Source organism: Halobacillus sp. B23F22_1 (assembly GCF_043497005.1).
Classification (GTDB): domain Bacteria; phylum Bacillota; class Bacilli; order Bacillales; family Halobacillaceae; genus Halobacillus_A.
In genome coordinates, this window is the sequence record NZ_JBIEKE010000003.1 from 169,389 (window position 1) to 224,904 (window position 55,516).

The 55,516-nt window shown below is 39.9% G+C and carries 64 protein-coding genes, 2 pseudogenes, 1 riboswitch and 1 other annotated feature (2 of these 68 only partly in view); of the genes and pseudogenes, 21 read left to right on the forward strand and 45 right to left on the reverse strand.

Annotated features, from left to right (window positions below; genetic code table 11):
- The 4 genes in view from ACGTNH_RS15940 to ACGTNH_RS15955 are tightly spaced (at most 27 nt apart) and all read right to left on the reverse strand, a layout consistent with a single transcriptional unit that may run on beyond the window.
- Positions 1-43 carry the 5' portion of an SOS response-associated peptidase gene (locus ACGTNH_RS15940; RefSeq protein ID WP_394587924.1) on the reverse strand. 623 nt of this gene lie to the left of the window's left edge, so only the first 43 of its 666 coding nucleotides appear in the window; its start codon is at positions 41-43; its stop codon lies off the left edge, out of view.
- 27 nt (positions 44-70) lie between these two features.
- Positions 71-436: a DnaJ family domain-containing protein gene (locus ACGTNH_RS15945; RefSeq protein WP_394587925.1), complete on the reverse strand. Its 366-nt coding sequence runs from the start codon at positions 434-436 to the stop codon at positions 71-73.
- Between the two features lie 15 nt (positions 437-451).
- Complete coding sequence (locus ACGTNH_RS15950) at positions 452-1,093, reverse strand: MOSC domain-containing protein (protein ID WP_394587926.1); 642 nt, start codon at positions 1,091-1,093, stop codon at positions 452-454.
- Positions 1,083-1,829 (reverse strand): YkgJ family cysteine cluster protein, encoded by a 747-nt coding sequence (locus ACGTNH_RS15955; RefSeq protein ID WP_394587927.1) that lies wholly within the window; start codon positions 1,827-1,829, stop codon positions 1,083-1,085. The genes ACGTNH_RS15950 and ACGTNH_RS15955 overlap by 11 nt, the downstream gene beginning before the upstream one ends.
- A gap of 165 nt (positions 1,830-1,994) precedes the next feature.
- On the opposite strand from ACGTNH_RS15955, the gene mreBH reads away from it, so the two are divergent.
- The 5 genes from mreBH to ACGTNH_RS15980 all read left to right on the forward strand — a co-directional run bounded on the left by mreBH (position 1,995) and on the right by ACGTNH_RS15980 (position 5,173).
- Positions 1,995-3,002: a rod-share determining protein MreBH gene (gene mreBH / locus ACGTNH_RS15960; RefSeq protein ID WP_394587928.1), complete on the forward strand. Its 1,008-nt coding sequence runs from the start codon at positions 1,995-1,997 to the stop codon at positions 3,000-3,002.
- A gap of 173 nt (positions 3,003-3,175) precedes the next feature.
- Entirely contained in the window at positions 3,176-3,469 is a 294-nt protein-coding gene (locus ACGTNH_RS15965; protein ID WP_394587930.1) for a hypothetical protein, read from the forward strand.
- Complete coding sequence (locus ACGTNH_RS15970) at positions 3,453-3,851, forward strand: DUF1428 family protein (protein WP_394587932.1); 399 nt, start codon at positions 3,453-3,455, stop codon at positions 3,849-3,851. The genes ACGTNH_RS15965 and ACGTNH_RS15970 overlap by 17 nt, the downstream gene beginning before the upstream one ends.
- A gap of 93 nt (positions 3,852-3,944) precedes the next feature.
- Complete coding sequence (locus tag ACGTNH_RS15975; protein ID WP_394588505.1) at positions 3,945-4,235, forward strand: DUF1428 domain-containing protein; 291 nt, start codon at positions 3,945-3,947, stop codon at positions 4,233-4,235.
- Positions 4,236-4,252: 17 nt separating this feature from the next.
- The gene (locus ACGTNH_RS15980; RefSeq protein ID WP_394587933.1) at positions 4,253-5,173 is read left to right on the forward strand and encodes a ketopantoate reductase family protein; all 921 of its coding nucleotides are present in this window, start codon (positions 4,253-4,255) and stop codon (positions 5,171-5,173) included.
- A 35-nt stretch (positions 5,174-5,208) separates the two neighbouring features.
- Here ACGTNH_RS15980 and ACGTNH_RS15985 read toward each other — a convergent pair whose 3' ends face one another.
- Complete coding sequence (locus ACGTNH_RS15985; RefSeq protein WP_394588508.1) at positions 5,209-5,772, reverse strand: M15 family metallopeptidase; 564 nt, start codon at positions 5,770-5,772, stop codon at positions 5,209-5,211.
- Positions 5,773-5,951: 179 nt separating this feature from the next.
- On the opposite strand from ACGTNH_RS15985, the gene ACGTNH_RS15990 reads away from it, so the two are divergent.
- From ACGTNH_RS15990 to ACGTNH_RS16000, 3 genes are all read left to right on the forward strand, one after another.
- Positions 5,952-6,587, forward strand: a complete 636-nt coding sequence (locus tag ACGTNH_RS15990; RefSeq protein WP_394587934.1) for a hypothetical protein — start codon at positions 5,952-5,954, stop codon at positions 6,585-6,587.
- A 127-nt stretch (positions 6,588-6,714) separates the two neighbouring features.
- Positions 6,715-6,927, forward strand: a complete 213-nt coding sequence (locus ACGTNH_RS15995) for a hypothetical protein (RefSeq protein ID WP_394587935.1) — start codon at positions 6,715-6,717, stop codon at positions 6,925-6,927.
- A gap of 16 nt (positions 6,928-6,943) precedes the next feature.
- Positions 6,944-7,936: an acrylyl-CoA reductase family protein gene (locus ACGTNH_RS16000; protein WP_394587936.1), complete on the forward strand. Its 993-nt coding sequence runs from the start codon at positions 6,944-6,946 to the stop codon at positions 7,934-7,936.
- 458 nt (positions 7,937-8,394) lie between these two features.
- Here ACGTNH_RS16000 and ACGTNH_RS16005 read toward each other — a convergent pair whose 3' ends face one another.
- Together ACGTNH_RS16005 and ACGTNH_RS16010 are read right to left on the reverse strand one after the other, a co-directional pair.
- A complete protein-coding gene (locus ACGTNH_RS16005; RefSeq protein WP_394587937.1) occupies positions 8,395-8,589 on the reverse strand; it encodes a YwbE family protein in 195 nt (64 codons plus the stop codon).
- A 94-nt stretch (positions 8,590-8,683) separates the two neighbouring features.
- The gene (locus ACGTNH_RS16010) at positions 8,684-9,145 is read right to left on the reverse strand and encodes a DUF2188 domain-containing protein (RefSeq protein ID WP_394587938.1); all 462 of its coding nucleotides are present in this window, start codon (positions 9,143-9,145) and stop codon (positions 8,684-8,686) included.
- 252 nt (positions 9,146-9,397) lie between these two features.
- Between ACGTNH_RS16010 and glnA the strand changes: the two genes are divergently transcribed.
- Complete coding sequence (gene glnA / locus ACGTNH_RS16015) at positions 9,398-10,708, forward strand: type I glutamate--ammonia ligase (RefSeq protein WP_394587939.1); 1,311 nt, start codon at positions 9,398-9,400, stop codon at positions 10,706-10,708.
- A gap of 52 nt (positions 10,709-10,760) precedes the next feature.
- On the opposite strand, the gene ACGTNH_RS16020 is transcribed toward glnA, so the two are convergent.
- The 3 genes from ACGTNH_RS16020 to ACGTNH_RS16030 form a co-directional block, all read right to left on the reverse strand.
- Complete coding sequence (locus ACGTNH_RS16020; protein WP_394587940.1) at positions 10,761-11,633, reverse strand: coiled-coil domain-containing protein; 873 nt, start codon at positions 11,631-11,633, stop codon at positions 10,761-10,763.
- An 82-nt stretch (positions 11,634-11,715) separates the two neighbouring features.
- Positions 11,716-12,027 carry a hypothetical protein gene (locus ACGTNH_RS16025; protein ID WP_394587941.1) on the reverse strand — a complete coding sequence of 104 codons (312 nt, stop codon included), beginning with the start codon at positions 12,025-12,027 and terminating at the stop codon, positions 11,716-11,718.
- A gap of 13 nt (positions 12,028-12,040) precedes the next feature.
- Positions 12,041-12,595, reverse strand: coding sequence for a hypothetical protein (locus tag ACGTNH_RS16030; RefSeq protein WP_394587942.1), 555 nt, complete (start codon positions 12,593-12,595; stop codon positions 12,041-12,043).
- 398 nt (positions 12,596-12,993) lie between these two features.
- Between ACGTNH_RS16030 and ACGTNH_RS16035 the strand changes: the two genes are divergently transcribed.
- Entirely contained in the window at positions 12,994-13,899 is a 906-nt protein-coding gene (locus ACGTNH_RS16035) for a hypothetical protein (protein ID WP_394587943.1), read from the forward strand.
- Positions 13,886-14,305 carry a M67 family metallopeptidase gene (locus ACGTNH_RS16040; RefSeq protein ID WP_394587944.1) on the forward strand — a complete coding sequence of 140 codons (420 nt, stop codon included), beginning with the start codon at positions 13,886-13,888 and terminating at the stop codon, positions 14,303-14,305. The genes ACGTNH_RS16035 and ACGTNH_RS16040 overlap by 14 nt, the downstream gene beginning before the upstream one ends.
- A gap of 284 nt (positions 14,306-14,589) precedes the next feature.
- On the opposite strand, the gene ACGTNH_RS16045 is transcribed toward ACGTNH_RS16040, so the two are convergent.
- The 16 genes and pseudogenes from ACGTNH_RS16045 to ACGTNH_RS16120 all read right to left on the reverse strand — a co-directional run bounded on the left by ACGTNH_RS16045 (position 14,590) and on the right by ACGTNH_RS16120 (position 27,995).
- The gene (locus ACGTNH_RS16045) at positions 14,590-15,042 is read right to left on the reverse strand and encodes a hypothetical protein (protein ID WP_394587945.1); all 453 of its coding nucleotides are present in this window, start codon (positions 15,040-15,042) and stop codon (positions 14,590-14,592) included.
- On the reverse strand, positions 15,039-15,584 hold the full coding sequence (locus ACGTNH_RS16050; RefSeq protein ID WP_394587946.1) for a GNAT family N-acetyltransferase: 546 nt from the start codon (positions 15,582-15,584) through the stop codon (positions 15,039-15,041). The genes ACGTNH_RS16045 and ACGTNH_RS16050 overlap by 4 nt, the downstream gene beginning before the upstream one ends.
- A 120-nt stretch (positions 15,585-15,704) precedes the next feature.
- Positions 15,705-16,679, reverse strand: a complete 975-nt coding sequence (locus tag ACGTNH_RS16055) for a quinone oxidoreductase family protein (protein ID WP_394587947.1) — start codon at positions 16,677-16,679, stop codon at positions 15,705-15,707.
- A 12-nt stretch (positions 16,680-16,691) separates the two neighbouring features.
- Positions 16,692-17,480 carry an enoyl-CoA hydratase/isomerase family protein gene (locus ACGTNH_RS16060; protein ID WP_394587948.1) on the reverse strand — a complete coding sequence of 263 codons (789 nt, stop codon included), beginning with the start codon at positions 17,478-17,480 and terminating at the stop codon, positions 16,692-16,694.
- A gap of 17 nt (positions 17,481-17,497) precedes the next feature.
- Positions 17,498-19,270: an acyl-CoA dehydrogenase FadE gene (locus tag ACGTNH_RS16065; protein ID WP_394587949.1), complete on the reverse strand. Its 1,773-nt coding sequence runs from the start codon at positions 19,268-19,270 to the stop codon at positions 17,498-17,500.
- Complete coding sequence (locus ACGTNH_RS16070; RefSeq protein WP_394587950.1) at positions 19,267-19,998, reverse strand: 2-phosphosulfolactate phosphatase; 732 nt, start codon at positions 19,996-19,998, stop codon at positions 19,267-19,269. Before ACGTNH_RS16070 ends, ACGTNH_RS16065 begins: the two co-directional genes overlap by 4 nt.
- Entirely contained in the window at positions 19,991-21,058 is a 1,068-nt protein-coding gene (locus ACGTNH_RS16075) for a phosphotransferase family protein (protein ID WP_394587951.1), read from the reverse strand. Before ACGTNH_RS16075 ends, ACGTNH_RS16070 begins: the two co-directional genes overlap by 8 nt.
- Before the next feature lie 11 nt (positions 21,059-21,069).
- Positions 21,070-21,468: an acyl-CoA thioesterase gene (locus ACGTNH_RS16080; RefSeq protein ID WP_394587952.1), complete on the reverse strand. Its 399-nt coding sequence runs from the start codon at positions 21,466-21,468 to the stop codon at positions 21,070-21,072.
- Between the two features lie 13 nt (positions 21,469-21,481).
- Positions 21,482-22,354, reverse strand: coding sequence for a 3-hydroxyacyl-CoA dehydrogenase family protein (locus ACGTNH_RS16085; protein WP_394587953.1), 873 nt, complete (start codon positions 22,352-22,354; stop codon positions 21,482-21,484).
- Positions 22,351-22,962 carry a TetR/AcrR family transcriptional regulator gene (locus tag ACGTNH_RS16090; RefSeq protein ID WP_394587954.1) on the reverse strand — a complete coding sequence of 204 codons (612 nt, stop codon included), beginning with the start codon at positions 22,960-22,962 and terminating at the stop codon, positions 22,351-22,353. Before ACGTNH_RS16090 ends, ACGTNH_RS16085 begins: the two co-directional genes overlap by 4 nt.
- Positions 22,956-23,735 carry an SDR family oxidoreductase gene (locus ACGTNH_RS16095; RefSeq protein ID WP_394587955.1) on the reverse strand — a complete coding sequence of 260 codons (780 nt, stop codon included), beginning with the start codon at positions 23,733-23,735 and terminating at the stop codon, positions 22,956-22,958. The genes ACGTNH_RS16090 and ACGTNH_RS16095 overlap by 7 nt, the downstream gene beginning before the upstream one ends.
- Before the next feature lie 6 nt (positions 23,736-23,741).
- Positions 23,742-24,953 (reverse strand): acyl-CoA dehydrogenase, encoded by a 1,212-nt coding sequence (locus tag ACGTNH_RS16100; protein ID WP_394587956.1) that lies wholly within the window; start codon positions 24,951-24,953, stop codon positions 23,742-23,744.
- 346 nt (positions 24,954-25,299) lie between these two features.
- Positions 25,300-25,554 carry a DUF4190 domain-containing protein gene (locus ACGTNH_RS16105; RefSeq protein WP_394587957.1) on the reverse strand — a complete coding sequence of 85 codons (255 nt, stop codon included), beginning with the start codon at positions 25,552-25,554 and terminating at the stop codon, positions 25,300-25,302.
- Positions 25,551-25,802: a DUF2651 family protein gene (locus tag ACGTNH_RS16110; RefSeq protein ID WP_394587958.1), complete on the reverse strand. Its 252-nt coding sequence runs from the start codon at positions 25,800-25,802 to the stop codon at positions 25,551-25,553. The genes ACGTNH_RS16105 and ACGTNH_RS16110 overlap by 4 nt, the downstream gene beginning before the upstream one ends.
- A 411-nt stretch (positions 25,803-26,213) precedes the next feature.
- A pseudogene (locus ACGTNH_RS16115) lies at positions 26,214-26,383 on the reverse strand (IS5/IS1182 family transposase); the annotation flags it as partial.
- A gap of 133 nt (positions 26,384-26,516) precedes the next feature.
- On the reverse strand, positions 26,517-27,995 hold the full coding sequence (locus ACGTNH_RS16120) for a catalase (protein ID WP_394587959.1): 1,479 nt from the start codon (positions 27,993-27,995) through the stop codon (positions 26,517-26,519).
- A gap of 276 nt (positions 27,996-28,271) precedes the next feature.
- On the opposite strand from ACGTNH_RS16120, the gene ACGTNH_RS16125 reads away from it, so the two are divergent.
- Entirely contained in the window at positions 28,272-29,372 is a 1,101-nt protein-coding gene (locus tag ACGTNH_RS16125) for an NADH-dependent flavin oxidoreductase (RefSeq protein WP_394587960.1), read from the forward strand.
- Between the two features lie 113 nt (positions 29,373-29,485).
- Here ACGTNH_RS16125 and ACGTNH_RS16130 read toward each other — a convergent pair whose 3' ends face one another.
- From ACGTNH_RS16130 to ACGTNH_RS16150, 5 genes are all read right to left on the reverse strand, one after another.
- Positions 29,486-30,262: a nucleotidyltransferase domain-containing protein gene (locus tag ACGTNH_RS16130; RefSeq protein ID WP_394587961.1), complete on the reverse strand. Its 777-nt coding sequence runs from the start codon at positions 30,260-30,262 to the stop codon at positions 29,486-29,488.
- A 556-nt stretch (positions 30,263-30,818) separates the two neighbouring features.
- Entirely contained in the window at positions 30,819-32,081 is a 1,263-nt protein-coding gene (locus ACGTNH_RS16135) for a glutamate-5-semialdehyde dehydrogenase (protein WP_394587962.1), read from the reverse strand.
- A 197-nt stretch (positions 32,082-32,278) separates the two neighbouring features.
- On the reverse strand, positions 32,279-33,412 hold the full coding sequence (proB, locus tag ACGTNH_RS16140) for a glutamate 5-kinase (RefSeq protein WP_394587963.1): 1,134 nt from the start codon (positions 33,410-33,412) through the stop codon (positions 32,279-32,281).
- Positions 33,413-33,469: 57 nt separating this feature from the next.
- Positions 33,470-34,312, reverse strand: coding sequence for a pyrroline-5-carboxylate reductase (proC, locus tag ACGTNH_RS16145; RefSeq protein ID WP_394587964.1), 843 nt, complete (start codon positions 34,310-34,312; stop codon positions 33,470-33,472).
- Between the two features lie 310 nt (positions 34,313-34,622).
- Entirely contained in the window at positions 34,623-34,946 is a 324-nt protein-coding gene (locus ACGTNH_RS16150) for a thioredoxin family protein (protein WP_394587965.1), read from the reverse strand.
- Between the two features lie 83 nt (positions 34,947-35,029).
- Here ACGTNH_RS16150 and ACGTNH_RS16155 point away from each other — a divergent pair, with 83 nt between their 5' ends.
- Complete coding sequence (locus tag ACGTNH_RS16155) at positions 35,030-35,557, forward strand: hypothetical protein (RefSeq protein WP_394587966.1); 528 nt, start codon at positions 35,030-35,032, stop codon at positions 35,555-35,557.
- Between the two features lie 46 nt (positions 35,558-35,603).
- Here ACGTNH_RS16155 and ACGTNH_RS16160 read toward each other — a convergent pair whose 3' ends face one another.
- Positions 35,604-36,221 (reverse strand): DUF421 domain-containing protein, encoded by a 618-nt coding sequence (locus tag ACGTNH_RS16160; RefSeq protein ID WP_394587967.1) that lies wholly within the window; start codon positions 36,219-36,221, stop codon positions 35,604-35,606.
- 99 nt (positions 36,222-36,320) lie between these two features.
- Positions 36,321-36,538: a binding site (T-box leader), on the forward strand.
- Positions 36,539-36,580: 42 nt separating this feature from the next.
- Here ACGTNH_RS16160 and argS point away from each other — a divergent pair.
- The 5 genes and pseudogenes from argS (at position 36,581) to ACGTNH_RS16185 (ending at position 41,391) form a co-directional block, all read left to right on the forward strand.
- On the forward strand, positions 36,581-38,263 hold the full coding sequence (gene argS, locus ACGTNH_RS16165; protein WP_394587968.1) for an arginine--tRNA ligase: 1,683 nt from the start codon (positions 36,581-36,583) through the stop codon (positions 38,261-38,263).
- A gap of 10 nt (positions 38,264-38,273) precedes the next feature.
- Positions 38,274-38,809 (forward strand): annotated as a pseudogene (locus ACGTNH_RS16170) (uridine kinase family protein).
- A 106-nt stretch (positions 38,810-38,915) separates the two neighbouring features.
- Positions 38,916-40,409 carry an MDR family MFS transporter gene (locus tag ACGTNH_RS16175; RefSeq protein ID WP_394587969.1) on the forward strand — a complete coding sequence of 498 codons (1,494 nt, stop codon included), beginning with the start codon at positions 38,916-38,918 and terminating at the stop codon, positions 40,407-40,409.
- 118 nt (positions 40,410-40,527) lie between these two features.
- On the forward strand, positions 40,528-40,764 hold the full coding sequence (locus ACGTNH_RS16180; RefSeq protein ID WP_394587971.1) for a hypothetical protein: 237 nt from the start codon (positions 40,528-40,530) through the stop codon (positions 40,762-40,764).
- A gap of 105 nt (positions 40,765-40,869) precedes the next feature.
- Positions 40,870-41,391 (forward strand): ribonuclease H-like YkuK family protein, encoded by a 522-nt coding sequence (locus ACGTNH_RS16185; protein WP_394587972.1) that lies wholly within the window; start codon positions 40,870-40,872, stop codon positions 41,389-41,391.
- 1 nt (position 41,392) lies between these two features.
- Here ACGTNH_RS16185 and ACGTNH_RS16190 read toward each other — a convergent pair whose 3' ends face one another.
- The 4 genes from ACGTNH_RS16190 to ACGTNH_RS16205 form a co-directional block, all read right to left on the reverse strand.
- On the reverse strand, positions 41,393-42,289 hold the full coding sequence (locus ACGTNH_RS16190; RefSeq protein ID WP_394587973.1) for a DMT family transporter: 897 nt from the start codon (positions 42,287-42,289) through the stop codon (positions 41,393-41,395).
- A 57-nt stretch (positions 42,290-42,346) separates the two neighbouring features.
- The gene (locus tag ACGTNH_RS16195) at positions 42,347-43,000 is read right to left on the reverse strand and encodes a peroxiredoxin-like family protein (protein ID WP_394587974.1); all 654 of its coding nucleotides are present in this window, start codon (positions 42,998-43,000) and stop codon (positions 42,347-42,349) included.
- A gap of 70 nt (positions 43,001-43,070) precedes the next feature.
- Complete coding sequence (gene eutH, locus ACGTNH_RS16200; RefSeq protein WP_394587975.1) at positions 43,071-44,162, reverse strand: ethanolamine utilization protein EutH; 1,092 nt, start codon at positions 44,160-44,162, stop codon at positions 43,071-43,073.
- 39 nt (positions 44,163-44,201) lie between these two features.
- A complete protein-coding gene (locus ACGTNH_RS16205; protein WP_394587976.1) occupies positions 44,202-44,558 on the reverse strand; it encodes a hypothetical protein in 357 nt (118 codons plus the stop codon).
- 191 nt (positions 44,559-44,749) lie between these two features.
- Between ACGTNH_RS16205 and ACGTNH_RS16210 the strand changes: the two genes are divergently transcribed.
- From ACGTNH_RS16210 to ACGTNH_RS16220, 3 genes are all read left to right on the forward strand, one after another.
- Entirely contained in the window at positions 44,750-45,286 is a 537-nt protein-coding gene (locus ACGTNH_RS16210; RefSeq protein WP_394587977.1) for a GNAT family N-acetyltransferase, read from the forward strand.
- 93 nt (positions 45,287-45,379) lie between these two features.
- On the forward strand, positions 45,380-46,381 hold the full coding sequence (gene sppA, locus ACGTNH_RS16215; protein WP_394587978.1) for a signal peptide peptidase SppA: 1,002 nt from the start codon (positions 45,380-45,382) through the stop codon (positions 46,379-46,381).
- Between the two features lie 12 nt (positions 46,382-46,393).
- Entirely contained in the window at positions 46,394-46,930 is a 537-nt protein-coding gene (locus ACGTNH_RS16220; protein ID WP_394587979.1) for an RDD family protein, read from the forward strand.
- Positions 46,931-46,980: 50 nt separating this feature from the next.
- Here ACGTNH_RS16220 and msrA read toward each other — a convergent pair whose 3' ends face one another.
- The 9 genes from msrA to ACGTNH_RS16265 all read right to left on the reverse strand — a co-directional run.
- Entirely contained in the window at positions 46,981-47,454 is a 474-nt protein-coding gene (gene msrA, locus ACGTNH_RS16225; protein ID WP_394587980.1) for a peptide-methionine (S)-S-oxide reductase MsrA, read from the reverse strand.
- A 120-nt stretch (positions 47,455-47,574) separates the two neighbouring features.
- Positions 47,575-47,696, reverse strand: a riboswitch (SAM riboswitch).
- Between the two features lie 86 nt (positions 47,697-47,782).
- Positions 47,783-48,481 carry an AIM24 family protein gene (locus tag ACGTNH_RS16230; protein WP_394587981.1) on the reverse strand — a complete coding sequence of 233 codons (699 nt, stop codon included), beginning with the start codon at positions 48,479-48,481 and terminating at the stop codon, positions 47,783-47,785.
- A 74-nt stretch (positions 48,482-48,555) separates the two neighbouring features.
- The gene (locus tag ACGTNH_RS16235) at positions 48,556-49,089 is read right to left on the reverse strand and encodes a chromate transporter (protein WP_394587982.1); all 534 of its coding nucleotides are present in this window, start codon (positions 49,087-49,089) and stop codon (positions 48,556-48,558) included.
- On the reverse strand, positions 49,086-49,664 hold the full coding sequence (locus tag ACGTNH_RS16240) for a chromate transporter (RefSeq protein ID WP_394587983.1): 579 nt from the start codon (positions 49,662-49,664) through the stop codon (positions 49,086-49,088). Before ACGTNH_RS16240 ends, ACGTNH_RS16235 begins: the two co-directional genes overlap by 4 nt.
- Before the next feature lie 22 nt (positions 49,665-49,686).
- Positions 49,687-51,291 (reverse strand): gamma-glutamyltransferase family protein, encoded by a 1,605-nt coding sequence (locus tag ACGTNH_RS16245; protein WP_394588510.1) that lies wholly within the window; start codon positions 51,289-51,291, stop codon positions 49,687-49,689.
- 91 nt (positions 51,292-51,382) lie between these two features.
- The gene (locus ACGTNH_RS16250; RefSeq protein ID WP_394587984.1) at positions 51,383-52,357 is read right to left on the reverse strand and encodes an ABC transporter ATP-binding protein; all 975 of its coding nucleotides are present in this window, start codon (positions 52,355-52,357) and stop codon (positions 51,383-51,385) included.
- A complete protein-coding gene (locus tag ACGTNH_RS16255) occupies positions 52,329-53,336 on the reverse strand; it encodes an ABC transporter ATP-binding protein (RefSeq protein ID WP_394587985.1) in 1,008 nt (335 codons plus the stop codon). The genes ACGTNH_RS16250 and ACGTNH_RS16255 overlap by 29 nt, the downstream gene beginning before the upstream one ends.
- Positions 53,337-53,343: 7 nt before the next feature.
- On the reverse strand, positions 53,344-54,873 hold the full coding sequence (locus ACGTNH_RS16260) for a glutathione ABC transporter substrate-binding protein (RefSeq protein WP_394587986.1): 1,530 nt from the start codon (positions 54,871-54,873) through the stop codon (positions 53,344-53,346).
- Between the two features lie 14 nt (positions 54,874-54,887).
- On the reverse strand, positions 54,888-55,516 hold the 3' portion of the coding sequence (locus tag ACGTNH_RS16265) for an ABC transporter permease (protein ID WP_394588511.1). Its footprint extends 277 nt past the window's final position; only the last 629 of its 906 coding nucleotides appear in the window; its start codon lies off the right edge, out of view — the gene reads right to left on this strand; it ends in the stop codon at positions 54,888-54,890.

The following is a 55,516-nucleotide window of genomic DNA, read 5'->3' on the forward strand; positions in this document are numbered from 1 at the left end:
GAATGTCATCTTCCTGAGCAGTTAGTGTATATCTTCCGCACATAACCTCACCCCTTCTCCGAAAATTATATTACCATCCTAATTTACGATTAACTTTTCCACTATACTGTTGAAACACTTGATTACTTTGCATTTTCCGACGTTCCATTAACATATTAAATCTAAGTTTCTTTTCCGTAAGCTGTCTTTTTCCCGCTTCAAGGCTGTCCTCGCTTTCAGCTAACAATTCTTCCAACTTTACAATTTCTTTTTTCAGCTGCATTTCCTCTGGGAGCATGTTGGCATTTTTCAAAATCCGATAACTATTTCGCATATCGTCCGGCACATAAGCTAACTCATCTTTTGGAAGTGGTTTTCCTTTACCAGGAAGATTATCAAAATCACCTTGCTGAATCGACTGCTTAATCTTCTCTTCAATTAAATGACCGAAATCCATTTTTCATCCTCTCCTTTATTTAGATAAGCGTCGTTCTATCGACGCCCGATCTTCTTGAGGAAAAGCATCTACTTGAAGAATCCTCTTTATCTTGTCATGATCAAAAGGATTGTCATACTTCACATTATTGACATCCGCTACTGTTACTCCATTGGAGTCCTTCGATTTTAGAATAACGTCATCCCCAGCTTTGACATATCCCTCTTTTAAAACGCGAAGATAGAAACCGGTAAAACCTGTACGCTGCACTTGCTTAGGAAAATCATCAATCCCATGAGTCCGAGCAATGATATAGCAGGGTTTACGCGGCTTTGTTACTTGTAATTCTGCCTCTCCAATTGAAAAAACATCCCCAATGTTCGTAGTACGCTCATCAATTCCTTCTACCGTTAGGTTTTCTCCAAACGAAGGGAAAGGGAAGGAACGACCATATTCTTTTTCAAAAAAACGATAATGCTGAGCAGGATAAAGACACACGGCCTGGTCTACTCCCCCGTGATGTTTCTTATCCGCTTGCTCATCCCCTTGAAAGTTTAATTTACTTAAAAAAGTCGGTTCACTTACTGGTCTTTTTCGATAAGCACTCTCTAATTCTCCTTTATCTGTTTGATAACGTTCAGGTCGTCCTACATTTAAAGAGCAAAGCTTATACTTCATCGATTATCCCCTCTCTCCACTTTTGAATCCATGCAGGCAGAAAATCATAGCTCCAGGCATCCGCAGGGTAATCAACAAATAAGTCTTCTCCATTCTCATACAGCACCTGGATCAATTCGTTGACAGCTCCAAAATAGGAATCATATAAAAACTCATAACTAAATGGTTCTTCCGGCAAATGCTTTTCTGCACAAACTTTAGGATCAGAGTAATTTAAATACGTGCGGCACGGAACAGGTCTTACTTCATAAGCCATACAGGCATGAGTAGTCGGGTCAAGCATTGGGCACGGCAAGTTTAATTTCTTATAATCAAGTTTCACATCTTCATCCGTATGATCCAGCGCAAGAGCTTGGTTCAATTTATGAGATTGACTTGCGTAATAGTTTCCCCAATGGTCGTAAATACGTTCCTTTCGCTCTTGAGAAAAATTCTCTATTGATCGAAATAGCATTTTAGCTTCCATTTTGCTTACAATAATCGGAAAGTAACAGCAGAAAGCACATCCTTTAAAACAGCTTGGTGTCATGTCTACATGTTGTTCCATTCGACCTATTTCATGGTTTACTTCTGTTAACAGCCGTTGAAATCCTTCTAAAATCACTTCTTCTGTGTCGTTCTCACTATTTAATAATTCATCAACTATATTATCAAAAACTTGAGGGTCTAGTTCATATGTTTCATTTATCTTATTTGATTTCTCTACAATTTCTTCTTGTCTTAAATACCTGTTCATGCGGAAAACTCCTTGTTAACTGGTTACATTTATTATACACCTGGGTAAGGCTTACAGACTAGAGGGAAGATAGCCCATAAAATTCCTCTTGTAATAACCCCCATAAAATAAGTAGCATGGGAGAAGAAATATATAAGAATCTGTCATCTTTGGAGGTACGTCTACATGTTATCAACTGCAGAAATAGGAATTGATTTAGGTACAGCTAATATACTTATTTACTCAAAGTCAAAAGGAATCTTATTAAATGAACCGTCCGTTGTTGCTTATAATACCGAAACAAAAAGCGTTGTTGCCGTTGGAAAAGAAGCAAAAGAAATGGTAGGAAAGACTCCGAGAAATATTATACCTGTCCGCCCGCTTCGTGATGGAGTCATCGCAGATTATGATATGACAGCACAGATGCTTAAGGAGCTTATGAAGAAAGTGAGCCGCAAATCCGGTGTTTCAATGCGTAAACCAACCGTTGTTATTTGTACACCTTCTGGCTCCACTTCTGTTGAGCGCCGTGCTATCCATAACGCTGTTAAAAGCTATGGAGCTAAACAGGTACATTTAATCGAGGAGCCCATCGCAGCTGCTATAGGTGCAGACCTTCCTGTGGATGAACCTGTGGCAAATGTTATTGTAGATGTTGGCGGGGGTACGAGTGAAGTTGCCATTATTTCGTTTGGCGGCGTTGTATCCTGTCGTTCTATTCGTATGGGCGGCGATGTAATGGATGAAGAAATTATTCAATACGTGCGTAAAGCCTACAATATTTTAATCGGCGAACGTACAGCTGAACAAATTAAAATGGAAATCGGCTATGCGCTGGTGGAGCACCCCGAAGAAAAAATGGACGTCCGTGGGAGAGATATGGTTACCGGACTTCCAAAAACAATTGAACTCTCTTCTCACGAAATTCAATCAGCTCTTAAGGAATCACTTGAACAACTGCTTGAGACGATTCGAGCTACGTTAGAAGACTGCCCGCCAGAATTAAGCGGCGACATTGTAGATCACGGAGTTATTTTGACAGGTGGCGGTTCACTTCTTAAAGGAATGCAGGAGTGGCTTTCTGAAGAAATTTATGTCCCGGTTCATATGGCTCCCAGCCCACTAGAATCAGTAGCGATCGGTACAGGACGATCCATAAAAATGATTCAAAAACTCCAAAAAGCAGCTAAATAACGAAGTGCATTAGTAGACAAAGAGAAAGAATTCAAATACGCTTTCAGTTGTAGAGACTAACTTATAATAAGTTAGTCTCTTTATTTATTGTAGAATTAAAGGGTTTCAAGGAGAATTTGGCGAAATTATAGGAAGTAAGGTATTGTTTAATACAAAGGAGTTCGAATAATCTTATGAATCGCACTACTATTTTAAAATGGCTTTCAGGAGTCTGCGAAGGCTTGTTAGCCATTCCAATTGCAGGCGGAACTTTTATCGTCAGTATGTCATGGACGCCCCTATTATTTATGTTTGCCCTTCACACGGTTACACTTATATTATCAATTAGAGACGCTCGCTTTAGTGCCGGGAGTATATTGGGCATGATTACGAGCTTTGTTGGCGCCATCCCTATTATAGGTTGGGTAATGCATTCAATTACAGCTCTTGTGTTACTGATTGATGCAGCTATTGAAACAAAAAAATGAGATTTGCGATGAGGTGATGACAATATTTGTTTCATTGTACATTTTTCGTGTTCACAAGAATCAAGTTCCTCGGTTTGTTAAACTGATAGAGGAAGTGAAACTTCTTTTCGTTTCTTATGATGCAAGACCTTTCTTATTTGAAGAAGATGTGCTGACAGGAAAGCAAGGTTCAATGGGGTTGCTTAATCTATTCGATCTAAAGGATGATGAAGTAGTGTATCTAGGGAAAATAGAATTTGATTCAAAAGCTCACTATGAGGAAACGATGAAGAAATTAGAGCAAAATGAATTCAAGAATCGTTATTATGAACGATTTCGTGAAGTAGTTGACTTCTCCTCATTAATTACGTCCACCTTTCAAGATGCAGAGGCAGAAGTGTAACTTACGGCGTTCACATTAAGGAGAGTGACTTTTATTTATACCATAATCTGTTTTTTCAGGGTAAAAAAGAAACGAGTAGAACCCTTTTTGAAAATGTCAAAGAAAACAGGTGATATCCTTCTTTCTCATGGAACACTCGATCACAGCATTTATTACTCTAGTGAACTTACCGGCAATCAAGGCACCATGGGAATACTAAATTTATTTGAATTAGAAGAAGATGAAGAATTAATGCTTGGCCAAAGCGTTTTTAAAGATGAAACCCATTACTATGAAGTTATGAAGAAAACAGGATCTAATGATATGATTGCTTACTTAAATCAGCACATTAAAGATATTATTGAAATGGACAAAGTGATTAGTTCCAAATTTAGATTAGTATAATTCTAGGGGGAGTCATGATGAAAATCGTTGTCTTAGGAGCAGGAGCATTAGGAGCATATTATGGAGCCCGCTGGGAGGAAGCAGGCCATGAAGTGATCAACCTGGTACGAGAAGGCAGAGCCGACCAACTGCGTACGCATGGTCTTACTTTACATAGTAAAATGGGAAATTATGAAACCCCAAATGTAACGATCGCTGAAAGCCCTGAAGAAATTCAAGAACCAGATCTTGTCTTTTTATCCGTTAAAGGATATCATCTGCGCGGAACGATTCCATGGCTTAAGGAACTCGTTCAAAAAGGAGCCAAAGTGCTTCCTGTATTAAACGGTGTAGAGCATTTGCCTATATTGCAAAAAGAACTTGGCGAGGAAGCTGTCATTGGTGGATTAGCTTACATTATCGCGACGTTGGATGAAAGCGGTCATGTGCAGCATACAAGTACGTTTCACGATTTAGTTTTTGGTCCTCTCCACCCTTCTCAACAACAAATTTGTGAAGAGATTGGAATTGCGTGTAATCAAGCAAATATGGACGGAAAACAGAGCGCAAATATATTAGAAGAAATTTGGAATAAATACATGTTTATCACTGCATTTTCTGGAATTACGACCGCTACGAACTTACCAATAGGAGATGTCAGGCAGTACCCAGAAACGTTTATCATTTCTAAAGAAATACTACAAGAAATGAAGACACTTGCAAACGTTCATAACATCCATTTAACCGATGAGCAGGTAGAAAATGCGTTTGAAAAGCTCAATGGGTTTGATCATGAAATGACCTCTTCCATGCATCAGGACCGTCGCAAAGGACTTCCTTTAGAAGTAGAACATCTTCATGGCGGTGCGTTGAGATTAGCCGAGGAACACGCACTTGCTTTACCGTATATTCAAACCATTCACGCTATGATCAAGCCTTTTGAAAGTTATCAGAAATAAGAAAACGCCGCTAGCCATTTCAGCCAGCGGCGTTTTCATTCAGGTAAAGGTTCGGCTTTAGGACGTTTGCCATTCTGCAACTCTCTTATACTGAGTCCAAAATCCATTTGAAGGTGAGGATAGTCTCGGAACGACTCCCAGTCTCCTCCCCAATCAAACCCTAATTGTTTAGCTATATCAACAACTTCCATCCAGTCAGACTTACCGCTGCCATTTCCATCTCTTTCCGTATCCCATATCGCTTGGCCGTCATCTGTCTGTAAAGCAAAATCAATAGCAAGTCCATAATTATGATAGGATTCTCCACCTTCAGCATACGTTACAACATCCCCATCTTTAGATCGCCCTCGTTCATAGATTTCATCTTGTTCTTCCAACGTCCGAAGTTCATCTGTGATCACGACATCAATTCCTATATCTGCTGCCTCTTCAATGAGTTGATTTTTCTTTTGTTCTACAGTGGGATGGAGTTGATCAGGAAGTTCTCCGTTTTCAACATTATATACACCTGCTCGACGCTCTTGAATTTCAATAAGTGAATAAACCGTTATCCCAATAGATAAAAAAAGGAACAGAAACCAAACGGTCTGATTAAAGATTGCTCTCACATCAAATTTTCCTCTCTTCGAAAAGAATCAGGTCATCATGCTGCTCCACAAAAGAGGAAGTTTCACATCCTACTCCCCTATAATTTTACCATAATCGACTACCTGACTACATCACTCGCATTTGCATAATTGGTAGAATAGTCTTATAGTTTGTTGCAGGAGGGGGAGTTATGTCTAAGAAGGAATCAACCCAGACGATCTATGAACTCCTTATGATCGGCCTGGCAACACTATCAGTATCGACAATATGGCAGGAAACTCAGTACGACAGCTATATCGTTTGGAGCACATGGAGCATATTTTTCATAGACTTTATGTATCGTCTAATAAATGCACGTCAAAAGTGGGAGTTTATTAAAAAACATCCCTTTATTGTTATTGCAGCAATCCCTCTTGATGCTGTCTTTCAATTTGCCAGATTTGCACGTATTCTTCATTTACTGCGATTGAAATCCATAACCAAATATTACACGCTTCCTTTCATTAAATTTTTAAAAAAGCAACATTTATCTTACATAGCAGGGTTAACTACAATCTTTATTTTCATTTTAATTATTCCACTTAAAAATGTGGAACCCGCTTTATCTACTTACATTGAGGCACTTATAAGTTCATTTACCGCACTAGTCTTTTTTGGAAAATCTAATTTTGAACCTTCCACTTTAATAGGACACACCATTATAGTGATCATTACCATATTCGGGGTCATCTTGCATGGATTAGTGATCAGTACAACCATCGATTACATTATAAAATCCTCATGGGTCCAACGTTTGAGAAAGTATTGGAAAAACCGTGTATCTTAAAGCAAACGCTGTAAAGATGCCACGGTTTTTTCTTATTAAAAGGCCTCATTTAAAATTTCATAAGTTGAACCTGTTTAATTTCTTCTAAAAAAAGGAACATGTTTAACTAGATATCGGAGGTGATGGTATGACAAATGAAAATAAAAATAAAGCGAATTACAGCTCGAAAGAAATTGAAGAAAAACTAAAAGAAGAAGAAAAACGCCCTGAAGATCCTGTACCAGATCAAGATATGAAAAAAGAAGAACGGGAAATTAAGAAAGGCCATAAGTCAAAAAACGACTCTTCCACAGAAGAAAAATATGACGAAGATTTAAAAAACAAGAAATCCGATGAATAAAAAGGAGGCGGATCCTTTGTCTAATTTTAAAGCCTATAAAATTGATAAAACAAGCAACGGTGAACTCTCAGCTCAAGTCGAATACTTATCTAATAGCGACTTACCAGAGAGCGATGTACTTATTAAAGTTCATTACTCAAGCGTGAATTATAAAGACGGGATGGTAACAACACCAGATAATGGTTTAGTAAAAAACTATCCTATCGTTCCTGGTATAGATTTATCAGGAGAAGTTGTTGAATCCAATGATTCTAGATTTTCCAAAGGCGACTCAGTTATTGCCACGAGCTATGAAATTGGAGTCAATCACCATGGAGGTTATAGTGAATACGCAAGCATCCCAGGTGACTGGGTAGTTCCTTTACCTGATGGGATTTCATTAGAAGAAGCTATGATTTATGGTACTGCAGGATTCACCGCTGCTCTATCTGTCCATCGCTTAGAAGAAGACGGCCTTACCCCTGAACATGGAAAGGTTTTAGTTACAGGCTCTACGGGCGGTGTTGGAAGTATGGCCATCGCCATGTTAAGCAAACGAGGATACACAGTTGAAGCAAGTACAGGAAGTACAGAGCATACTCAGTTCTTAAAAGAACTTGGCGCTGAAAGCGTCATCACACGTGAAGACGTGTATGATGGAAAACTAAAACCGTTACAAAGTGAGCGCTGGGCCGCTGCTGTTGACCCTGTCGGAGGGGAACAGCTCGCATCGATCCTAAGTCAGTTAAACTATAATGGGGCCGTTGCCTTAAGTGGATTAACGGGAGGTACAAAAATCCCTGCACAGGTTTATCCTTTCATTTTACGGGGTATCAGTTTTATTGGGATTGATTCTGTCTACTGTCCGATGTCCACTCGAAAAAAGATATGGCTTAGATTAGCTAACGATTTAAAAACGACAGAGGCATTTGAACAGTTAAAATCTGAAATTACATTAAAGGATGTGCCTGATACTTTAAATGACATTTTAAAAGGCCAAACTCGCGGTCGCACTATAATAAAAATGTAAGTAATAAGTAATGGTAGAAAATTTTCTCCTGCAGAAAACCAGTAATTAATATTGACAAACCAGAAGTCGTATATTATTATTATCTATTAGTGCCTTCGCTAAAAAGGTAACTCGGAAAATGAAAGAGTGATAAGTATGAGACTGGCATTCTGCTATGTTTTATTACAACTTAATCACACTGGATCAGCTTCGGAGCTGTAAGGATGCGATAGAGGTAGGGATTGCGTCGTTTAAGTTGATAAAAACTACCATGTAGAACGAACCGCGGCAATATGGTTTAATTACGTGCTTACGTGTAAAATGTAAGTAATCAACAAACAATTTATTCATTATTTCCGAACTGCTATTATAAAGCGAGTCAGACATTGTCTGGCTCGCTTTTCCAATTTATAATTCTCTTTTCAATATTATCGCCTTAATGAATAAAAAAGCGTTTGAACCCTTTGGTTCAAACGCTTTTATTGATAAATATGTTTTACCCTTCCCACTTGACCATTTTCCAGTCGAACTTTAATTCCGTGAGGGTGAGAAGATGACTTTGTCAATAAATCTTTAACTACCCCTCTAGTCAACTTTCCGCTCCTCTGATCTTTCTTCAAAACTATATCTACCTCTAAACCTGGTTTCACATCTTTACGTACTTGCCCGTTCATAATTCACCCACTCTCTCCATTCATTTTACCACAAATCCTTGTGCTTTCATCCACAAAAAAACACCCAGTAAGGGCGTTTTTAAGTAAGCTTATATTAACTTTTTTCTTCATAAGAAGTTTGATTTTGAATACTTCCGTCTTTTTTATGAACAATAGCTTTCGTACCTTTATTCCTGGCAATTTCTTTTGCTCGTTCTACAGCATCGTTTTTATTTTTAAATACGTAAGAAGCTTTTTTGGCATCTTCCGATTGAACTGCCCATCCTTTATCATGGGCTACTACATGCTCTCCTTTATCAAGAAGCTCAGGGCGACTGTCTTCAGCATTATCATCCCGCTTTTTTAATTCTTTGTCAGTCATATTACGAATTTGATCGATCTCGCTTTTACTTGCATTTTCATACCACTCTTTTGCTTGCTCTGTAGCAATCGGGATAGCTCTTCCCTCATCATATCCTTCATCAATCATAGCATTAGCAATATCTATAGCTTTTTTCCTGACCGTCGTGTCTAAGTTTTTCAAAGAACTAGGGTAATCATTCGTATCCCATGGCATTCTCAATCACTCCTTTTCTCTTTTTTCATCTTTACCTCACAGAAAGAAATTTCAAACAAATTTCCTTCGTCAAAATACCTTAAAAACCGTCATTTTTCGGTTTTAAAAAATTTTTTTGGGGAAAATATAATTTATTGTTAGAAATACAGAACATCTTATGTTAGAATTCTTTACATAAGATTTATTAGAGATTTCAGACTATTTATAATAGAACAAATCTCAAAAATAAAACAAAGGTGAGGGTAAAAGAGTATGACGTACACGAAAGAAAACATTAAGCAAGTTGTCAACGAAAAAAATGTAGAATTCATTCGTTTAGAATTCACAGATATGCTAGGTGATACGAAAAACGTTGAACTTCCTATCGAAGAACTGGAATCAGTATTAGAAAATGAAGCAATGTTTGACAGCTCTTCCATTTCCGGCTTTTCTGATATCCAAGAAAGTGATATGTATCTATACCCTGACTTAGATACATTTTTAGTACTGCCCCAAGAGATGGACGAAGATCCAATCGCCCGTTTCATTTGTGATATTTACACTCCCGATGGTGAACCTTTTGAAGGCGACCCACGCTATATTTTAAAACGAGCAGTTGAAGAAGCTAAAGACCTTGGCTATACAGTAAACGTAGGTCCTGAACCAGAGTTCTTCCTATTCAAGCTTAATGATGAAGGATATCCAGTACGTAAAATGAACGACAGAGCTGGCTACTTTGATGCCTCTCCTAAAGATAAAGGGGACAACGTCCGCCGTGATATTGTACGCACGTTGAAAAAGATTGGATTTGAAATGGAAGCTTCCCACCACGAAGTTGCTAAAGGACAGCACGAAATCAACTTCCGTTTCGATGAACTGCTGAAAACAGCAGACAACATTCAAACGTTCAAAAGTGTAGTTAAAGATGTGGCTACTAATCATGATTACCACGCTACTTTTATGCCTAAACCAGTTACAGCTGATAACGGTTCTGGTATGCACTGTCACTTATCCTTGTTTAAAGATGGAAACAGCGCTTTCTATGATAATGGGACAGACGATGAAATTTCTAAAACAATGAAATATTTCATGGGCGGTATTCTTCACCACGCAAGCGGTATTGCTGCTATTACCAATCCTAACGTGAATTCTTATAAGCGTTTAGTACCAGGATACGAAGCTCCTGTAAGTGTAGCTTGGTCTCACTCTAACCGAAGCTGTATGATCCGCGTACCAACTACACGCGGCTTAGGTACTCGCTTTGAAGTTCGTAACCCAGATCCAACAGCTAACCCTTATTTAGCTTTAGCGGTTCTTATCCAAGCTGGACTAGAAGGAATTCGTAATAAGATGGATCCTGGTGAAGCTGAATCTCGTAACTTGTACGAAGTAACTGATGACAGTATTCCTACATTGCCGACAAACCTAAAAGAAGCAATCGAAGCACTTCAAAAAGACAAAGTTCTTCTGAAAGCTCTGGGTGATCATACATCTAAAATTTATATTGCTGAAAAAGATGAAGAGTGGACAGAGTATTCACTGCAAGTAAGTAATTGGGAACTAGAACACTATATGAGCAAATAAGTGCACTCCCCCATATTAATATGGGGGATTCTTTTGCTTATCGTTCAGTAGTTTATTTTTCCTCATTATCGTCTGCAGCATCTTCAGTCTTTATCTTAGCTTCTATATCCTCAATTTCATCAGTCAATTCAGCCAATTTATTTTCAAGCACACTCATAAATATAACTTTTGAATCCTCATCCTTTTCAAATTCTGAAGAATGAACTAATAATCCTTTCACTTGATTTTCAAGTTGGGTAAGAAATTGAATACTCTCAGGACTAGTTTCGTTTTCTTCAACCTTCTGTACTGCCTGGATTTGCTCCAACGCCTCATTCAACTGGTCACATTGGCTTCTTAGCCTGTTGTTTTCTTCGTTAATCTTTTCTATTTGGCTCTCATAGTTATTTGTTTCTACCCTCCGCTTTTCTTCAAGCTTATTCAGTTTTTCGACAGTATTTGTTTTTGCTGTGTTTTCTGCATTAAGTTCTTTTTTCTTCTCTTCTAATTCTTTTTGTGCATTTATATAGCTAGCTTGCAGCAAGGCCATATCATGTTGTTTTTGAGACATCCGTTTACGATTATCAGAAAGTTCTTCCTTTAATGTTTTTACTTCCCGTAGAAGTATTTGTGTTTCTTGTACTAATGCTGCGTTTCTATGTTCTAAAGAACCTTTCTCTTCTAATAACCGCTCTACCTTCTCTTTACTTTGGTTCAGCTCTTTATCATGTCCTTTTAAACGCTTCTCTAACTCTGCTTTAGAGGCGTTAACCTGCTTAGTTAGAGATTGATTTCTCTCTACTAGAGCTTCATTTTCTTTTTTTAAGGATTCGAGCTGAGCGTAATGGTAATTGTCCTGGTAATCTTTCACCTTTTCTTTATATTTGTCTAACTCAGCTTTAAAATAAATAAGTTTTTGTTGCATTTGAATGGGATCACTTTTCATACGTTAAACCTCCGGGACCTATTTTTTCTAGGCTTATATATAATTTTATGTGTATGAAAAAAATAATGGAAGTGTGCAGACCTCATATTTTCTCATTAAGCAAAGAGAGCACTTCAGAAAACTTTTCTTCATTTTCTCGAATGATCAGGTCTAATTCTTCCCTCCATTCACCAGCTGCTTTAATTTCACTTTGCGTTCCACTTTCCTCTGCCCGGCGATTCCAATTCATAAGCAAATGAATGATTAACATATTTAACGTACTGTTCTCTAAAAATACGAAACTGTTATTTCGAGCTTTTTTGTTTTCTTTTAAATCTTTTAATTGGTCTCTCATAAATTGACGGATAAGATGTTTAACTAATAACTGTTCATCATATTCATGGTGGTTAGTCATCTTCTTCCCTCCGTTAATAAGCTGTGCCATTCAAACTAATAGGATTAACCGCTGTAATCCCATCTTTCGTTTCATCACTATAAGCAAAACCCATGATACTGCCTGCATAGTTACCTGTAGGCTGCCACTTCACTTGAAAATTAGAAAAGGTTAACGTTTCTTCTGGATGAATCACCTCTACATCAAATGGTTTAAGCCAAAACTCTTCCTTATTTGATTTTTCATTTAGTCTCTGCCATCCTCCCGGGGTTTTACTGGTATGTTTAAGGGGTTCATAAGTATATTTTCCGGAGAAAGAGAACGGAGTATTTTCAGAGAGTTTGATACAAATATATGGATTATGAAGAGGGACTGTTCCTCGATTAACAAGATGATATGAACCAATACATAAACTTTCTTGTTCCGGATTATGTGAAATATTTAATGAGTATGTAAAGTAAGTAAATAAATGAAGTTGATGGTTTGTCTTGATTTGCTTAATAAGCTGTTTAATCTGGTTCAAATAAGAATTGTTCTGCTTACGGAGTGTACTTATCGCATTTTCAATTTCATCTCCACTTTTCTCCACCATGCTCACCCCTTTACAAAATAAAGAGAGGTTTAGACCTCCCTTCATTTTATGTTCGCTCATCAATAAATAGCACCGCTGCCATAAGTAGAATAACTAGAAAAATTCTCAGTTACCGATTAATCCAATTGTTTCTGAAGATATTTGTTTTAAATTTTATTAGAACGTCTTTTGCTCCTTTTGTAATTGCTTTAGACAAAATTAACTATCTCTATGTTTTGTAGATGCAGATACTTACAAATATATTAATCTACCTTCCTTTCGCAGCATATAAATGCAGTACTAAGGACCAGCTAATTAATTAAGCTGAATATTGGATACATCACTAAACTTTTAAATGTCACGAAACTTCAGCTTTTAAATAACATAAATCATGGGCAACCAGAGGGTGATGAGTGATGGAAAAACAAAAAGTGGTTGAGTCTCAGGAAATCGAAAGCATGAAACAAAGAGTCAAAGCCTACAAAAATACGCTTAACTCTATGAAGGATAGCCCTCTCCTGAGGGAAGACAACCTCATAAGTACGAACAAAAAAAATTCACAGATAGTAGGTGCTTTAAAGATAATGGAAGAAGAGAACGAACAAATAAATAGAGAGAACACTCAGTTGAATCGTTTATCAACACGTCTTGATTCCATTTATGAAATGGTGGAACAGCTAAAAGTTGATGTTCATTCACTAGTAGAAAATATGGAGAAGTTTCCATATGAAGAGCTTTTTGAAAACGTTCATCAAATGTTGAGTATCCAACAGTCGTATATCGAAGAGGACAGGGAAGAAAAGCTTGCTCTTAGAGAAGGGTTAAAAGAGTTGAAGGATAATCTAATGCCTCTGCCCTCAGCAACACAGAAAACAAGTCAACAACCTACAAACTTTCGGCAATTACGAAATATGGTTCAATCATCCAGGGAAATATACGATCCTACTCTGCCTTCTAAAAACAACCGGATACCTCCAAGTTATCAGCCGCCAAGTCAATTCGGGAACCAGCCTAAAAACCAAAATTCATACACAAACAAAAACATCATTAACTCTACAGTCCGAAAGTCACGAAAAAAAAAAGATAGACAACAACTCATCGTTAACAAACGAGGATCAAAAACGTTAACAAAATCCTTTCACTCTGGAGAGCTCACAAAAAAGATTATTATTAAATCCATGCAGCCATCATCTAAAAATAAACCCTATCTTGCTGCTAATAACGTGCAACCTTCCCCTCCTACTGAAAATAAAAATACCAAAGACCATATACCATCCTTTTTTTCTTTTTTCAGAAAGAGGAAGCCATATGAAAAAAAATAATCAGTTGATTGTCCCTAAACCTATTCATAACTTCCTAATAGACCATGGAAAAAAGAACCTGCCTTATGAAGTGTGTGGAATGTTAAGTGGAGTTAACCTAACTGTTCAGCATGTGTGGCCATTGAAAAATGAAGTGAAGTCACAAAGCCGGTTCTTTGTCAGTCAAACCGCAGTTGAAGAAACCTTAAAAAAAGTAAAGGAGAAGTCCGAGGAAGTGCTAGCTATCTATCACTCTCACCCTACGACTTCTCCTTCACCTTCAAGCTCTGACATCATTGAGCATGCCGACACTAATATCCTTATGGTTATTATCTCTTTTAAAATGCCTATACCTGTTATCAAGTGCTTCAAAATCCTCGATTCTACGTATGTTTCTTACCCCCTCACTGTTAAAACATCCTACTAGCCCTCTCCAATTAAAAGTCTTTGATTATACTATATTATATTGGAAAGGAGTTGTTAGGATTGAAACCTAAGAAAGCAAAACAACGAACTACACCTCTTATAAAAAGAGATAAACCGGAACCTACAATTATTAATACTTCCCCTACAAAGAAAAGAGCAAGCTATAAATCCGGTGGCTGCTGCGGTAAACGCAGGTAGACGTACCTTTATGTTTTTACGGGGCTTTTTAGTCCCTTCGTTAATTAAGGACAAGCCCCATACTATGCACCGAAGGAAAGAAATGATTCATTTAATAGATATTTCTTTTAAGAACCTCAAACCAAAATACTCATAGGCCACTGTAACCGTATGAATGCGCTCCTCTGCACTCACACTCAGCCCATATATGATATCTTCATCATTTTGGGGCACTGGATCTGTCTTTGGATTCATTACCGTTTTAGGAACCGATTGAAAATGAGTATTTTCTTCTTCTTCAAAATTATTACTAATCGTAAATCCACTTGCAGCATCCACTACTTGAAAAGCAACTTCAGAAGGAGAGCTCTCCGAGTTGAAATTTACTCCTGTAAAGTGAATATCTCCAATTCCTTTATTACCTAGAGATATGACGACAGTCTTTTTATCCTCGGTTGCCCCGAGTCCTCCTTCAATGAGTGGGGGATTAAATTTAATAAAAGCAAAAAAACTTCCAAAACCCACTATTAATAGAACTCCAAAAATCAAGATCCACTTCATTTTCTTTTCCATTCTTCTGCGAGCATACTGTAAATTACATGATCCACATAATGGTCATAAAGCCATTCTGCTTGTCTGATTTTTCCTTCCTTTGTAAAACCCAGTCGTTCCGGAATTGAACGGCTGCTTTTATTTTGATCGGCTGCTCTAATTTCTACCCTGTTTAACTTTAAGTCTGTAAAGAGATAATCTGTCATAGCCTTTGTGGCCCGCGTCATGATTCCTTTTCCAATAAAAACCTCTCCTAGCCAGTATCCGATGCTTGCACTCCTATTCGTCCAATCAGTGGCATGTGTCCCGATAATTCCCGCAATTTCACCTTTATATAAAATGCATGTAGTTAACCCCTCATTTTCAGCGTATTTCTTCATACCCATTTTTATAAAATCCTCCGTACGCTCTATCGAGTCGTTTCCATCTACCCAACCGAGCCACGTTCTTAAATGTTTACGCGACTGATCTGTTAGTTGATAAAGTTCTACTGCATCGTTTGGTTCTATTAACTTTAACGATAGTTCATCATCAATAGTATTAGTAAACATAAAGTCCCTCTCCTCTGTCAATTTTTTGCAAAATTCGCGTTTAAGTAATTAATTCGATAGTGTAACTGGGATTCCTGCAATGCCTTTTAAAAAAAGCCGTCCTGAGCGGACGACTTTTTCTTACGGCTTTAATATGAGTTTACCTTGAGTCTTTCTTCCCTGCATGAGCTCGTGTACTTTAGCCGCTTCTTCTAAATTATAAACACCGCCAACCGTTAGTTTAAGTTTACTTTTATTAACAAGTGCTAATAATTCTTGCAAACTCTTTTCAACCAAGTCCGGCTTCTTCATTATTTGTGGAAGAAAAAAGCCGATTACCGATAAATTACGGTTCATTAATCCAGCTGGATACATTTCGGCAGGTTTTCCGCTGGCTACACCGTATATAACGACGCGTCCAAAAGAACGCATACATTTAATCGTTTCGTGGAAAATGTCCCCACCTGCCATTTCTAAAGCAATATCGACGCCTTTTCCATTAGTTGCCTCCATCACTGATTCACGCCAGTTCAAGTTGGTATAATTTACGAGATGATCTGCACCAAGTTCTAGAGCCAATGCCAATTTCTCTTCTGTACTTGCCGTTGCAATAACTTTCCCAGCTCCAAAATATTTTGCTAGTTGTACAGCCAGCGATCCTACACCCCCTGCTGCCGCATGAACTAAGACAGTTTCTCCCTTTTCTATTCGTCCCATGGTTGTTAACAAGTGATACGCAGTTAAACCTTGAAGCGGCAAAGCAACTGCCGTTTCATCATCTAACCCTTCAGGTAATGGAATTAAACTATTTGCATCCGCTGCTACATACTCTGCATATCCTCCTGATTCTATCAGCGTCACGACTCGGTCACCTGCCGCGAACTCCTGAACCCCCTCTCCCACTTCTTCCACTACGCCAGTAACTTCCGCTCCGGGTGTAAAAGGGAGAGGTGTTGGTACTACATAAGCTCCTTCACGCCTGGCAGTATCAGCATAGTTAACTCCGATGGCGGTAATTTTCAAGACCACTTCACCATGCTGAGCGGCAGGACGCTCTACTTCTGCGGTTTCGAGTACATCTGGACCTCCGTACTGTTTAAAAAGCACTGTTTTCAAAGGATAACCTCCTTATTTCCCAACAAACTCGGGTTTTCTTTTTTCTTTAAATGCTTGAACGCCTTCTTTATGATCATTGGTATCAATCATCATTGTTTGTGCCATTCTCTCTTGTTCCAATATATCAGCTAAATCAGCACGCTCCGCACGATCGACAAGCTTTTTCATCATACCAAGGGCTCGTCCTGGGCCTTTAGCCAGTTCTAATGCATAACTCATTGCTCCTTCTTCAAGTTCAGACAGCGGAAAGACTCTATTAACTAATCCCCATTCTACAGCTGTTTCGACAGGGATTGGATCTGCTCTAAATAAAAGCTCTTTAGCTCGATAGGGGCCAAGTATTCTAGAGAGAAAGTAATGTCCGCCTCCATCTGCTACAAGTCCTACTTGTGCAAAGCTAAGTACAAATTTCGTGTCTTCACCCGCCAATATTTGGTCGCATGCCAGAGCTAAATTAAAGCCAGCACCCGCCGCATAGCCGTGTACAACCGCAACTATAGGCTTCGCTAAATCTTTCATCATTAAAATCAATTTATTTAACTCTCCGACATGGTCATATAGATGACTTGAAGTAGCAGAACCCATATTTTTTACATCTCCGCCCGCAGAAAATGCACGCCCAGATCCTGATAACACGACAACTTTCACATCCTCGTTATGTTCCGCTTCTATAAGAGCATGTTGTAACCCTGCTATCATTTCATCAGAAAATGCATTTAAACTTTCTGGACGATTCAATACACAAGACATTATTGGTCCATTCAAGCTCACGCTTACATGTTTGTTACCTAATTTACTCATCCATCCCCACTCCTTCATTATGAAATATATTGTTTTTCTTCAATTAAAACTTTCGCAATGTTTCGTTGTCGTTCAATCGAATCTTCAAAATGATACTCACTTAGTAATAAAGCCAGGTTTCGTAAAGCCTTTTTGCGCTCGTCTCCATTTAATAAATATGAAAGGAGTTCACCTGAGGTTTGCTGAACTTCAAAAGCCTTTTTCTCCAAGAAAATATAGGCCATGTCTGTTTTCAGTCCAGCTTGCCGATCAGAAGAATCAATGGCTTTAATCGTACGAAGGATCACTGATTCACTTTCATAAATAGCTATGGCCAAGTCGGCCAGCTTCATTAACGTTTCTTGCTCTGTCTGAATAGCGTTTCCAAATACTTTATAAGCGACGCCGGCAGAAACTAAATACAGATCTTTAAATAAACGGACGGCCTGTTGTAATTTTTCTAAAGGTCCTTGAAGATCTTCCTTCGCCCCCTCCCGTAAAGATTGATTTGCTTTTTCCATGAGGGTTTCGGCGTCAAATTCTTGTTTTGCTGCTTTTTTGTAAAAGCTGCCTGGAATAAGCAGCCTATTAATTTCATTGGTGCCTTCGAATATACGGTTAATACGCGAGTCTCGATAAGCTTGTTCAATAGGATATTCCTTTATAAATCCTGCTCCTCCATGAAGTTGAAGAGCTTCGTCAACAATAGAGTCCAAAGTTTCTGAGCCCGTGATTTTGCAGATTGCTGATTCTAGAGCGTGTTCATTCATTGCTTTTGCGATGGAGGAATAATCACTCGAGTCTTGAAATTTCCCTAACGCATTCTCAATATATCCGGCTGTCCGGTATAGCAGGGATTCTGTAGCATAAATCCTTGACGCCATTTGGGCGAGTTTTTGTTTTGTCGCATTAAACTGGGCAATGGTACGGTCAAATTGCTTACGTTCTGTCGTATGTTCAAGTGCTAGTTTGAAACTATATTTTGCTGCTCCCATCGTAGCGAATCCTAAATTAAATCGTCCGAGATTCAATACGTTTAAAGCGATCAGGTGACCTTTCCCAACTTCGCCGAGAAGATTCTCTTTTGGAACCTCGCAGTCTTCCATTACAACTGAACATGTAGAAGATCCTTTTATCCCCATCTTATCTTCTTCAGGTCCAATAGATAAGCCCTTGAAATCACGCTCAATGATAAAGGCAGTAAAAAACTCCCCATCTACTTTCGCGTATACGATGAAGGTATCAGCAAAAGAGGCATTCGTAATATAAATCTTTGTGCCATTTAAAATGTAATGAGTGCCGGCCTCATTCAGTACCGCCGTAGTTCTAGCAGATAAAGCGTCCGATCCTGCTTCCGGCTCAGTTAAACAATAAGCGCCAATGAATTCGCCGCTCGCTAATTTAGGCAGGTATTTTTCCTTCTGTGCGGGGGAGCCGAAATAAGTGATGGGAAGAGTGGCAATACACGTGTGATTGGAATGAGCAACGCTATACCCGCTCGCATTACCTAACGCTTCCCCAACTATTCCTTTACTTATTTTATCTAACCCCAAACCTCCATATTTCTCTGGAATGCTGTGTCCTAACAGTCCAAGATCACCCGCATGCTTCATTTTCCTGCTTACAAATTCATAATCGCCTGCTTCCATTTGTTTACGATATGGATGTATTTCCCGGGCAATAAACTGTCGAGCTGTGTCAGCGATCATTTTATGCTCGTCTGTACGATCTTCAGGAGTGAATATTAAATTGGGATTAATTTCTGAAATGAGAAAGTCTCCACCCTTTATCGTTGCCTGTACTGGGTTCATCTTTCTACCTCCTTAATTTGTCGTGTTGAAGGCTCAAATTTCCCTATCGTATGAAGGATGCCTTCCTGAGCAACAGATTTAATCTCATTTTCGTCTATCCCCATCTCCATTAAAATCTGACCGATTTTAGTCGCACGGAGCAGCTGAAACGGAGAAATTGATAATCCATTGTAGAAAAGCAAAGCTGTTTGGGCAGAGTCTGACAGTTGAAAGGAACTTTTTTCTACTAAATAAGATAGTAGACTGCCGGCTCCATAGAAATCTTCCATTGTAAAATGTCCACTTGTACCTGAACACACCAGAATAATCGTTTCCTCATAATGTTCGTCAATTAAGTAGTCAGCCATTTCACGATTATTTAATAAGGAAGAAATATACAAATGATCAGCCTGACTTGACCGATTAATCGCTACCGTTCCATTCGTTGTGGATAGGATTAAATGGCTTCCTTTTACAATAGGGTTTAAGAAACTTCGCAATGGGTGATGAAAACCTTCGATTGTCCTTCCTTGTTCTTCGCCAGCCAACACATAAGGTTCACTAATAGACTTAGCTTTTTCTCTAGCCTGAGCCTGGTCAAATACAGGTATGACGGAGCTTGCACCATCTGCTAAAGCTGCAGTAATCGTAGAAGTAGCAAACAGCACGTCAAACACGACGGCAACTTTTCCTTTCATTTGTTCTGGATTAATATCTTCTTTTTTAAAAATCAGTTGAATATTAGCCATCATCTAACCCCGCCGTTCGTTCCGCATGTGTAATGAGATTATTAACAAAAACGTTCATCTCGGCAAATCTCGGATCGTTGGTTTGACCTTTTTTGTAACGATAATAAATCTGCTGTACAATTCCTGCTAACTTAAAGTAAGCAAACGTAAGATAGTAATGAATCTTACTCACGTCCCTTCCACTTTTAGCAGCATAAGATTCGATAAATTCTTCACGAGAATAAAAACCTGGTTTAACAGTCAGAGGAGGTTTACCTAATCCTGTTTGGAGCAATTCAGGATCATCACTTTGAATCCAGTAACTCATGGCTGCGCCTACATCAGCTAATGGATCACCGACCGTTGCCATTTCCCAATCAAATAAACCAACCATATTTCCACTTTCATTAAACATCGCATTGTTAAGCTTATAATCATAATGAATGATGGAGGCTTCTTTGGAAGAAGGAATATTTTCAATTAACCATTTCTTTAACTCTACTGCTTGCACTACATCATCAGTGATTGCTTTTTCGTAACGTTTAATCCATCCGTGAACCTGTCTATCCAAAAAGCCTTCTGGTTTTACCATATGACGCAGATCAGTATTTTTAAAATCAATAGCATGAAGTTCCACTAAGCGGTCTACCATCGTTTCGGATAGTTTCTTTCCCAACTCAGGTGTGCCATTTACCTCATTTGGATATTCCGAATCAAAGACGAGACCATGGCGACGTTCCATAATGAAGAAGGGCTTCCCTATTACATCTCCTTTGTTAAAGGCATAAGGCTTTGGTGCTAAAGGATAGACTTCATGAAGCGCTTTCAATATTTCGTATTCTCTTTCCATATCATGAGCTTTAGGTGCGACTGGCCCCATCGGAGGACGTCGTAAAACAGCCTGCCAATCTCCTACCGTTAGTTCATACGTTAAATTAGAATGCCCGGCACCAAACTGCTTCACTTGTAAAGACTGTTGAGGCGGCAGGTCCGATATACTTTCGTGGAGAAACTTTTCTATTTTAGAAACATCTAACTCTTCCCCTTTCCTAACTTCACGGGTATCTAGTGTACTCATCATGGGGCTCCTCCTTAATTAGCGGCCAGTTGATAGGCTTCTAATTGTTTTTTCATTTCAACAGACAGCGGCTGGCTGACCTGTTTTTCGAAGTCAAATTGAACGATTACTGAAATACCTTTCGCGACAAGTTCTCCTGTTGTTTTTTCATACATATCCTGCTCGAGGTGAAAGCTTGAATTTCCTATTTTCACAACACCGCTTTTAATAACAAGCTGTTGCCCGTAGAACACCTGTTTTAGAAAGTCACATTTTGTCGAAGCTAAGATAAAATTCCAATCTTCATCCACAAGTTTTAAATCATTGAAAAACCTAATACGGGCGTCTTCCATATAAATAAAGAAGTTATTGTTATTGACGTGTCCTAATAAGTCAGTTTCACAGAACCGGACTTGAATTTCAGTCTCATGCATTATGTTCACTCCCTCAATTTTTCACTTTTTTCTCATATTCATAAAATCCTTTTCCTGTTTTACGACCTAATTCCCCCGCTTCAACTTTATCGATTAGTGTTTGTGATGGTTTATCGTTCGGGTCACCTGTCTCAGAATATTGCTGCTTCATGACATAATATCCAACATCCAGTCCGGATAAATCCATTAATTCAAAAGGACCAATTGGATGACGCAGTGCTTTTCTCGTAATCTTGTCGATGTCTTTGAAATCTGCATACCCACCTTCATATAAAGCCATCGCTTCTTTTTGAATAGCGAATAAAATACGGTTGGCAATAAAACCGGAAATTTCTTTTTGTAAAAGTACAGCCGTTCTATTCATACGGTCACATACATCCATGGCAAGTTGAGCAGTTTCTTCAGAAGTGTGCTCCCCTTTGACGACCTCTACACAATCCATAACTAAAGGCGGGAAGAAAAAGTGCATATTGCATACTTTTTCTGGACGTGAAGTAGCATCTGCTATTAATGAACTAACAATGGTCGAAGAATTCGTTGCAAAAACAGTATGACGTGGAACAATAGCGTCAAGCTGCGCGAACACTTCACGCTTTACTTCCAGCTTTTCTACTACGGCCTCGATTACTAAGTCAGCTTCCTCTGCAGCTTCACGCAAATCAGTAGTAATGTACAAATTTTCAAAGGCCTGATCTCGCTGCTCATGTGTGATTTTCTCTTTGGCTACCCATTTGTCCATAATATCAACCAAACTGATTTTCGCTTTTTCTAACGTTTCGCCTTGGAGATCCTGTAAGTTGGTTTTAAAACCTGCTAGTGCACTCAGCATTGCAATTTGGTGGCCCATAGAGCCGGCACCGACCACTGTTACGTTTTTTACATTCATTTCTTCTCCTCCTCAATTCCTTGCAAAATTATGTTCATATAAATATTTGTTAATTCCTGCTCTTTTACTTCTCCCCCGGGCTCATACCAAAAATAACTCCAGTTTGCTATCCCTAAAATGGCATAAGAGATCATATCTGCTCGTAAGTCTGCACGAAACTCCCCTTTAGCGATCCCTCCTTCAATGATTGCTTGAATGTTTTTTTGAAACTGATCTCGTTTTGGCAGAATTTCTTGCGTTTTCGCTTCACTTAAATGACGCATTTCTCGAAAGAAGACCATGGCACTATCTACGCCATCGGCAATATTCGAAATCAGCATTTCAACTATTGCATACAATTTGTCTTTGTTAGAATAATTTTCAATATGCATGATATGCCTTTGTTTATGAAGCAAACCTGTTATAAAAGTGTTGTGAATATACACAAGTACGTCTTCTTTACTTTTAAAGTAATAATAAAAAGTTCCCTTCGTCATTCCGTTCGCCTCTACAATGTCTTTTATTGAGGTCTCCCTGAATCCTTTACGTCCAAATAGTGCAATACACGTATAGATCATTTTTTCTTTCATGGGAAGTTCAGCTTTTTTAACACTCTTCTCTTTTAACATGAAGCATGCATTCCTCCATCAACGACGAGAACATCTCCCGTGACGTAATTGGAAGCATTAGAAGCTAGAAACAAAGCTGCTCCCTTTAAATCTTCTTCGCTTCCAAACCGCCCAAGAGGGGTACGGTCTAAAATAAAATCGCCCCCTTGCTCTAGAACACCTCGCGACATTTTTGTTGGAAAGAAACCCGGAGCCAGTGCATTTACTTGTATGTTCTTAGCCCCCCACTTTACTGCTAAATCTTTCGTAAAGGTAATAACAGCTCCCTTACTGGCATTGTAGCCTACTGTATCCATGAATCGGGAATCGGATCCTCCCAGGCCGGCAACAGACGCAATGTTAATGATTTTCCCAAATTCTTGTTTAACCATAACTTCGCCTACTTTTTGTGACATAAGAAACGTGCCCGTTACATTCACATTCATTACTTTTTGAAAAGCTTCCAAAGGCATATCTAATGCTGGTGCCCCCCATGTTGCCCCGCTGTTATTTACTAAAATATCGATCGTCCCAAAAGCTGCTACTGTTTCGTCCACTACCCTTTGAACATCTTCCGGATTTGTTACGTTACAGCTAAGCGCCAATGTTTGCACCTGCAGCTCCTTTTCTAGTCTTTGAGCTACCTCTTCACAAGCTTCTTTTTTTCTTGAACATAAAACAATGTTAGCTCCTGCTTCTGCCAGCCCTTCTGCAATTTGTTTCCCTAAGCCTCGACCTCCGCCTGTAACAATGGCGGTTTTCCCTTGTAAATTAAATAAGTTCATGACGTGCATTTTTTATCACTCCTTATATTTTGATAGTTCAAGTTTAGCAATTTGCCGCCGATGGACTTCATCTGGTCCATCAGCCAGTCGTAAAGTTCGTGAATTGGCCCATTGTGCTGCTAATGTAAAATCATTGCTTACTCCAGCTGCCCCATGAGCTTGAATTGCGCGGTCAATCACACGCAGAGCCATATTTGGCGCAACCACTTTGATCATTGCAATCTCTGTTTTTGCCGCTTTATTACCTACAGTATCCATCTTATAAGCAGCTTTTAATGTTAAAAGACGCGCCTGTTCCAGTTCAATTCTTGAGTCTGCAATCCATTCGCGAATCACTCCTTGCTCGGCTAGGGGCTTGTGAAAGGCCACTCTGCCTTGTACGCGCTTACATAATTCTTCAAGCGCACGCTCTGCTGCTCCAATCAACCTCATGCAATGGTGAATCCTTCCTGGCCCTAAACGGCCCTGGGCAATTGCAAACCCCTTCCCTTCCCCCCAGATCATGTTAGCGGCAGGAACACGAACGTTTTCAAAATCAATTTCTCCATGGCCGTGAGGGGCATGATCATATCCAAATACAGGGAGCATCCTGCGAATGGATACACCTGGTGTGTCTAAGGGAACTAGAATCATAGACTGCTGCTCATATTTATTAGCTTCCGGATCTGTTTTCCCCATAAAAATAGCAATTTCACAACGTGGATCTCCTGCGCCAGAAGACCACCATTTCCGTCCATTAATGACATACTCGTCCCCTTCTCTAACAATCCGTGCTTCAATATTTGTTGCATCAGATGATGCCACATCAGGTTCGGTCATTGAAAAGCAGGAACGAATTTCTCCATTAAGTAAAGGACTCAGCCATTTTTCTTTTTGCTCATCGCTGCCATACCGGCTCAGCACTTCCATATTACCCGTATCGGGGGCATTACAATTAAACACTTCTGGAGCTAATAGGGAACGCCCCATAATTTCACATAAGGGGGCGTATTCTAGATTTGTTAGACCCGCACCATATGTATCATCAGGAAGAAAAAGATTCCACAGACCCTGCTCTTTGGCGTATACTTTCAGCTCCTCTATAATAGGCGGTACCTGTGCCCATCTGGATTCCTGTTTATTTAACTGGTCTCCATAAACTTTCTCATTCGGGTAAATATATTTCTCCATAAAATCCATCACCCTCTGACGATAAGACACTACTTTCTCTGAATAATCAAAGTTCAAAGTTGTCGATCTCCTTTCCCGGTACAACATACCGACCGGTTAGTATGCAATTTCCATTTTATCCCGATAATTCTGATAATTCAAGCAATAAGTGAATATCTATTCATTTATTGCTTCTAAATTCAAATAGAACATCATCTGTCACTTCCGATAATTGATATCCTTGAAAATAATTTTCCCCATTCAACGTCAATACACTGTGCATTCCGTGGATACGGGCTAAGCTTTTTTAGAACTTAGCAAGGAAGCTGAGGGTTGTGCTGTACCTACAGGAGTCATTTTGAATACGATAATGCCTTGCGTTTATACAATTCCATTTCTATCGAATTATTTCCGACCTATTCAATTATGTATAATTCCAAAAGAGTAATGTACCAAAGATTATAGAAAGGGTAATAAGCAGCTGCAAAGAAATCCCTATTGTTGAACAAATCAATCCTCCTTTTGCTATCCCTGCATACTGATAATCTGCTTCAAAGTTTTTCACTACTTTCTTCCCGTATATTACGCCCATCACCCCAAGAATTAATCCGATGACAGGAAATAAAATTGAAAGTATTCCTAAGATTAAAGAAGCTAAGGCCGTGCCTTTTATATTCATACCGACATTCCCTTTCTTTTATTAGTTATCAAATGACGTGCAGCCATCCCGCTGATGAAAGTTAGGAAAGTATATACAACAGTCCAAATAAAGAATGATAGATTATAGATTGTTAACTTCATTATGATGGAGCTTACAGCTACAATACCTGGCATTAAATATATCTTCCTAAACATCCCTTCACCTAATAGTCCAAGGATAATTGATACCACCGGGTATACGGCTAATAGTAAGATAAAAGATTCCATTTCCTGCTGTCCCCTTTATTAAAATCTTTTCTTTTCCTAAATTCGATATATATTTCTTAACTCCTTCCTTTACAAAAAAATCTGACCTTCTAGTAAAAGGTCAGGTTCCAATCTGTCAACAAAGCTAAGATGTACTTCATACACTTTCTAATGCAAGGAATTTCACACTTTTTAAGGCTCCTCTACAGGCTTATTTTGTGCGCCTGTGCGGACAAATACCACTCGCTTTCCGCGGACGAACGCCCGAGCCTCCTCGTGAAAAGCCCACTGCGGGGTCTCGGATCGCCCGTTTTTCCGCAGGAGTCTCCTGGTATTTGCCCGCCCTTCACCGAAAAAGACTCTCCTTCATCTAACTCACCTTGGTTAGGTGAAAAGCAACCTTTTTCATGTTCTGGCAGGCAGCCGTCATCAGCGCCTGTTCCTTGTCGAGTGATAAGGCACTGCGTCCGTTACCTTTTGGGGGATAAAGGAGAAATCGATGTGATCAATCTTACGAAGTAAGTGATTTCTAGGACAAGCTCTTCAATCGTTACAATTTCCATTTCATTTTGTCGATCTTTTCTTGATTGAAACAAAACCATCACCGCCTTTAGGAATTCTATCTTAAGAATAACAAAAGAAAAGATTGTATTTTAGGAAAAAAAAGACTGTCGATAACTTTCTCGACAGCCTGAAACCTGACCTTCCTAATAGAAGGTCAGGTTTATTTAAGATTTAATAAACTGTGTTACTAACATATTGATCAAGTTTGATATTTGATTTTTCTGCCAACGTTTTACCCAGACTTTCATCCGCCTGATAGAAGTTAGCGATCATTCGTCCCACAATGTTCCGGTCTTCGATCTCATCAAAGTCCATCATAAGGTTACGAATAAGGCCTTCTTTTGTTTGTTCATCATAATTACGGTAAATACGTCCAGCCTGACCAAAATAATTAGGTTTATCAATAATTTCACGACCAGCTGTCCCCTTAACAGGTTGTGGCGGTTCCTCATAACCTTCAACTGGAGCGGGCTCTCTACTATGACTGTTAGGTTCATAGTTTACGTGACGAATCCCTGTGTCTCTAGCCATAAATCCTTCTTGTTGATTATTGTTCACGTCTACTTTTGGACGGTTAATTGGCAGCTGCTGATAATTGGGGCCTACGCGATGGCGCTGCGTGTCCGAATAGGAGAACAAACGCCCTTGAAGAAGCTTGTCCTCAGAAGGCAGCATACCAGGTACTAGAACTCCTGGGTTGAATCCAACTTGCTCCGTCTCTTCGAAAAAGTTATCTACGTTCTTGTTTAAGGTCATCGTCCCAACAAGCTCCCAAGGCACATCTTCTTCTAACCAGTCTTTTGTCGCATCAAGCGGATTAAAGTCAAAATCATTTAACTCATCAGGACGCAGCACTTGCACATAAAGATCCCATTCTGGATAATTGCCGTCTGCAATGGCATTGTAAAGATCGACTGTCGCATGGTTAAAGTCTTCTCCTTGGACTTCTTTAGCTGCATCAGGAGTTAAATTTTTCATCCCTTCTTTAGGATCCCAGCGAAGCTTGATGTAAAAAGTCTCTCCTTTATCGTTATACCATTTAAACGCGTGGACACTTGATCCGCGCATATTACGGTATGTTGCTGGAATTCCTTCATCAGTAAATAAGTGAAGCATCATGTTCGTCGTTTCAGGGGAAAGAGACATAAAATCCCAGTAACGTGCTGGATCTTGTACGTTTGTAACAGGATCAGGCTTCAGAGAATGAATGACATCAGGAAACTTGATCGCATCCCGAATGAAGAAGACTGGAAGCGTGTTCCCCACAAAATCATAGTTTCCTTCATCTGTATAAAATTTCACGGAGAAGCCTCTTGGATCGCGTGCTGTTTCAGGTGAATGCTTGCCGTGAATAACAGTTGAGAAACGTGTAAATACCGGGGTTTCTTTTCCTTCTTCTTGTAAAAAGTCCGCTGTGGTATATTTACTCATACTATTTTTTGTCACAAAAACACCGTGTGCCCCCGCTCCTCGTGCATGTACAACACGCTCAGGGATACGCTCCCGATCAAAGTGAGCGATTTTCTCAATCATTTGATAGTCTTCTATAAGTATAGGGCCATTCCTGCCCGCTGTTCTAGAATTTTGATTATCAGAGATAGGTACACCTTGGTTCGTGGTCATACGCTTTTTGTTATTTTTATCTGACATAATATCCTCTCTTTCATCCTATTATAGATTCTCCCGTAAGTTTCTCACTTAATGTGGGCTGCATAAGTGAAATACCCTTACTAATCTATAACAAAACTACTTTTTAATAATTATAATCTAAAAATCTTTAAAAATTAGCTTTGACTATTGTGGTGGTTTAATAAAAATACGTATATAAACGAAGAGTTAGTTATAATTGATAAGCAACTTAACGGACAGTCCGATCATCACATGCTAAACTGTGAATGTTCTTAAACATAAGGAGGCTTATTTTAGATGCAGTTATCTCAATCATATACATTACCATCAGGTGTGGAATTAAAAAACCGTATATTAATGGCACCCATGACGAACTTTTTATCCAACGATGATGGGAGCGTCTCACTCAAAGAACTCGATTATTACGCACGCCGTTCAGGTGGTGTAGGGGCAGTTATCACAGCTTGTGCTAATGTAAATGCCCAAGGAAAAGGCTTCGAGGGTGAAATTGGTGTTGACCGAGATGAGCTTATTCCTGGACTTAGAAAGTTAGCTGCAAGTATACATGAACAAGGTTCTAAAGCCATTTTACAAATTTACCATGGAGGGAGAATGTGTCCTCCTCACCTTGTTCCTCATAATGAGCCAGTCAGTGCTAGTGCCATCGCTCCTGAAAGAGAGGGTGCTGTAACACCACGAGCATTAACAGAAGAAGAAATTGAACAAACAATCATTGATTTTGGAGAAGCTGCTCGCCGAGCGATAAAAGCTGGTTTTGATGGAGTGGAAATTCACGGTGCTAACACGTACTTGCTTCAGCAATTCTTCTCTCCTCATTCTAATCGCAGAAAGGATCAGTGGGGTGGCAATGTTCGTAATCGTATGAATTTTCCGCTGGCTGTTATAGAAACTGTCATTAAAAAAGTAACTGCTCATGCTGATAAACCCTTCGTGGTCGGCTACCGATTATCGCCAGAAGAACGGGAAAATCCAGGTATTACAATGGAAGATACTCTTCAGTTCATTGATGTGTTAACTGATCAAAACTTAGATTACCTGCACATCTCTTTGAGTCAATTCCATCAAAGTTCAATGAGAGATGATCATTCAACTAGACCAGTGATTAATCAAATCGTAGAGCGAGCGGGTCAAAAAGTTCCAGTAATGGGTGTAGGATCACTTTATACACCTAACGAGGTCGAAGAAGCTTTAGAGACCGTGCCTCTAGTCTCTTTAGGCCGTGAACTTTTAATTGAACCTGACTGGATGCAGAAAATCCAATCAGGTGACTCCATACGTACAAAAATGCCGAAAGCTCCTGGTGAAGATATCCTAATCCCTGAACCTATGTGGACAAAAATTATGAGCGTTCCTAACTGGATCCCGGTAGAAAAATAGACGATGCGAAGACTTCTATGCGCTTCTGAGATCCCGAAGAAGCGCAGTGTGAATGCACTTAAACATAAGTCACCCGAACGGATTTCTACAGAATCTTTTGGGTGATTTATGCTTTATTCAGTTTTGTTCAAGCCTCTTATTTCGTTAATCATCCTTCTTAAAAATGAAATCGTATATTTAGTTTCAGGAAGAACCTTCTTAATCCATTCAAATTCACGGTCTAAGAGTTCAAAAATTATTTCAGCTGCACGAGGATGTCCCTTAATTGTTAGCTGCTCATAAACCTTATTGATCGGGTGCAAAGCCTCCTCATTCATAGATCTTTCCGCCATTTTCAACCCCAGCTGAGCCCGTTCTGGGCAAAGCTTTTGCAAAAGCACCTTCACCAGGTTTTCCATAACGCTATTTAAAATTTTCACCGACCAGATATCATTTTTTCGTTCAGCAGATTTCTTATATTGGAGAAGGAAAAAAGCCGTATCATCTACTGCATCTACAAAATCCTGGTCTGAGAGGGTTAATTTCTGATGTTTACTATACTTCTCCATTCGCTGGTGGGGATCATATAATACTTCAAAGTAATCTTTATGTATAAGTGTTTCCTCAGTAACTGTGAACAAATCGACATGAAGCAAGTTATCATAAACTGCAATAATCTGCGGAGCAATAATGAAAATATCATCTTGAAATATCATTTCTCGATATGCTTCTAAATGACGGACTCGCTTAGGAAGAAATTTATCCTCATCATCTACTAATACGTATAGATCCACATCCGAATGTTCATCCTCTTCCTTTCGTCCCATCGATCCTTTTAAAAACACAGACTTTACTAACTCGTCCTCCTTTAAACTTCTCGTAATACTGTTTACTGCTTCATGTTGACGCATCTAAATCCCTCCTATAAAATCATTATAATATCACAACCTAAATACTGGAAGATGGAAATAAGAAAAGAAAGGCTGTGACTTTATCAAAAGAGATAGAACACTAGCAGATCTAAAGATTGAGGTACTATATTACGATTACCGCAGCACCACTCTAAACGAAACGACATCCAGGCTCAGCACTTTAAATCTTCTGCCGGCCACTTCGGAGAAACTACCGCCGACCCTTATCTTTAGTACTTATCCTCGGACAGCTGCCACGTGTTAAAAGACCTCCACCTTTTTGATGGTATTTCCCCCTTTTCAAATCGATGCTCTCTTTGTTAATCCCTTCTTTTTATCATTCCTTGCAGTGACAAATTTCAAGGCACTGACATTTGACTTTACCTATAATCAACTCTTTCGGGAATTAGATGGCTTATTTAAAAACACTGACGTATTAACTAAAGAGAAAACGATCAAACTCGCCGCTTGCCTAATAAAAGAAAATACACCGTTAAAACAATCCCCTTCATTAGTTCAACAAAAAAAGGGAAGCATGCGCTTCCCTTCCACTTAATTATCTAGTTTGCCCAGTACCTTTCATTAAGAACTTAACAGTTGTCAATGCCGGAAGACCCATTGGTCCACGCGCGTGCAGCTTTTGAGTTGAGATTCCGATCTCTGCACCAAATCCTAGCGCTCCCCCATCTGTAAAGCGAGTAGATGCATTATGATAGATCGCTGCTGCGTCAACAAGGCTTAAGAATAGGTGAGCCGTGTCTTTATTTTCTGTCACGATCGCTTCTGAATGTTTCGTGCCGTACGTTTCGATGTGTCCGATCGCTTCATTGACATCACTTACTGTTTTAACAGCAATATCTGTGCTCAAGTATTCATTCGCCCAGTCTTCATGACCTGCAGGTACGGCTCCTGGAATAACGTTTACTACTTTTTCATCTCCGTGAACGTTAATTCCATTCTGCTGTAGTGCATCTATTAAAGCTGCACTATGCTTATCAAGCCATTCTTCATGAACGATTAACGTTTCGGCTGCATTACATACAGCGGGACGATCAGTTTTTGCGTTCACTAGAATATCGATAGCTTTTTGCACATTGGCTTCTTTGTCGACATAGATATGGCAGTTTCCAACTCCTGTTTCAAGAACAGGTACGGTAGCGTTCTCTACAACAGCCTGGATTAACTTGCCTCCTCCGCGCGGGATAAGCACATCGATGTGTTCTTTCATTGTAAAAAGTTCATTCGTTGCTGCGCGGTCTGTACTAGCAATAAACTGTACAGCTTCTTTTGGGATTTTTGTCTCAGCAAGTCCTTTGTGAATAACATCTACAATTGCACCATTAGAGTTAATGGCAGATGAACCACCTTTAAGAACGATCGCATTTCCAGACTTTAATGCAAGCCCTGTTGCATCCACTGTTACATTCGGGCGAGCTTCATAAATCATACCAATTACACCAAGCGGTACAGTTACTTTTTCAACTTGAAGGCCATTGTCTAACGTCCAATCTGAAAGAATGTTACCCGTTGGGTCTTCAAGCTTAGCGACTTCACGCAATCCGTTAGCAAAATCTGCAACACGCTCTTTTGATAAAGATAGTCGATCCATAAAAGCTTCAGAAAATCCTTTTTCTTTCCCGTTTGCAAGATCTTTCTCGTTTGCCTCTAAAATGGTTTCGTATTCTCTCTCTAGAACATCTGCCAGGTGGATCAGCGCTTCATTCTTCTCGCTGTCTGAAAGTACCAATAGTGATTTAGATGCCTTTTTAGCCTCAATTGCTTGTTCCTCAACGTTCACATTATTTCTTATTAGTGTCATCCAAGACCTCCTTGAAAATTTTGACCCACATAAGAGTGGGGCTAACAATGTTAGCGCAGACGAAGCCCTTTTGTGGGTTTTACATTACATTAAAACTTTATCTTCCTCTGAGAACCTGTTGCTTTCAGGCGTAATCAAACTCAATATTTAAGTTTATTTCTCTTAGGGAAGGGAAATCCCTTCCCTAAGAATTTACCTTACACGCCTACTGGCAATTTAACTTCCAAGTGGCATACTAAATCTTTGCTTTCAATAGCGGCCATTTCATACGAAGCTAGTTCCTCTTCTGTAAGCCCGATCATTTGTTCAAGCTGTTTAGAGGAATAGTTAACCACGCCTAAACCTACTTCATCACCGGTAAGATCAAAAATACGGACTACTGCGCCTTTTTTAAACCGACCATTCACGTGGTGCACGTTTACCGGTAATAGATTTTCTCTTTGATCTACGATCGTTTCTCGAGCCGCATGATCAATAGTTACTTTCCCTTCAGGACCTGAGTTAAACGCGATCCATTGTTTCTTCTGGTTTAAGTTTTCTCGTTCAGGTGTTGGTTCAAAGTACGTTCCTACTGCATTACGATAAACAGCATCGTAAACAATACTATCGGTACTTGCTTTCCCTAGGAATGAAGTGATTCCTGAAGCCATAGCAATTTTGAAGGCGTCAATCTTAGACTTCATGCCACCTGTTCCTACGTCACTGCCTGGATCTCCTGCAGCAGCTTCAATTTCCGGCGTAATTTCGTGGACTGTATTAAGAAGTTTAGCGTTGTTGTCTTTTCGAGGGTCTGCATCGTACAGTCCATCTATATCGGAAAGGATGATAAGCTCATCCGCATCAACTAAGCCCGCCACTTTGGCAGATAACGTGTCGTTATCTCCAAATTTCAAACGGTCGATTGTAATCGTATCATTTTCGTTAACAATAGGGATAATGCCGCGATCCAGCAGCACGTTAATGGTATTTCTCGCATTATTGTAGCGATCTTCATCAGAAAAATCACTGCGCGTAATTAAGATTTGAGATCCCATATAACCATGAGACAGGAATAAATCAGAATATGATTCCATGAGTAATCCTTGGCCAACGGACGCTGCGGCTTGTTTTTCTGGCAATGAATCCGGACGAGTGAGACAGCCTAGTTTGCGGTAACCTGCTGCAACTGCACCAGATGATACAAGCAGCACCTCATGCCCATCATCTTTAATTCGTACCACTTCATCTACTAATTTTTCAAGCTTCCGACGGCTGATCTCTCCGTGAAGACTTGTTAATGAACTACTGCCAATTTTAATAACTACACGTTTCTTGTTTGTGCCGTTAACCAATTTATCACTCCTAATTTTATTGTTTTATTTATAAGTTCGTATGATTGTTTGATCCCTTTATTTAGATCCGACGAGCATTCCTTCTAATTGTTTGCTCATTTCTTTAGAACGGCTAGCTGCTCCTTTGATTGCTTCAGAGATCGCTTCTCCTCCGCCCGCTTGATGAAGGGCATCAAGTCCAGCTGCTGTTGTTCCATTGGGAGATGTTACATTTTCTCGTAGTTCAGAAGGACTTTCATCACGCTCAAGCATCATTTTTGCTGCACCTAATAATGTTTGAGCTCCAATTTCACGTAATGTTTCGCGATCCATTCCTTCAGCATTACCTGTTTCCTCAATGTGCTCCATTAAATAGTAGAAATAAGCTGGTCCGCTTCCTGCGATACCTGTAAAGACATCCATTTTATCTTCTTCAATAACAAAAACTTCACCAATGGATTGAAGTAATTCCTTAGCAACCATTACGTTATCCATAGCTGCGTATTGTCCTGGGCAAATCGCTGTAGCTGATTCCCTCAACATGCTTGAAGTGTTTGGCATTACACGAATAACTTGCTGTCCATCATTTAATCGTTCTTCCATATAAGAGGTAGAAATACCAGCTAATACAGAAACAAGCACTTGATTTGGAGCAATACGATATTTTAGATCTTCAAGAACTGCATCTATATCTTTAGGTTTCATTGCCAAAATAAATTGATCAACTTCACCATAATTTAAATTATCTTTTAAGACGGTGCGAACACCGTATTTGCTTTGAATTTCATTTAAACGATCTTGATTGCTTCTATTTGTCACGATAATTTGATGAGCTGGGATGTTTCCAGACTCAACCATTCCAGAAATCATAGCTTCTGCCATAGATCCTGCACCTAGAAAAGCAATAGTTTGTTTAATCATTTGGGTTACATCTCTCCCGTTCGCATTTTTTGTTCGCTCTAATCAATGACGTTTTTTATCATAACACTAGTAAAAACTAGTTCAAGGGTTATTCCGCAAGTCATGTCTATATCGTCCAATTAGTGAGCGTAAACGGTTTCATGGAGAGATATTTATTATTCATCGCTTCTCATCGTAAATAATTACGACTCACGCGCTTATATGGAGATTAAACTTCTGGAAATTTCAAGAAGGAAAGGGGTTGATCTTCTCAACCATTATTCATAATAGGCTTTTATACAAAAAATGACCCTCTCAATGGAGAGCGCCTTTATTGTATAAGTTGATTATATTTGACGAGCTTTTCATGTAATTCTCCTAAGGGAACAAAACGTGCCATCCGTTCAAGCTCCTTCCCTTCAGAAAGTAAGATGACAACAGGTACAGTAAATACAGTATAATCCCCTGCAATTTCTCTTACTTTTGCGGCATCTACATGAATCAGACGGATTCTCGAAAAATCTGTCAATAAATCTTCTACTTGCGGTAGCAGGGAATGACAAACCGTACACCCTGGTTGTGAAATGTAGACAAGTGATAACATTTCCTTATTTACATGTTCACGAACTTCTTCTATTGACTGAGCTTGCTTCATTATATTCACCTCTCTTCTATTGTATCAGCTATCTCTTCCGTGATAACCCTATATGATTTATACTAAACAAAAGAGGTGACACGATGACCATCCTAACCATTCTATTAATATTTTTTATGTGCTTTATAACCTTACTTATTTTATTTGATTCTGCTAAGAACGGAATAACCCCTACTCCCACCACTTCTAAAGAAAAAGCTGCAGCACTTAAACTAACAGAGTCTTTACATCCATCATTTATAGCGGACTTAGGAGCAGGTTTTGGTACAATGGCTTTTCCGCTAGCTAAACAATTTCCCGAGGCAAAAGTTGTAGCCTATGAAACGGCTGTTATCCCATGGATCTTTTTACTTATAAGAAATTTCCTCCAACCGCGTGCAAACTTAAGCATACGCCGAAAAAACTTTTTAAAAGAGGATTTATCAAGTTATGATCTCTTTTATACTTATTTGTATCCTAAAGCCATGGAGCAGTTGCAAGCTAAAATCACTCACCAACGGACTACGATGATCTCCAATTGTTTTGCTATGCCTGACTGGAAACCGTCTTTAATTTGGCCAGTTGAATCAAAAGTTAATTACAGCTCGATTTATCTATATAGAAGAAACTAGTGGGTAGTAAATTGTAAGTTATCTGCTTAAGTTTTGTTTTGAGTACTTACTGTAAGTCACTCGGCGGAGGCTGCTGATGTCTTTTCTGTGCCACTTCATTAAAGATATTCTCCTCACCAGATTCAAACGTTGATGGAGATGCTTTATTAGATCCCAGCGCTTGTTTTAATGCCTGAACTTCTTGCAGCAGCCGGTCAACATCTGCTTTCGTGGCTGGTTTCTTCTCTTCATTTAACTCATAGCCTATTTGCCCGTTCGGTTCTAACGTAGCAGATTTAACATCACTAATCGTCGATACATTTTGCTGTCTTAGTTTCATTTCCAATTGATCCACAGTAAACCGCTGCTTTCTTAAATTATCTTTATTGAGCTGTCCATTTTCAATAATAGAAATAGACTGCCCTGTAAAAAACTTTTCCAATGCATCGATCTTCACTTGCGAATACTCAATGACAATTAACGTAAGAACTAATATACTTCCCACACCAAATGTCACCCATATGTTCCGTCCAGACACTGGTTGAATGAGCAGTGAACCGATCGCAATCATAATGACCGTTTGTGCCAAAGTCATCTGAGAAATCGACTTCCTGCCTGCTATTCTTAAAATAAACGTCCCTACTAAAATAATTAAGATAGCCTTCCATATCCAATCCCAGTCCATCGGCATTCCTCCTCTGCCATTATTCTAACTCGAAAGTTCTTTTATATTCAGAATAAATGTTGCAATCCCTTTTCCACTCAGCTATAATTTTTTCAATACCTAAATTCAGTGATAAAGAGAGTAACTTATAATTTCTTCTGCAGCGAATCAGGGACGGTGAAAGCCTGAGAGACGAATATAAGTGAACCGGACTTTTAAGAAGCCTGTTTGAACGAGAAGCAGTAGGACACGGCCGGGGATGACCCCCGTTAACAACTTCGAGTGGCTAAAATTGCAGCTATAAGAGTGGTACCGCGAGCAAACACCTCGTCTCTTTTTTGAGATGGGGTGTTTTTTTATATTATTAGGAGGAATCATCAATGGAAAAACATGTCCTTGCCCTGCAGCTGTCCCATATGCTTGGAGAAAAATTCACACGAGAATGGATCTATGAAAACATTGAAGTCCCGAAGCAGGAAAGAATGGGCGATTTGGCGTTCCCTTGTTTCAAGCTCGCACCAGCCTTTCGTAAGTCACCTCAAGAAATAGCGAGAGAGCTTTCGCCACAATTGAAACACGATTTATTTGAGCGCGTTCAACCTGTCAGTGGATACATCAACATTTTTCTCAACCAGGAATTTACGACTGAACATACACTCAAGCAGATTCTTACCGAACGAGCGAGCTATGGAATGCATCGGTTTGGCGAAGGGAAAACCGTCGTCATTGATTTGTCCGCTCCAAACATTGCCAAACCATTTTCTATGGGACACCTTCGCTCCACAGTTATTGGAAATGCCCTATCAAATCTTGCAGAACATTGCGGGTATAAAACAGTAAAAATTAATTATATTGGAGATTATGGCACACAATTTGGCAAACTGCTGGCAGCCTACAAAATGTGGGGAGACGAAGAAAGTGTGAAATCCAATCCTATCGCCGAGCTTAAAAAAATCTATGTAAGATTTCACGAAGAAGCAAAGGAGAACCCAGAGTTAATTGAAACAGGACGTGGCTGGTTTAAGAAATTAGAACATCAGGATGAAGAAGCTGTAACATTGTGGAAATGGTTTAAAGATGCCTCTCTCGAGGAGTTCGATAAAATTTATGAGCTGCTCGGCATTGAATTTGATCTTACGCGTGGTGAGGCCTACTATAACGATAAAATGAAGGCCACTATTGACTTACTTAAAAGACATCACTTATTAGCTGAGTCCGAAGGTGCCCAGGTAGTCCATTTAGATAAAGAAGGGCTTCCGCCATGTTTAATTACCAAAAGTGACGGCACTACCATTTACGCTACACGTGATTTAACTGCTGCAATTGATCGATATGGAAGCTATTCTTTTGATGAGGCTCTTTATGTAGTAGGTCATGAGCAATCACTGCATTTTCAGCAGATTAAGCAGGTACTTGGCAAGCTCCACTTTCCCTGGGCTCAAGATGTAAAACACATCTCCTTTGGAATGATGCTGCAAGACGGGGCAAAAATGTCAACGCGAAGAGGCAAAACCATTTTATTGGAAAATGTTCTGAAAGAAGCTATTCAACATGCCAAAGTCAATATTGAAGAGAAGAATCCTGAGTTAGAAAATAAAGAAGAAGCAGCACGTCAAGTCGGGGTAGGAGCTGTTATATTTCACGATTTAAAAAATGATCGCCGTAATGATGTGGAATTCTCACTTAGTGATATGCTTACCTTTGAAGGGAATACCGCCCCTTATTTACAATATGCCTTCGTTCGTGCCTGTTCGCTTTTACAAAAAGGAGCATTTGATCCTTATACAGCAGATCCTGACCTAAACGATGAAAATGCTTGGCCGTTAATCAAACAACTGCGAGTATTTCCACAAATTGTGGAAGCAGCTTACAAGGAGTATGACCCAAGCAAGGTGGCGAAATACTTACTCGAACTCGCCCGCCTATTCAATCAATACTATACCCATACCAAGATTCTGGAAGGCGAACAGCTGCAAAAGAAATTAACGCTTGTATACGGCTTCTCTATCGTAATAAAAAAAGGACTCCACTTGCTTGGCATTGAGGCACCCAAAAAAATGTAGGAGAAATGATATGAACAAACTCCCCCGCTTTAATCAGAAGCTAACTTTAATCGGTATTGACGGCTGCGGCGGCTCAGGTAAAAGTACACTTGCCGACGCTCTCTCTAACGCCTATTCATACTCCACGATTATTCACATGGATGATTTTTATTTACCATCCGCCCAGAGAAATCGATCCACTCTTGTTGGAAGCGCTTTTAACTGGGAGCGTGTCTTAAAGCAAGTGATCATTCCAATTAAGCAAAAAAACCTGCTCTCTATCAGCGGTATGACTGGGACCTTGATCAGTTAGCTGACTGGCATACCGTGCATCCAGAAGGCACCGTTATTATAGAAGGCTGCTATAGCACGCGTGATGAATTAAGAGAGTATTATGATTTCACTATTTGGGTTGATTGCCCAAGAGAGCAGCGGTTGGTCCGAGGATTGGAACGGGACGGTGAGGGGGCCTTCGAATTTTGGCGGCAGTGGATGGAGGAAGAAGATCGTTATATAAAAGAGCAGCTTCCTCAATCAAAAGTAACCCGTAGAATGAAAGGTTATTAATTTTCATCCCGCACTATTATAAAAAAATTGAGCAAAATCTTCATACCTTCCTATTCTTTCCTATATAATGGTCTATTGTGAACACACAAAAAAGGAGATTATATATATGGAAGGAAATCATTCTAAAGAAACGTACGAGTTTTTAGCTGATGACCCTAAATTCAGCGTAAAGCCCGTTATGTTTTCACTTATCATTGGCGCTTTTTTCGCTATTCTTAATGAAACGTTACTAAATATTGCCTTAACCACCCTTATGGGAGTTTTTAATATTAACCCACCTACCGTCCAATGGATGGTCACAGGTTTTATGTTAATCATGGGGATATTAATTCCCGTGTCCGCTTTTATGCTCCAGACGTTTACTACGAGGCAGATGTTTCTCGGAACGATGTCTGTATTCACCTTAGGAACGCTCATCTGTGCGGTCGCTCCTACATTTACTGTTTTACTCGCCGGGCGTCTCATTCAGGCCGTGGGTACCGGATTATTAATCCCTATTATTTTCAATACTTTTTTACTTATTTTCCCTCCGGCAAGACGCGGAGCCGTTATGGGAATGATTGGACTTGTCATTATGTTTGCCCCGGCTATTGGTCCGACACTTTCAGGAATTATTGTCGAGCATTTAGGATGGAGGTACTTATTCCTCACCGTGATCCCATTCGCTCTATTCTCTATTCTTTTCGGTTATAAATATTTAAAAAATGTAGGAGAAGTTACCAAACCTAAAGCAGATATTTTTTCCATTATTCTTTCCACTGCAGGATTTGGAGGAATTGTATTGGGCTTTAGTTTTGCTGGTGAAGGTGAAGCGGGTTTTCTTGAACCACAGGTATATAGTTTCATTTTAGTTGGAATAGCAGCTTTAATTATTTTTACTAGACGTCAATTAAAACTCGAAGATCCATTACTCGATGTCCGGGTGTTCAAATACCCTATGTATTCCATCGCACTCGTAATGTTTATTATTGTTATGATGTCTATGTTTTCTTCGGAAATTATTTTACCTATGTTCATGCAAGGACCCTTAGCATTAACAGCCGCCACAGCTGGACTGATCTTATTGCCAGGGGCGTTACTCAATGGTCTCATGTCTCCAATAATGGGAAAGCTTTTTGATAAATTCGGCCCTAGAAAATTAATTATTCCAGCTGCTGCAGTTTTAACAGCAACTATGTTTTCACTTAGTCAAATTAGTGAGAATACGTCGATTTACGTCATTATTATCAGCTACATGCTGCTCATGTTGTCTGTGTCAGCCATCATGATGCCTGCGCAAACAAACGGTTTAAATCAATTACCGAAGCGCCTTTATCCTCACGGTACAGCTATTATGAACACACTGCAGCCTGTATCCGGAGCGATTGGCGTTTCCGTATTTATCAGCATTATGACATCGAAACAGGAAGCTGAATTACAGCAGATGGGCAATCCAGGAACAGAGCAAGCTATGACTCAAGCTACCGTTGCTGGTGTAGAACTCGTTTACTTTGTCGCATTCGCTGTTGCTTTTACTGGCTTGATCCTTGCTCTTTTCATAAGAAGAGCACGACCTGTAGACTATCCTGAAAATCCTGCTTCCAGAGAAGCTGCGGATTAGAAGAACTCTTCCCCATACTGGAAAATCAAAAGAGTCAAATAGAGCCTATATTTTCATAGAAATAAAAGATCATGATAAACTTTAAGTAGAGATCCTAAGAGTTAGAGGAGGCGAATGTGTGTATCCACTTTACTATGCCATCATTGTACTTGTATGTATTATTGCCTCCATTGGCACCATTCAAGTAGCCCGTGAAATGTCTAAGAGAGAGAAAGATGAAAGTTCTCCTGAAGCTGACTTAACCAGTTTAAAACAAGAACGACCTGTGAAAGATTCGAGTGTGCGCCTATTAACTTGGATTTACGCGATTACGTTTATTATTACTATTTTGCTCATATGGATTTTTATTTTTTAAAGACGGCCTGCGCCGTCTTTTTTATTTTTGGAAAACACGGGAATAGTAAAGGTGAATAGAATATAAAAAATGGGATTTACCCCCTGGTTGAAAAGAGGACCCAAAATGGAACCTATGCTTTTCCAAAATTTATCCCATCCACAAATGGATTTCGAGGAAGTATTTGCACATATTACGTCTTTTATGAAAGAAGAGCCTTTAGGGTGCTACAAATTAATGCTAGGTACAGATTCTCAAATTCACACTGACCAAACTCTTTTTATTACAGGAATTGTGATTCATCGTGTGGGGAAAGGGGCCTGGGCTTGTTATCATAAGGAAATTGTTCCCCGAGCAATGAAGATTTTACATGAACGAATTTCTTATGAAACGAGTCTTACTGTTGATATAGCCTCCTATTTCACGAAAGAAAAAATCGATCAGCTGATTGAAATTGTCCTCCCTCACATTTACCAAAATGCCAGCTTTACAATTGAAGGACATATCGATATTGGTGCAGGAGAGCGGAATCGTACGCGCGCTTACGTAAATGAAATGGTAGCGAGAATCGAATCATTGGGATTTGAGCCGAAAATAAAACCAGAATCAATTACGGCAAGCAGTTATGCCAATAAGTACACGAAATAAATTAAGCCGCAGCTTGTTGATGACTTCTACGAGGTTTACGCGTTGCTAAATATACTCCTGCAAAAATGAGCACAAGCCCGAGGATAATGTTTTTTGTAATGGGTTCATCAAGTAATACGTACCCCCATACCATAGCAGTGATCGGAATAATGTAAGTCACTGATGTTGCAAACTCCGCACTGCCATTCTTAACCATATAGTAAAATAATAAGTGGGCAAATCCAGAACCAAAGCAGCCTAACCCAATGATAGAAAGCCATACAAGGGGACGACGAAGGACCTCTTCATTAATAACGGAGAGGGAGTTTGTCATCATCATACCCCCTAACCCGAATAGAGCAGCAACAAGCAAAGAAAACGTGGTCACAATAAGGATAGATGTCTCCTGTAAATGTCTTTTAGTAAATTGAGAGGCAACACCATATGAAATAGCAGCTAAAATCATGGTACCTATGCCGATAAAACTTTCACTAAAAAGAGCAAAAAAGTCAAATTCCATTAAAACTAATATGCCAACAAACCCGAGGACAATCCCTATCCATTGTCTTCGCTTCAATAGAACGGAAAAACACATAAATCCTACAAGCCCTGTACAAATTGGCGTTAAAGTATTCATTACGGCAGCCGTACTGCTATGTATTTCTGTTTCACTCCATGCAATCAGCCCCCATGGCAGTCCAGCATTAAAAACACCGACAAAGAACATAGCTTTCCATGGAAGAGACCCTTTTAACTCTTTTCTCTTTATCCATAAAAACGGCAGTAATACCAGGGCACCTGCTAAACATCTAAAAAAAACTGTCCCCCACACTCCAATAGGATCGAGAAGCCATTTTATAAACACAAAGGATAATCCCCAAATAAAGCTTAGACCAATTAATGCACTGTATAATTTCATCGATGGACACCTCTTATCCTAAGAAAACACACCCTCCACTGAAGGGTGTGCCTTTCCTCATCTGTTCGTTGTTTTCAAAACTTCTAATACTTCCGATGGCTCGGCCCGATCTTTGTAATCGGCTTTCGTATATTCATAGACTATCGTTCCGTGTCTGTCTATCACATACGTAGCAGCCACAGGGAGTTCCCACGTTTCATCCCCGTTATGCTTATCAACATCTAATCCTTTTTGTTTATAAATGTCAACAAGGTAGTCCGGGACCGGATAAACAAGTTGATATTCACGTGCCACTTTGTTTCCTACATCGCTTAACACATGAAAACTCAGTTCATTTTTCTGTGAGGTACTTAGCGAGTAATCCGGGGTTTGTGGACTAATGGCGATCAACTCCCCACCTGCATCATGAATTTCATTTAATATTTGTTGATACTCTCTTAATTCCATATTGCAGTAAGGGCACCATCCTCCGCGATAAAACGTTACAATCACCGGTCCAATATCAAGTTGGTTGGAGAGGTTGATCGAGTTCCCATTAGGATCGGGAAGAGTGAAATCCGGGGCTTTGTCTCCTTCTTTTAAACCTTCACCATCATCCGAACTTTTCAATTCATCAATCGCGCTTTTCATTTTCTTTTGAACATCGTCAGGGGTCGCTTCTTTAAACTTCTGCAAATACTCATTGTAGCGTTCCTTCATCTCGGTCTTCATATGAAAAACTCCTTTAGTGAGGTATAGACTAAGTATAAGTGATAAAAGGACAAGTTTGAAGAAAAGCGCTTTATTCGACTTGTTGATTAGCGGGAATGGTGGTCCACCACGCAATCCAGACAGCCAGCACACCTGCCACTAATTTCCCTGTCATAACCGCTACAATTAACTCTTTCTCCACTCCAGCCACAAAGCCGATATGACTTCCAAAAGAAAAAGCCCCGCTCACCGCAAAAGCCGCATTCATTACTTTTCCTTTAGGGTTCATATCTTTCATCGTTGCAAACATAGGCAAATGATGAGCTAAAGAAGCAATAAAGCCGGCCACCGATGGCGAATTGATACCTAATTGAATGCTCAGTCGTTCCCAAAGCTTCGATCCCTTTTGGTTAATAAAAGCAACCAAAGGATAAGCCCCAGCCAAGGTAATCGTTATTCTCCCTACAATTTCAATTCCTTCCTCTAACGGAGCCATCCCAGGAATAACAGTAAAATCAGTTAACGTCTCGAAAATGACCATAACCAACCCAAACATAATGAGGATTTCTATACCTCTTCCAAACTTCGAAAACAGGACTATGGTAAGAGTAGTGAATTTCCATAATCCTACGCCAATGAGAACAGCTAAAATAGCAGCAGGAATTAAATTTTGAATCATCCATACCCATTCATAACCTGCTAATGCTCCACCAGTTAAACAGCCAATAGGTATCGTCATCATACCGATTAATATACCTTTCGCAAAATAGCTTCGATCCCTTTTTTGAACAATAGTCAAAGCGATAGGAATCGTAAATACCAACGTCGGCCCCATCATCGTTCCTAAAAATGCCCACGAAAATACTGCAGCATCCTTATCTGATGCTAACGCTTCTGATAACGGATAAGCCCCCATATCAATGGCTAACAGCATAGAAGCGAACATCGCTGGGTCCGCTCCCATCCACTCAAAAATAGGAATAACAAGAGGAGAGAGAGCATCGGAAATCACAGGAGCCAGTGAGATAATCCCTACCATAGCTAAAGCCAGAGGGCCCATCATTAAAAAAGCCTCGTGAAAGCGATCGCCGAGACTTAAACGATTACCAAGAAAAGTGTAATCAACTGCCCCCAGCACCATAAATGCTGCCATTAAAATAAGTATCATATCATTTAACAACATACGGACCTCTCCCTCGTTTTCACACACAGCCTGGAAGAATTAAAAGCTAATATCAACTAAGTGATTCATTTCATTCAGTAATTCCGGGTGCTTTTCAACCGATTGATAGCTGACGGTTCCTGACTGCTTTCCGTTCTCAGGCATTAAAAACGTCCCATCTTCTGTTACTGCAAAGCTGAAATCAGATTGGGACTCAGCAGCAAGTTCCCCTTCATCGGAAAAGCTGTACGTATACGTATCTTGTGTATTCATTTTCTCCTTCATTTCACTTTCGTCACTTTTCTTTATTTCCATCCCATTGAGCTTCGCGAGTAACTCTTCATTAGTTTCTTTCTCCTGCCTTACTGCCGTTTGTTCTTCAGTTGTCCGTTGATCTTCTACTTTTTGAATATACAACGTTTCCGAAACATCCTCACTTCCAATGTCGACTTGGTCTGTCTCACTTCCACAAGCACTAAGTATGGTCCCAAACATTATTAAAAGGATATAATAGTATCGAATAGTTTCCCTACTTTCTTTTATTTATCTATCATCCATTTAAAATGGTAAACTTTCAATAAGTCAAGTATAGAAAAGGAGAATGGATGATGATCAAGCTTGAATACTTTACGAAAAATGATTATGGCACGCTTATTCAATGGGTAGAATCTCCTTCCTTTTTACTTCAATGGGCAGGGCCAGCCTTTGCATATCCATTAAGCTGTAATCAACTGGATAAGTACTTAAAGGAAGCCAACCAGGCAGATGGATCTTCACTAATTTTTAAAGCTGTAGAGAAATCCAGCACTCGATCAGTCGGGCACATTGCTTTAAATAATATTGATTACGATAACCGATCAGCGCGGATTGGTAAAGTGTTAGTCAGTAAGGATGCACGTGGAAGAGGAATAGGAGTTATCATGATGGAGGAGATCTTAAAGATCGCTTTTGATAGGTTAAACTTACATAAAGTAACTTTAGGAGTGTTTGAATTTAATAAGCCTGCAATTCATATGTATAAAAAAGCTGGCTTTCAAATTGATGGGTTACTTCGAGATCATCGAAGGTTCGGAGAAGAATACTGGAATTTATATGAAATGAGCATTTTATATTATGAATGGAAAGCCAACGAAGGAATTACATAGAATTTACACATTGATCTTTTGAGTAACTATATATTAATTACCAAAAATTTGCTAAGCTAGTGGTTCAAAGCAATTAAGAAAGGATAGATAGATATGAAAAAACGTTTGATCGCTATAGGGATTGCTTCCGCTTTATTAATTATTGCGATCCTCATTCAAAGCATTGGCTTTTTAACATCAAGTACGTTTACGGAGTCTTCCCAAGGATTGTTTGGTGGAGACAGCAATAATGAGAAACCAAGAGAAGAAGTTATTGAAGAAGGCTCCTCCTCGGATCGTATAGCCCGTATATCCGTAGAGGGAACAATAATGAGCGGCCAGGGATCTAATCCTTTTATGGGAGAAGGTTATAACCATGAAGCTTTACTAGAACAGTTAGAAGCCATAAAAGAAGACCCTAGCATTAATGGAGTGTTGCTTTACGTAAACTCCCCAGGCGGAGGAGTGTTTGAAAGTGCTGAAATTCACGACAAGCTGAATGAATTAAAAGAAGAAGATAAATCTCTATATGTTTCAATGGGCGGTATGGCTGCTTCTGGAGGCTATTACATATCAACTCCAGCGGATCAAATATTTGCTTCTGAAGAAACATTTACCGGCTCATTAGGCGTTATTATGGAAAGCGTAAATTATGAAGAATTAGCCGATGAATATGGCGTTAAATTCAATACCATCAAGAGCGGCGAATTTAAAGATATTATGAGTCCAACTAAAGAAATGACAGAGGAAGACCGTGAAATTATTCAAACGCTTGTAGATGAGTCCTACCAAGGGTTTGTCGATGTCATCAGTGAAGGTCGTGACATGCCTGAAGATGAAGTAATAGAAATTGCAGACGGCCGTATTTATTCTGGTCAGCAAGCATTAGATAATGGCCTAATTGACAACATCGGATTTGAAGAAGATGCGTTAGCTGCCCTGAAAGAAGAAATCGGCGGGAATCCTGAAGTAATTGAGTACCAGCCTAGTGGAGAAAGGTTGTTCGGTATTCCTATCGATATGAAAAGTTTCCTGCCAACAAGCGAAGTAAAATGGATCAACGAAATGATCGAGAAACGTCAAGGTCCTAGATTAATGTACATGTATTCTGAGTAAAGGAGGAATTAGATGGATACAGTAGAACCCACCCATCAGCCCAATCACTTAAATCAAGCTGTGACATCAAACCTTAACGAAATCCACCGTATCGTATACGCTGGTTTTATTCCACGTTTTTTTGCTTACATCATTGATTTAATTGTAATTTGGAGTATCAATTCAATCATCACGCGCCCGCTTTTAAGAGTAACCAATCTATCCGAAGCCAAGCTTTGGATTGAGCTGTTAAGCGCCGCGAACATCACTCAATCGATTGTGTTTTTTCTTTATTTTGTATTAATGACTTTCTATTTCCGGGCCACATTAGGAAAAATGACTCTGGGGTTATCGGTAGAATCATTAAAAGGAAAGCACTTAACGAAAGGGCAGATTATTTACAGAGAGTTTGTAGGACGTTATATAAGTATGGCTGTTTTAGGTCTTCCTTATCTTGTAGTCATCTTCACGAAAAAGCATCAAGGGATCCATGACCTGTTTGCCGATACTTCTGTAATCAAAGACAGAATGAAGAAATTAAATCGAGAAATCGAATCTACTTTAGAATAAACATAAAAATCCGCTTCCTTTATTTAAAAGGAAGCGGATTTTTAATAAGATCAGCCAATGCCGCAAGCAAAGGAGCCATTCTTCTGAGCATACTTTTGATGGTATTCTTCCGCCTCATAAAATTCACGGGCCGGTGTAACTTCAGTTACGATTCTACGTTTAAAAATCCCTTTATTTGTCCACTGCTGAATTTTCTCCTCAGCAATGGCTTTTTCAGCTTCATTTTGGTAAAAGATAGCGGAACGATATTGATGACCAACATCGATTCCCTGCTTATTTTTAGTTGTAGGGTCATGGGCTTCAAAAAAGATATTAACCAATCCGCCATACGTAATGACTTCTGGGTCATATTCAATACGAATTGCTTCTGCATGGCCAGTTGTTCCTGTTTTCACTAGTTCGTAGGTTGGACTTTCAACATGGCCGCCCGTATACCCTACACGTGTATGTGTAATTCCTTCGAAACGCTCGAAGAAAGCTTCAACTCCCCAAAAACATCCTGCTCCAAAAATTGCTGTTGCCATTTGTCATCTTCCCTTTCCATTAACGCAACTTCCACCTAAGAGAGTTTGACGGTTCAAGCTACCAAAAAACCCCTTTTCTTATCCAGTATAAGAAAAGGGGTCGTAAATTTCCGTACGATCCTCTCATCTTCTAGAGTGAAATAACACTCTACAGGAATTGGCACCGTTCTCGTCAATCCTTAGATTAATTCGATGGTTGCCGGGCATCAAAGGGCCAGTCCCTCCGCCTCTCTGGATAAGAAGTTTCCGTTATAATTTTAAGTTATTTTATATATTACAATGTTTCAATCTCGAAGTAAAGGCGAATGCTTCATTTTTTTTGAAAAATTTATGAATTTCCATTTCCCGTTGTTATGACCTCTTCAAACGGCTGTACAATGACAAACCCTTCACCTTTAAACTCCATTTGAACAGATTCACCGCTCCCACGGCCAATAAATGTCTTTAGACTTACATCAGTACGAAATTCCGGCTTTAAATGTCCTGACCAGGCTACCGTCGCATTTGGATCTGTAATGACAGGATCCCCTGGTCGTACAAGCAAAGTTAATGGCTCATAGTGAGAAGTAATCGCCACCCTTCCCCGGCCCTCTAACGTCACGTTGAACAGTCCGCCAGACATCATGCCAGCTACTTTTTTCATTAATTTAATATCCCATGATATGCCAGGCTCAAAGGCAAGAAGATCGTTCCCGTTAACAGTAATGGATTCATTATTTAAATCAAAAATAGTAATCTTTTTCCCTTGATCAGCTAAGTATAGACGACCTTTTCCGGCTGCCTTCATCAAAGAACTGCCTTCGCCCGAGAAGGCTTTCTTAAACATTTTTCCCACACCATGTTCGAGTATCCCTTCCCTTTCAAACTTGATGGAACCATTATAGGAAATCATCGATCCTGCTTTGGCCCATACTTGATCAGAAAGGTTTACTTCTAATATACGCTCTGTTTCCAGTTCAAAGAACTCATTTTCAGCTTCATCCTGCTTCGTTTTTCTTATGAATTCATCAATCGAATAATTGCTCACGATCTCTCCCCTTTCCTGTCTCGTCCTTATTGTATACGAGAAAGAGGGGATAAATGATTCATTAAGTTAAACATTTATCCTCCTAGAAAAAGGGCACCATATAAAAGCGAGCCCGCAATGACAAAAGCCGGGTGTACTTTTACTCGCTCAAGTAAAACATAGCTCACTGCAATTAAAATAACTGTTTGCACCATCCCTGCAGATCCATAGGACGTTTCAAAGAATTGATAAGCCATTACCCCGAGCAGAATAGCGATAACTGGACGAATAAAAGAGGTCATGGCTTTCACACGTGGAGACCCTTTAAATTTATTTAGAAGACTTAATAACGCAATCATTAAAATAAGCGATGGAGCGACCGTAGCAAATACTCCAATAAATGCTCCTAAAATGCCGGCTTGTTCATAACCTATAAACCCTGCCATTTTCGTTGCAATCGGTCCGGGCAGTGCATTGGCTACGGCAAGCATTTCACTGAACTCGTTTACCGACATCCACCCAAATCGGCCGACTACTTCATTTTCGACTAAGGGAATAGAAGCCGGGCCGCCACCGTACCCCACAACTCCCGGAATAAAAAACGCTACGAAAATCTGCCAATAAATCATAAAGAAGACTCCTTACTGCTGTAATTCTTCTCATCTTTATTCTTTCTCATAGGTTTGACTAATGCAAATATCAGCAGAGCCAAAATCACAATTCCTGGATGAACCCCAATGACTTCTATTAAAATAAGCGAGATTCCACCGAGCAGAAAAGTAATCCAAATACCTAGGTTATCCTTGGACTTTTTTATGAAATCGAATGTTAACACAGCTAACATTACACCAACTACCGGCACGACCGCTTGAGTCATTCCATTCACCCAGTCTAACTCTCGAAAGTTATTCAAAAAGGATAATAGTATGATTAAGACTGCTATAGTTGGCAGGATCGTAGCTAATATCGCATTCAGCATTCCGGTATAGCCGGAAACCCTGTATCCAATATAGCCAGCCATTTTGGTAGCAATAGGGCCCGGGAGAGAATTACCCAGAGCCAGGATGTCGGCAAAATCATCATCAGACAGCCATTTATATTTTTCTACTACTTCTTTATGAACGAGCGGTATAGAGGACGGACCTCCTCCGTACCCAAAAATCCCTACTCTAAAAAAGGCAAGGAAGAGATTCCACTGTTGCAAGACCATTCACCCCTTTTTATATTTAATAGGCCGAGATAGCACCATCCGTCCGGGATTCAGTCCCCCCGAATAATGATCCAGTTTCCTGGTCTCTCCAAATAACCTGACCTCTTCCGAAAGCTCCTGTTTCCAGCTGAACTTCCACGTTATGGCCTTTTCTTCTCAGGGATTCAGCAATATGAGTTGGAAAATCAGGTTCCACCCATACCGTCTTATCCTTCATCCACTGCCAACGCGGGGCATCCAGAGCAGCTTGAGGATTTAATTGAAAATCGATGGTATTCATAGCCACCTGCAGATGCCCTTGCGGCTGCATGAATCCTCCCATTACCCCAAAAGGTCCTACTGCCTTATTATCCTTTGTCAGGAACCCTGGAATTATTGTATGGTAGGAACGTTTATTTCCTTGCAAGCAATTAACGTGGTCAGGATCCATAGAAAAATTATGTCCACGGTTTTGAAGTGAAATCCCCGTCTCCGGAACAACTAGGCCGGACCCGAAGCCCATATAATTGCTCTGAATAAAAGAAACCATATTTCCTTCACTGTCAGCAGCAGCCAGATACACTGTACCCCCTTTCGGTGGGTCTCCAGCTTCCGGCTGTAACGCCTCTTCTCCGATTAATGCTCTACGCTCAGCAGCATATTCACGGTTTAATAACTGCTCTAATCCAACCTTCATATGCCTTTCATCTGTTATATACTTCTCTCCGTCAGCAAATGCCAATTTCATAGCTTCGATTTGCCAATGATAAATATCTGTGTCGTTTTTAGAATGGACATTAAAACCTTCCATAATATTTAAGGCAGACAAGGCGACCATCCCCTGACCATTCGGGGGGATCTCCCACACATCATATCCTCTGTAATTGACAGATACTGGGTCCACCCACGCGGGCTGAAAGTTTTGTAAATCCCTCTTTCGGATATAGCCGTTATATTTTCTGGAAAAGCGATCTATTTTATCAGCGATATCGCCGTGATAAAAAGCTTCACCTTTTGTTTCTGCGATTTTCCTTAAGGTTTCAGCGTGACCTTGTGACTTCCAGGTTTCTCCGATCTTGGGCGCACTTCCTTCAGGAGCAAACGTTTCAAACCAGTGCGAAAATTCATCGCCGTTTAGAACTTCACGAAATTTATTGACGCCTGCTTCCCAAAACTTTCCTAATACAGGCGTAATAGGGAAACCATTTTCAGCATAATCTATGGCGGGAGCGAGCACTTCTGTTAATGGAAGGTTACCAAAACGTTCTGATAGTTCTGCCCAAGCACCAGGGGCCCCTGGAACGGTTACGGGTATAAATCCGTATTTCGGGATCTCATCATATCCATTTTCTTTTAATGAATCAATTGATATGGAGGAAGGTGAATGACCGCTGCTGTTTAATCCATACAGCTTATCTTTCATCCAGACAATGGCGAAAGCATCGCCTCCAATGCCGTTTGATGTAGGCTCAACTACGGTAAGAGCAGCCGCTGTAGCAATGGCTGCATCAACTGCATTCCCGCCTTTCTTTAACATATCAAGTCCTGCCTGGGAAGCTAACGGCTGGGAAGTAGCGACCATTCCTCTATTAGAAATGGCGGAAGTTCTTTTAGCGGTATAAGGCTGGTACAAATAATCCATTTTTTCCATATGTATAATTCCTTTCTAATTATAGATTTAAAAAATATGCCCCCGCCTTGCCAACAGAGCCCGTCTGAGGAGGGCGAATCTTTTAAACTTCATGACAAGCCACAAAATGTTCTGGCTCAACTTCCCTCCACTCCGGTCTCTCTATCCTGCACCTTTCATGGGCTAACGGACATCTTGTATGAAATGGACATCCCTTGGGATAATCAGCCGGATCAGGCAGCTCGCCTTCCAACCGGACTCTATTCCTTTTGGCCGCAGGATCAGGACGTGGAATAGCTGAAAGAAGGGCCTGAGTATAGGGATGGAGAGGATTGTTATATAGATCTTCAGATGGAGCCAGTTCTGCGGATGCTCCTAAATACATCACTAACACTCGAGTGCTGACATGTCTAACTACGCCAAGATCATGAGAAATAAATAAGTACGTTAACTGATGAGATTTTTGCAGTTTTTTTAGTAATTGAATAATTTGAGCTTGTACTGATACATCAAGGGCTGACACAGCTTCATCACAAATAACCATAGATGGGTTTAAGGTAAGGGCTCTGGCAATACCGATTCTTTGTCTTTGACCGCCGCTGAATTCGTGCGGGTATCGGTCTGCATGTTCTTCCTTAAGCCCCACTTCTACTAACAGTTCCTTAACTCTCTTTTCTCTTTCTTTCTTCTTTATTTTCGTATGAATAATATAAGCTTCTTCCAGCGCTGCCCCCACTCTTTGACGGGGGTTTAAGGAAGCATAGGGATCTTGAAAGATCATCTGCATATCCTTCTTAAACTTTTTAAGCTTCTTATCAGAGAGTCCGCCTATTTCTTCTCCTCGGAACTTAATTGATCCCTCAGTTAAATCTTCTAACCCTAGGATTGTACGGCCAAAGGTCGACTTGCCACACCCAGACTCTCCTACAACTCCTAAAGTTTCCCCTTCATATATATGAAGGGAAACATTCTCCACAGCTTTTACATTTGATTTTGTCCTCTTAATAAATCCGTTCTTTAAAGGAAAGTACTTTTTCATATTATTAATTTCAATGAGCGGTTTTGTCTTTGTCTGCATCTTCTCTCACTCCCTGATTTTCTTCCAGCCAGCACTTTGAATAATGCTCAGAAGTTACATTAAATTGTGGGGGATCCTTTTCAAGGCAAACGTCCATTGCATGAGGACAGCGAGGGTGAAAACGACACCCTGAAATTTTTTCATTTAAGTTTGGCAGTGAGCCAGGAATAGCTTCAAGCGTTGCACTAGCATCATCTACATTTGGAACGGAAGCTAATAAACCTTTAGTGTAAGGATGACGAGGGTCCTTGAAAATTTCCTCAACCGCGCCCGTCTCCACCACTTTACCGGCATACATTACCATTACCCGATCCGCTACTTCTGCTACAACTCCCATATCGTGTGTAACCATAACGACTCCCATGCCTAAGCCCTGTTTTAAATCATCGATTAAATCAAGAATCTGGGCTTGAATAGTAACATCCAAAGCCGTTGTTGGCTCATCTGCAATAAGAAGTGATGGATTACAAGAGAGCGCCATAGCAATCATTACTCTTTGTCTCATTCCCCCACTTAATTCATGAGGGTATTGCCGCAATCGCTTCTCCGGATCTGGAATACCAACCTGCTTTAGTAAATCAACTGCCTTATTTCTAATTTCCTTTTTTCTTAAGCTGGTATGGAGCTTTATTGGCTCCATTAATTGATACCCTACAGTAAAAACTGGATTTAATGCAGTCATAGGCTCTTGAAATATCATGGAAATTTCATTACCTCGCAGTTTTCTCATTTGTTCTTCATTTTTGGAAGTCAGCTCTTCACCTCTATATTGAATACTTCCGCTGGTTATTTCACCGTTCTGTGGCAGTAAACCCATTAAAGATAAAGTGGTAATACTTTTTCCACATCCTGATTCTCCTACAATACATAAGGTTTCTCCCGAATTTACAGAGAAAGAAACATCCCGAACAGCCGAAAGCTTAGTCCCGGCTGTTCGAAAAGAGGTGACGAGATTGTTAACTTCTAAAAGTTGTCTCATGTCATACCTACTCCCTACTAACGTTATAAAGATACCATTGACCTGTTGGATCGAGTTCTAATCCTTTAATAGATTCGTCATATGCAGCTGACACAACACCATGATGCATCGGAATCCAGGCTGCGTCTTCCACGGCAATCATGTTAGCTTCCTGAAGTTTTTCTTCTCTAACACCCTGTTCGACTTCACTTCTGGATTCATCAACTAATTGATCAAATTCTTCATTGTTATATCTAACCCAGTTAGAAGAATCAATATTATCAGAGTGTAAGTTTGGATATAAATGTTCACTGCCGTCAGCCGTGCTGTTAGACCAGCTGGTAAAAGTCATATCGAACTCGCCGGTGGGTGTTGTATCAAGGAAAGTTCCCCATTCCATAGATTCAATAGAAACATTTAATCCTACTTCGGATAATTGAGACTGTACTACTTCGGCCATTCGCGTATATGCTTCTCTGTTTGCTGTTAATAGGGTAATTTCTTCGTCTCCATACCCATTTTCTTTTATGATTTCCTGAGCTTTCTCAGGATCAAAGCTGTACCCTGCATCAGCTGCATCCTCACCGTAACCAAATACTTCAGGTCCTATAATACTTTCGTTCTCTATTCCAAGTCCATTTAACTGACTGACATAGGCTTCACGATCAATGGCATAGGAGACAGCCTGCCTGAATTCAAGCTCATTGTATGGTTCTTTATCAAAATTAAAACCTAGCGAATATACTGGAGTCCCATCCTTTTTATCTACTTCTATCCCATCAATATTTTCCACTCTTGACAAGTGTTCAGTGGGAACAGCGTCAATAAATTGCACTTCTCCTGTTTCAAGCATAGAGACCGCAGTAGAATATTCTGGGACTACTTTCATCGTAACGTTTTCCAGCTCAGCTGGCTCCTGCCAATAATCTTCATTTTTTGACAGGGTAACTTCTTCTCCTTGAGACCAGTTTTCAAATTTAAAAGGACCAGTCCCTACAGGGTCTTCGTTAATATCCTGGTTTTGATCAGCTTCGGGGCTGACAATCGCGGCATTTGTATGAGCTAATGCTGCTAATAATGCTCCATAAGGTTCTTCTGTAGTAATCTCCACCGTATACTCGTCTACAGCTTCAATGGATTCAATAGGGGCTAAAAGTGAGGCGCGGGGAGCTGCGCGATCTTCATCAACAAACTCCTCAAATGTATACTTGACTGCTTCCGCATTAAAAGGAGTTCCATCATGAAAGGTGATGTCCTCTTTTAATTTAATCTCCCAGGTGCGTTCATCCGGGTTCTCGTACGATTCAGCTAATAACGTTTCAATTTCCATAGTTTCCGGATCACGGGTAAATAAAGTTTCATAGATTTGACCAATCATAGCTGCGGAAACAGAATCATTCGTATCGATTGGAGACAAACCAACTACATCAGAAGTAGAAGCATATGTAAGCTCCTGTTCCGCCTCGCCTCCACTACCATCTGATGAAGAATCATTGCTGCATCCAACTACAGCTGCGGCTAAAATCAATAAAGCTGCATATCTTTTTATCTTTGACATATTTAAATTCCTCCTTAATTATCCAAATCCATATTCGGGTCTAGCGCATCTCTCAAGCCGTCACCAACGACATTAAAAGCAAAAACAACCAGCATTATAGCAACTCCAGGAACGATGGTTAAATGAGGGGAGGAATACATGTAATCTTGACCTGCTGCAATCATAGCGCCCCATTCCGGAGTAGGCGGCTGTGCTCCTAATCCTAAAAAGCTTAAAGCAGCAGTTGATAAAATAGCTGTAGCCATCCTCATCGTAGCAAATACAATAATGGGGGCTGTGCAGTTCGGGAGTATATGTTTAAATAGAATTCTAGTATTACTCGCTCCCAGAGACCTCATAGCTAAAATGTATTCCTGCTTTTTAGCAGACAATACACTTCCACGAACGATCCTTGCGCAAGTGGGGATCGACCAAATGCTAATGGCTATTACAACATTAACTAGACTAGTTCCTAACATAGCAATGATTAGCATGGCTAACAGAATCCCCGGGAAAGCAAATAGCAGATCAACAAATCTCATGATAGGTCCATCCAGCTTCTTATAGTAACCTGATAACAGCCCTAACAGGACTCCTCCTATTAATCCTAACGAGACGGAGGCAACACCTACCATTAAGGAAATCCTTGCACCAAATACTAAGC

What these genes read in the sequence shown, in the direction of transcription:
- ACGTNH_RS15945 (WP_394587925.1), bottom strand. Translation starts at nt 436, where the DNA reads ATGGATTTCGGTCATTTAATTGAAGAGAAGATTAAGCAGTCGATTCAG.
- ACGTNH_RS15950 (WP_394587926.1), bottom strand. Translation starts at nt 1,093, where the DNA reads ATGAAGTATAAGCTTTGCTCTTTAAATGTAGGACGACCTGAACGTTAT.
- ACGTNH_RS15955 (WP_394587927.1), bottom strand. Translation starts at nt 1,829, where the DNA reads ATGAACAGGTATTTAAGACAAGAAGAAATTGTAGAGAAATCAAATAAG.
- mreBH (WP_394587928.1), top strand. Translation starts at nt 1,995, where the DNA reads ATGTTATCAACTGCAGAAATAGGAATTGATTTAGGTACAGCTAATATA.
- ACGTNH_RS15965 (WP_394587930.1), top strand. Translation starts at nt 3,176, where the DNA reads ATGAATCGCACTACTATTTTAAAATGGCTTTCAGGAGTCTGCGAAGGC.
- ACGTNH_RS15975 (WP_394588505.1), top strand. Translation starts at nt 3,945, where the DNA reads ATGTCAAAGAAAACAGGTGATATCCTTCTTTCTCATGGAACACTCGAT.
- ACGTNH_RS15980 (WP_394587933.1), top strand. Translation starts at nt 4,253, where the DNA reads ATGAAAATCGTTGTCTTAGGAGCAGGAGCATTAGGAGCATATTATGGA.
- ACGTNH_RS15990 (WP_394587934.1), top strand. Translation starts at nt 5,952, where the DNA reads ATGTCTAAGAAGGAATCAACCCAGACGATCTATGAACTCCTTATGATC.
- ACGTNH_RS15995 (WP_394587935.1), top strand. Translation starts at nt 6,715, where the DNA reads ATGACAAATGAAAATAAAAATAAAGCGAATTACAGCTCGAAAGAAATT.
- ACGTNH_RS16005 (WP_394587937.1), bottom strand. Translation starts at nt 8,589, where the DNA reads ATGAACGGGCAAGTACGTAAAGATGTGAAACCAGGTTTAGAGGTAGAT.
- ACGTNH_RS16010 (WP_394587938.1), bottom strand. Translation starts at nt 9,145, where the DNA reads ATGCCATGGGATACGAATGATTACCCTAGTTCTTTGAAAAACTTAGAC.
- glnA (WP_394587939.1), top strand. Translation starts at nt 9,398, where the DNA reads ATGACGTACACGAAAGAAAACATTAAGCAAGTTGTCAACGAAAAAAAT.
- ACGTNH_RS16020 (WP_394587940.1), bottom strand. Translation starts at nt 11,633, where the DNA reads ATGAAAAGTGATCCCATTCAAATGCAACAAAAACTTATTTATTTTAAA.
- ACGTNH_RS16025 (WP_394587941.1), bottom strand. Translation starts at nt 12,027, where the DNA reads ATGACTAACCACCATGAATATGATGAACAGTTATTAGTTAAACATCTT.
- ACGTNH_RS16035 (WP_394587943.1), top strand. Translation starts at nt 12,994, where the DNA reads ATGGAAAAACAAAAAGTGGTTGAGTCTCAGGAAATCGAAAGCATGAAA.
- ACGTNH_RS16040 (WP_394587944.1), top strand. Translation starts at nt 13,886, where the DNA reads ATGAAAAAAAATAATCAGTTGATTGTCCCTAAACCTATTCATAACTTC.
- ACGTNH_RS16045 (WP_394587945.1), bottom strand. Translation starts at nt 15,042, where the DNA reads ATGAAGTGGATCTTGATTTTTGGAGTTCTATTAATAGTGGGTTTTGGA.
- ACGTNH_RS16050 (WP_394587946.1), bottom strand. Translation starts at nt 15,584, where the DNA reads ATGTTTACTAATACTATTGATGATGAACTATCGTTAAAGTTAATAGAA.
- ACGTNH_RS16060 (WP_394587948.1), bottom strand. Translation starts at nt 17,480, where the DNA reads ATGAGTAAATTAGGTAACAAACATGTAAGCGTGAGCTTGAATGGACCA.
- ACGTNH_RS16065 (WP_394587949.1), bottom strand. Translation starts at nt 19,270, where the DNA reads ATGAACCCAGTACAGGCAACGATAAAGGGTGGAGACTTTCTCATTTCA.
- ACGTNH_RS16070 (WP_394587950.1), bottom strand. Translation starts at nt 19,998, where the DNA reads ATGGCTAATATTCAACTGATTTTTAAAAAAGAAGATATTAATCCAGAA.
- ACGTNH_RS16075 (WP_394587951.1), bottom strand. Translation starts at nt 21,058, where the DNA reads ATGATGAGTACACTAGATACCCGTGAAGTTAGGAAAGGGGAAGAGTTA.
- ACGTNH_RS16080 (WP_394587952.1), bottom strand. Translation starts at nt 21,468, where the DNA reads ATGCATGAGACTGAAATTCAAGTCCGGTTCTGTGAAACTGACTTATTA.
- ACGTNH_RS16085 (WP_394587953.1), bottom strand. Translation starts at nt 22,354, where the DNA reads ATGAATGTAAAAAACGTAACAGTGGTCGGTGCCGGCTCTATGGGCCAC.
- ACGTNH_RS16090 (WP_394587954.1), bottom strand. Translation starts at nt 22,962, where the DNA reads ATGTTAAAAGAGAAGAGTGTTAAAAAAGCTGAACTTCCCATGAAAGAA.
- ACGTNH_RS16095 (WP_394587955.1), bottom strand. Translation starts at nt 23,735, where the DNA reads ATGCACGTCATGAACTTATTTAATTTACAAGGGAAAACCGCCATTGTT.
- ACGTNH_RS16105 (WP_394587957.1), bottom strand. Translation starts at nt 25,554, where the DNA reads ATGAATATAAAAGGCACGGCCTTAGCTTCTTTAATCTTAGGAATACTT.
- ACGTNH_RS16110 (WP_394587958.1), bottom strand. Translation starts at nt 25,802, where the DNA reads ATGGAATCTTTTATCTTACTATTAGCCGTATACCCGGTGGTATCAATT.
- ACGTNH_RS16120 (WP_394587959.1), bottom strand. Translation starts at nt 27,995, where the DNA reads ATGTCAGATAAAAATAACAAAAAGCGTATGACCACGAACCAAGGTGTA.
- ACGTNH_RS16125 (WP_394587960.1), top strand. Translation starts at nt 28,272, where the DNA reads ATGCAGTTATCTCAATCATATACATTACCATCAGGTGTGGAATTAAAA.
- ACGTNH_RS16130 (WP_394587961.1), bottom strand. Translation starts at nt 30,262, where the DNA reads ATGCGTCAACATGAAGCAGTAAACAGTATTACGAGAAGTTTAAAGGAG.
- ACGTNH_RS16135 (WP_394587962.1), bottom strand. Translation starts at nt 32,081, where the DNA reads ATGACACTAATAAGAAATAATGTGAACGTTGAGGAACAAGCAATTGAG.
- proC (WP_394587964.1), bottom strand. Translation starts at nt 34,312, where the DNA reads ATGATTAAACAAACTATTGCTTTTCTAGGTGCAGGATCTATGGCAGAA.
- ACGTNH_RS16150 (WP_394587965.1), bottom strand. Translation starts at nt 34,946, where the DNA reads ATGAAGCAAGCTCAGTCAATAGAAGAAGTTCGTGAACATGTAAATAAG.
- ACGTNH_RS16155 (WP_394587966.1), top strand. Translation starts at nt 35,030, where the DNA reads ATGACCATCCTAACCATTCTATTAATATTTTTTATGTGCTTTATAACC.
- ACGTNH_RS16160 (WP_394587967.1), bottom strand. Translation starts at nt 36,221, where the DNA reads ATGGACTGGGATTGGATATGGAAGGCTATCTTAATTATTTTAGTAGGG.
- argS (WP_394587968.1), top strand. Translation starts at nt 36,581, where the DNA reads ATGGAAAAACATGTCCTTGCCCTGCAGCTGTCCCATATGCTTGGAGAA.
- ACGTNH_RS16175 (WP_394587969.1), top strand. Translation starts at nt 38,916, where the DNA reads ATGGAAGGAAATCATTCTAAAGAAACGTACGAGTTTTTAGCTGATGAC.
- ACGTNH_RS16185 (WP_394587972.1), top strand. Translation starts at nt 40,870, where the DNA reads ATGGAACCTATGCTTTTCCAAAATTTATCCCATCCACAAATGGATTTC.
- ACGTNH_RS16190 (WP_394587973.1), bottom strand. Translation starts at nt 42,289, where the DNA reads ATGAAATTATACAGTGCATTAATTGGTCTAAGCTTTATTTGGGGATTA.
- ACGTNH_RS16195 (WP_394587974.1), bottom strand. Translation starts at nt 43,000, where the DNA reads ATGAAGACCGAGATGAAGGAACGCTACAATGAGTATTTGCAGAAGTTT.
- eutH (WP_394587975.1), bottom strand. Translation starts at nt 44,162, where the DNA reads ATGTTGTTAAATGATATGATACTTATTTTAATGGCAGCATTTATGGTG.
- ACGTNH_RS16210 (WP_394587977.1), top strand. Translation starts at nt 44,750, where the DNA reads ATGATCAAGCTTGAATACTTTACGAAAAATGATTATGGCACGCTTATT.
- sppA (WP_394587978.1), top strand. Translation starts at nt 45,380, where the DNA reads ATGAAAAAACGTTTGATCGCTATAGGGATTGCTTCCGCTTTATTAATT.
- ACGTNH_RS16220 (WP_394587979.1), top strand. Translation starts at nt 46,394, where the DNA reads ATGGATACAGTAGAACCCACCCATCAGCCCAATCACTTAAATCAAGCT.
- msrA (WP_394587980.1), bottom strand. Translation starts at nt 47,454, where the DNA reads ATGGCAACAGCAATTTTTGGAGCAGGATGTTTTTGGGGAGTTGAAGCT.
- ACGTNH_RS16235 (WP_394587982.1), bottom strand. Translation starts at nt 49,089, where the DNA reads ATGATTTATTGGCAGATTTTCGTAGCGTTTTTTATTCCGGGAGTTGTG.
- ACGTNH_RS16245 (WP_394588510.1), bottom strand. Translation starts at nt 51,291, where the DNA reads ATGGATTATTTGTACCAGCCTTATACCGCTAAAAGAACTTCCGCCATT.
- ACGTNH_RS16250 (WP_394587984.1), bottom strand. Translation starts at nt 52,357, where the DNA reads ATGCAGACAAAGACAAAACCGCTCATTGAAATTAATAATATGAAAAAG.
- ACGTNH_RS16255 (WP_394587985.1), bottom strand. Translation starts at nt 53,336, where the DNA reads ATGAGACAACTTTTAGAAGTTAACAATCTCGTCACCTCTTTTCGAACA.
- ACGTNH_RS16260 (WP_394587986.1), bottom strand. Translation starts at nt 54,873, where the DNA reads ATGTCAAAGATAAAAAGATATGCAGCTTTATTGATTTTAGCCGCAGCT.